Origin of the sequence: Massilia phyllostachyos (genome assembly GCF_021044825.1) — a bacterium.
Taxonomy (GTDB): domain Bacteria; phylum Pseudomonadota; class Gammaproteobacteria; order Burkholderiales; family Burkholderiaceae_D; genus Telluria; species Telluria phyllostachyos.
In genome coordinates this window covers 1-54,577 of record NZ_JAJNOC010000012.1, presented here as the reverse complement: position 1 = coordinate 54,577, position 54,577 = coordinate 1, and the positions used below count along the sequence as shown (strand labels likewise).

The following is a 54,577-nucleotide window of genomic DNA, read 5'->3' as shown; positions in this document are numbered from 1 at the left end:
ACCGCCGGCGATCTCGATGTTGGCGAAGGCGGCGGCGAAGCCCGCATTGCTGGTCACGCTGAACGGCGCCTGTACCCTGGCGAGGTCCGCGCCCCTGGCCTGGAAGCAGGACAGCGGAATCGACACGGTCTGCTTGCCCTTGCCGGCCAGGCGCTTGAACAAGGCCGTCGCATCGACCGTGCCGCTGCCCATCGCCATCGTGACCTTGCCGCTTGGCGCGCCGGAGACGATGGTGTCGAAGCGCAGCGCGGCATCCTTTCTGGCGCCGGCAGGCAGCACCATCGCGCGCGCGCCGCGCGCCTCGATGGTCGCGGGGCCGGTCCAGGTCACCAGCTTGGCGTCCTGCTGGGTGTTCACCTGCGAAGTCTGCACCGTGACGCCCGGCAGGGTGAAGGTCGAGTTCAGGTCGGCGCCCAGCACCAGCTGCTGCTGGCCGCTTCTCAAGGTCAGCGGGAAGCTGGCGCGGTCGGCCTGGCTGAACACCGGGAAGGTATTACTCACGCCGCAGCCGCCGGCCGGATAGGCGGCGTCCAGCTTGCCGACCTTCGAGGCGGTCGCACTCTTCAAGCCGTAGCCCCAGGCGAACAGCGGCGCATAGTTCTTGTCGCCGACATTCAGATCGGTCTGGCAGCTTGTTTTCGGCCACGAAAACGGCAGCTTGCCGGTGAACTCGTAACGCTTCGGACCCGCCACCAGCAAGTCCGACACGCCCTTGCCCTCGGTGCCCGGCAGCCAGGCCGCCACGAACACGTCCGACAGATTCAGCAGGTCGTTCACGTAGAGCGGACGGCCGGAGACGAACACGGTGACCACGGGCTTGCCCTTGCCGGCAACCGCCTGCAGCACCGCCAGGTCTTCCGGATAGCGGCCCGAGTGGCGCAGCGTGCCGTTCGGACCGATGTCGCCGTCGCCTTCCGCATACGGACGCTCGCCGATCACGGCCACCACCGCGTCGAACTTCGACACGTCCACGCCCTTGCCGTCGACGCTGAAGCTCACGTTGCCGCTACCCGCCGCTTCACGGATGCCGGCCAGGATGGTGTCGCCGTTCGGGAAGTCGCTGTTCACGTTGGCGGTGCCCTGCCAGGTGATCGACCAGCCGCCGGTCTGGTTCGACAGGTCGTCCGCGGTCTTGCCGACCACCAGGATCTTCTTGCCGCGCGCCAGCGGCAGCACCGGCTTGTCGTTCTTGATCAGGACCAGCGACTCGCGCACCGCGCGGCGCGCCAGCTCGCGCGGCACCATCGCCTCGTCGCTGCCCGCGTACTTGTTCTGGGCCGGGCTCTTCTCGAACAGGCCGGCGCGCAGCTTGACGCGGATGATGCGGCTCACCGCATCGTCCAGGCGCGCCATCGGGATCTCGCCGCTTTCCACCTGCCTGATGGTGTTGGCGATGAAGGCCTTCCAGTCGTCCGGCACCATGATCATGTCGTTGCCGGCATTGATGGCGGCGGCGCAGCTGTCGTTGCGGCAGCCCGGCACTTCGCCATGGCCGTTCCAGTCGGTCACGACGAAGCCGTCGAAGCCCATCTGCGTTTTCAGCACGTCGGTCAGCATGACGCGGCTGCCGTGCATCTTGCCGTAGTTGGTGCCGGTCGAGACGTCGTTCCACGAGTTAAACGAGGACATCACGGTCTGCACGCCGCCCGCCAGCGCCGGGTAGTAGCCGGCGCCGTGGATGTTGATCATCTGCGCCTTGGTCGACTTGTTGACGCCGCGGTCCTTGCCGTTCTCGGTGCCGCCGTCGCCGATGAAGTGCTTGGCGGTGGCGATGGTGTTGGCGTCGTCCTTCAGCATGCCCTGCATGCCGCGCACGTAGGCGGCGGCGTAGCTGCTGACGACTTCCGGGTTCTCCGAATAGCTTTCGTAGGTGCGGCCCCAGCGGTCGTCGCGCACCACGGCCAGGGTCGGGCCGAACACCCAGGCGATGCCGCTGGCGCGCGTGGCTTTCGCGGTGGCCGCGCCGATTTCCTCGAGCAGCTTCGGATTGCGCGCCGCGCCCAGGCCGATGTTATGCGGGAACAGCGTCGCGCCGAACACGTTGTTGTGGCCGTGGACGGCGTCGGTCCCCCACACCACCGGCACCTTGATCGCCATGTCGGTCGCCATCGAGGCCTCGTGGTAGCGCTGGGCCAGCGCCAGCCACTCGGCCGCCTTCGCGTGCTTGTTCCCGTTCGGCCAGCTGCCGCCGCCGTTGAGCACCGAGCCGAGGTAGTAGCGCTTCACGTCTTCCGGCGTGGCGGACTTGATCTCGGGCTGGGTGATCTGGCCGACCTTCTGGGCCACGGTCATCTTGCTCACGATCTCGCGCACGCGCTGCTCAAGCGCTTCGTCCTTCGCGATCGGGCTGGCGATGCGCGGCCAGTCGGCCAGCGGCGCCTTGGTTTGCGCGAGGGCGCCGGCGGCGGGGAAGGCGAGTGCGACGGCGAGCGCCAGCACGTGATTGCGAAGGGTTGGTGTCATCGGGTGTCTCGCTGTTCGTTTTATTGTGGGATAGCTTATTCGCCGCGCAGGAAGCCGCGGTACCACTTGCCGCTGCTCTTCAGGCGCCGTTCCTGGGTGGCATAGTCGATGTGGGTCAGGCCGAAGCGCTTCAGGTAGCCCTCCGCCCATTCGAAGTTGTCGAGCAGGCTCCAGGCGAAGTAGCCCTTCACCGGCACCCCGTCCCTGATGGCGGCGCGCAGCGCGGCCAGGTGGGTCTGCAGGTAGCGGCGGCGCTCGACGTCGTCGATCTCGCCGTCGGCGCTCACTTCGTCGGTGTAGCAGGAACCGTTCTCGGTGATGTACATCGGGCCCGGGTGGTAGTCGTTCTCGATCCGGTGCAGCAGTTCGGCCAGGCCCTGCGGCGCGACTTCCCAGCCCATGGCAGTGGTCTCGGCCTGCGGTGCGGGCGGCAGCACGCGCGCACCCAGCGGCGCGTGGCCGGGGTCGTTCTTGATGGTCTCGGGGAAGTAGTAGTTCACGCCCAGGAAATCGGTCGGCACGGCGATCGCTTCCAGGTCGCCCGGCTCCATGGTCGGTGCGGCGTCGCCGATGATGTCGAGGGTCGCCTGCGGGTAGCCGCGGCCGTACAGCGGGTCGAGGAACCAGCGGTAGCGCAGGCCGTCGTGGCGCGCCATCGCGGCCAGGTCTTCGGGCGAGTCGCTGGCCGGGCGCACCGGGTGCAGGCTCAGGGCGATGCCGGCCTTGGCGTTGCGGACGTTGGCGCGGATCAGCGGCACCGCCTTGCCGTGCGAGAGCAGAACGTGGTGGGCCACCTGCAGCGCGGTCTTGAAGTCGGTATTGCCCGGCGCATGCCAGCCTTCGAAGTTGCCGATGATCGAAGTGCACCAGGGTTCGTTGTGGGTGATCCAGTGCTGGACGCGGTCGCCCAGGCGGCGCGTCATCGCGTCGACAAAAGCGAGGTAGGCGTCGACGGTGGCGCGGTTGTTCCAGCCGCCGCGGTCTTCCAGGAATTGCGGCAGGTCCCAGTGGTACAGGGTGGCCCAGGGCTGCAGGCCGCGTTCCAGCATGCCGTCCACCAGGCGCGAGTAGAAATCCAGCCCCTTTTCGTTCGGCTTGCCGCCGACTTCGGCAAAGATGCGCGGCCAGGCGATCGAGAAGCGGTAGGCGTTCAGGCCCATGTCGCGGCCGATGTCGAAGTCTTCCGGCCAGCGGTGGTAATGGTCGCAGGCGACCAGGCCGCTCGAGCCGTCCTTGACCTTGCCCGGGGTGGCGGCGAAGCGGTCCCAGATCGACTCGACCCGGCCGTCCTCCTGGCCCGCGCCTTCGATCTGGTAAGAGGAGGTGGCGCAGCCCCACAAGAAGTCGGGGGCGAAATCGCCGCGCTGGGGGGCGGCCGGCTCGTGAGCGTTTGCTGTTGTCATGGTGTGTATGTGTGAAGACCTGATGCAAGAATATTTGGAAAGCTTTCCAACTGCAAGCTAAAAAAATAGGCCGGGCCTCCGGCCAAGGGCGCCGGAGGTGTCATTTTTTGCGGCTCCGGGTCGCTTTCGATGCCGGAGCATCCAGCTTGGCCAGCGAGGCGCGCAGCGTGACCGTCACCGGGAAGGTGCGCGACACCGGGCGCTGCAGGTCGTAGCAGCGGTTCAGCAGGGCGTTGATGCCGTTCAGCGTCATCTCGCGCCACGGCATGTGCACCGAGGTCAGGCGCGGGGCCGAGAACGCGGCGCTGGGCGTGTCGTCGTAGCCGATCACCGACAGGTCGCGCGGCACGCTGACGCCGGCCTCCTGGAAGTAGGACAGGGCGCCCACGGCCATCTCGTCGTTGGCGCAGAACAGGGCGCTGCAGGCGTGGCCGGATTCGATCAGCTCCTTGGCCGCGGCCCAGCCGCCGGCCGGCGAGAAGTCGCTTTCCGCCACCCACAGCTTGCTCGTGTCGATGCCGCCTTCTTCCAGTTCGCGCATGAAGCCGTCGACGCGCGCCACGTTGTCGGCCAGCGCCGCCGGTCCCGAAATGACGGCGATGTCGCGGTGCCGGTAGTCGAGCAGGGTGCGCGCGGCCAGGCGTCCGCCCAGCGCGTGGTCGACCGTGAAGCACTGTTCGGGGAGCGTGCTGAACTCGTGGTTCAGCGCCACGATCTGCTGGCGCTTGGCGCCGAGGCCGGCCAGGTCCTCGTCGGCGAGGGCGCTGGTCATCATGATGATGCCGTCGCAGCCACGCTCGATCAGGAACTCGATGCCCTCCACCGCCTGGCGGCGCGCATCGCCCAGGCCCACGCCGAAGGCCACCACCATGTGCAGGCCGGCGGCGCGCAGCTCGGTGTCGATGATCTGCAGGATCGGGGTGTAGAAGGTGCCGCTCAGGACCGGGATGTAGACGCCCACCATGCGGCTGGTGCCGGACAGCAGGGCGCGCGCCGCGTGCGAGGGGCGAAAGCCCAGCTCGTCGATCGCCTTGCGCACCTTTTCCAGCGTCGCCGGCGACACCGAGCCCTTGCCGCTGACCACCCGCGAGGCGGTGCCCAGGCCGACGCCGGCGAGACGCGCTACATCCTTGATGGTTGCCACTGACGATTCCTGATCAAATAAACGGTTTAGTCGAAAAACACTCAAGCATACTGCAATTGCCGGCCGCCGGCATGGTACTTACGGTTCTTTACAGGCGCCGCCCGTCCTGGCCGAACAGCGAAATCCGCGCCGCATCGATGGCGAAGCGCACCGCCTGGCCAGGGGCCAGGGCGCGCGCATCGTGCACGATCGCGGACAGGGTGTGGCCGCCGCAGTCCAGCCACACGACCTGGTGGTTCCCCATCGGCTCGACCAGGGTCACGCCCGCCTGCAGCGGACCGTCGTCGACCAGGTGGATGTCTTCCGGCCGCACCGCCAGGGTCACGGCGCCGGCGGGCGCGACGCAATCCGGCGCCAGGGTGATATTCAAGGCCCCCGCGCTGAAGCGGCGCTGCGCTTCCAGCGCGCCGTCCAGCTGGCCGTCGACGAAGTTCATCGAGGGCGAGCCCAGGAAGCCGGCGACGAAACGGTTGGCCGGACGCTCGTAGACCTCGGCCGGGGTGCCGATCTGCTGGATGCGTCCGCCCTGCATCACGACGATGCGGGTGGCCAGGGTCATGGCTTCGGCCTGGTCGTGGGTCACGTAGATCATGGTCGAGCCGAGCGCCGCGTGCAGGAGCTTGAGCTCGCGGCGCAGCTCGGCGCGCAGCTTGGCGTCCAGGTTCGAGAGCGGCTCGTCGAACAGGTAGACGCCGGCTTCGCGCACCAGGGCGCGGCCGATCGCCACGCGCTGGCGCTGGCCGCCGGAGAGCTGGGCGGGTTTGCGGCCCAGCAGCGATTCGAGCTGCAGCATCTCCGCCGCGCGCCGCACGCGGCGCTGGATTTCCGCTTTCGGCGCACCCGAGATGCGCAGGCCGAAGGACATGTTCTTCTCGACCGTCATGGTCGGGTACAGCGCATACGACTGGAACACCATGCCGATCCCGCGCTCGCTCGGGTCGGCATGACTCATGTCGCGGCCGCCGATCTCGATCGCGCCGTCGGCCAGGTCGATCAGGCCGGCGATGCTGTGCAGCAGGGTCGACTTGCCGCAGCCGGATGGCCCGAGCAGCACCAGGAATTCGCCCGGCGCGACCTGCAGGTCGAGGTCGCGGATGATCTGGTTGCTGCCGCGGGTGATGCACAGTTTGCGCAGGTGGACGTTCGACATGGGCTTACCCTTTGACTGCGCCGGCCGCGATGCCGCGCACGAACCAGCGGCCGGAAATGAAATAGATCGCCAGCGGCAGCGCGGCCGTCAGGATGGTCGCGGCCATGTTGACGTTGTACAGGCGGGTGCCGGTGGTGGTGTTGATCACGTTATTCAGCTGCACCGTCATCGGCGCATTGTCGCGGCCCGCGAACACCAGGCCGAGGATGTAGTCGTTCCATACGCCGGTGACCTGCATGATGGCGGCCACCACGATGATCGGCAGCGACATCGGCAGCATCACCTGCAGAAAGATGCGCCAGAAGCCGCCGCCGTCGATGCGAGCGGCCTGGAACAGCTCGTGCGGCACCGAGGCATAGTAGTTCCGGAACAGCAGGGTCATGATCGGCATGCCGAAGATGACGTGCACCAGCACGATCGCCGGCAGGGACCCGAACACGCCGGCGCGCGCCATCATCCACACCAGCGGATAGATCATCACCTGCACCGGAATGAAGGCGCCGGCCAGCAGCACGCCGAACAGCAGGTTCGCGCCGCGCGGCTTCCAGAACGACAGCGCATAGCCGTTGATCGCGCCCAGCAGGATCGGGATGATGGTGCTCGGCACCGTGATCGCCACCGAATTCCAGAAGCCGCCGCTCACCTTGTTCCAGGCGTCCTGCCACGGTGCGGTGGTGGCGAACACCGGCAGGGCGAACACATTGCCGTTCCTGATCTCGTCCATCGACTTGAACGAGGTGATGATCATGACGTACAGCGGCAGCAGGAAGTACAGGGCGGCGCTGAACAGGAAGGCGTAGACGCCGATGCGCGCGGGACTGAGGCGCTTTTTGCGGCGCGCGGCAGGCGCGGACTCGATGGGCATGGGAGCGGCCGGCAGGGTGATGTCGCTCATGCGCGTTTCCTCCGGCTGCGGGCGTAGGCGTAAGGTGCCAGCAGGGCCAGCACCGGGATCAAGAGGGTCACCGCGCCGGCCGAGGCCAGGCCGATGTTCGAGCGCAGGAACAGGTGATCCATGATGAACTTGGCCGGCACCTCGCTCGCCGTGCCCGGTCCGCCGCCGGTCATGGCGACCACCGCGTCGTAGAGTTTCACGACGGCGGTGCACAGCAGCAGGAACACGGTGGCGACGGTCGGCCCCAGCATCGGCAGCACAATTTGCAGGTAGACGCGCCAGGCCGGGATGCCGTCCAGGCGCGCGGCCTTGTAGATCTCCGGATCGACCCCGCGCAGGCCGGCCAGCATCATCGCCATCACCAGGCCGGAGGCCTGCCACACGGCGGCGATGACGATGGTGTAGATGACCAGCTCCTGGTCGATGATCCAGTCGAAGCGGAAGCCCTCGAAGCCGAGGGATTGCACGGCGCCCTCGATGCCCGCGCCCGGCGCCAGCATCCACTGCCATACCAGGCCGGTGGCGATGAAGGACATCGCATACGGGTAGAGGAAGACGGTGCGCAGAAAACCCTCGCCGCTGACGTTCTGGTCGATGAAGGCGGCCAGCAGGAAGCCCAGCACCATGCAGGCGACGATGAAGCAGACGCCGTAGACGGCCAGGTTGTGCAGCGAGAGCAGCCAGCGCTCGTTGTCGAACAGGCGCACGTACTGGGCGGCGCCGATGAAGTTGTCCGACGCGAAGGTGCGCGAGGCGGTGAACGAGGTCTTGAAGGTCCACAGCGCGGCGCCGATGTAGGCGACCAGCACGGTCAGCGCCATCGGCAGCAAGGCGATGTGCGGGGTCAGTTTGTTGGCGCGGAAGGCGAGCATGGCGGGTCAGTATTTGAGTGCGTTGGCGATGCTCTTCTGGGCCTTCTCGACCGGCATGTTGGTGTTCCAGTAGGCGGTCAGCACGTCCTGCATGGCGCCGTTCTGGTCCGGCGTCAGGTAGACCTCGGTGACGCCGGCCTGGCGGCCGCGGTCCTTCATGATCTCGATGCCCTTCCGGGCGCAGACGTCGAGTTCCGCGGCATTCACGTCGGTGCGCACGGGGATCGATCCCTTCAGCTTGCTGAAGGTCACCTGCAGGTCCGGCTGCGAGACCACTTTTGCCAGCAGCTGCTGCGCGCGCACGGCTTGTGCACTGTCGGTCTGCGGGAACACGAACACGTCACCCTGGATCAGGTAGGGCGTCGCCGCATTGAAGCCGGCCATGCAGCCGTAGTGCTGGCCCGCGATCTGGCGCGCGTTGGTGAATTCTCCCTTCGCCCAGTCGCCCATCACCTGGAAGCCGGCTTTCCCGCTGATGACGAGGGCGGTGGCATCGTTCCAGTTGCGGCCGGGCGAGCCGGCGTCGACGTACGATTTCAAGCGCTTGAAGGCCAGCATGACCTTGCGGAAGTCGGGCCCGAGCAGGGTCGCCTGGTCGCGGTCGCGCATCGCCTTCAGGTACAGCTCCTTGCCGCCCATATTGGCGAGGATGGCCGAGAACAGCACGGTCTCCTGCCACGACTGGCCGCCGTGGGCGAGCGGGATGATGCCGGCCGCCTTGAGTTTGTCGAGGGCGGCGAAGAATTCGGGCATGCTTTCCGGTTCCTTTTCGATGCCGGCCTTTTTGAAAGCGGCTTTCGAATACCAGAACCAGGTCTGCATGTGAATGTTCAGCGGCACGGCGTAGTAATGGCCATCCACCTTGATGACGTCGACGATCGGCTCCGGCAGCATCTGGTCCCAGTTCTGGGCGCGCGCAACCTTGTCGACGTTGTTGAGCATCCCCGCTTCGATCACGTCGAGGAACTGCTTGGAGGTGTTGAACTGGGCCGCGGTGGGGGGATTGCCGCCGACGATGCGGTTGATGGTGACGGCGCGCGACTGGTCGCCGCCGGCGATCGCGGTGTCGACCCAGACGCCGCCGGCGTCGCGGTAGGCCTGGGCCACCTGCTTGACGGCGGCCGATTCGCCGCCCGAGGTCCACCAGTGGATCACCTCGGCCCTGGGCGCTTGCGCGACGGCGGCCGCTGCGGCGAGCGCCGGCGCGCAGACGCACAGCCATGCGCAGGCTGCCGCCAGGGTGCGTACTGTGAACATCGTGTCTCCGTTATCCGCCATGTTTTTTGGTAAGTTGGAAACGTTACCATCGGCTTTGCCCGACTATAGCACCGGGTGAAATCTCGGTCAAACAAATATTGCAATCTGGATTCTTGCACAGTTTTGCTGTTGAGCCGACAAGTTTTATTCGGCGCTGGTCGCGGTAACAATTTATTTTTAACCAGCACTTGTCTTAAGAAAATGATGAGTGGTATCGTTTCCAATCATTGTTTTGTAGACCAATCTTACGTAGGCTTTCGGGCCTGCTGACGATGCATGAGATAAAAAGATCCTTGGAGACACCATGAACACCACAGAAATCTTCCTGCTCGCGATGCTGCTGATCTTCGTCGCGCCCTACCTGGTCTGGCGGCTCGGCAGGACCGACTATTTCGCCCCCCTGGTCGTGGTGCAGATCATCATGGGCATCGTGCTGGGACCGGGCGTACTGGGCGCGGTCTTCCCCGACTATCACACCTTCGTGTTCAACCCGGACGTGGTGAAAAGCCTGAACGGCATTGCGTGGTGGGGCGTCATGCTGTTCGTGATGCTGGCGGGAATGGAGCTCGACCTGAAGAAGGCCTGGCAGCACCGCCGCGAAAGCGTCACCACGGCCGGCCTGTCGCTCGGGATGCCGCTGCTGTTCGGCTGTGCGGCCGCCGCGCTCCTGTTGAACTACGAGGGCTGGATGGGCGTCAAGGCTGCCGACTGGCAATTCACGCTCGGCATTGGCATGGCCTGCGCCGTGACCGCGCTGCCGGTGCTGGTGCTGTTGATGGAGAAGCTGGCGATCCTGCGCCAGCCCATGGGCCAGCGTATCCTGCGCTACGCCAGCCTGGACGACGTCGCGATCTGGGGCGTGCTGGCCCTGATCCTGCTTGACTGGAACCGGGTCGGCCGCCAGCTCGGTTTCCTCGCCGCCTTCGTCGTGCTGACCTTCCTGTTCCGCCGCCTGATGGCGCGCATCCCGGGCGGCGACCGCTGGTACGTCGCCCTGTTCTGGCTGATCGTCTGCAGCTTCGGCGCCGACTGGGCCGGCCTGCACTTCATGGTCGGCGCCTTCCTGGCTGGCGTGGTGATGGATGCGGGCTGGTTCGAACAGGACAAGCTCGATTCGCTGTTCAAGACCGTGCTGCTGGTCCTGATGCCGGTATTCTTCCTCAGCACCGGCTTGCGCACGCAATGGAATATGGGAAGTTACTCGGTGTTCTTCGTGGCCGGCCTGCTGCTGGTCGCCTCGGTCGGCGGCAAGCTGCTCGGCGCGCGGATGGCCGGCAAGGTGTTGCGCTGGAAAGAGGGCGAAGCCTCGATCATCGGCTGGCTGCTGCAGACCAAGGGCCTGATCGAAATCATCTTCGCCAACATCCTGCTGGACAAGCAGATCATCACCAGCGAGACCTTCACCGCGCTGCTTCTGATGGCGGCGGCCAGCACCATGCTGACGATTCCGGTCGTGTATCCGAAGCTGAACAAGGTGCAGAACCGGAGGCTGGTCGAACAGGCGAGCTCCTGACGTCACGGACGCAGGAACCCGGGGCCGCGCCGGCGGGCGTCTATGTCATGGTCCGGAACGTCGCGCGCACATGCTCGACAAATGTTTCCGGGTTTTCCATTGCTGCGAAATGGCCACCGCGCGCGGCCTCGCCGAAAAAGCGCAGGTCGGCAAACCTCGATGCCGCCCACCGCCGCGATAGACGCATCTGCTCTCCTGGAAACATGCTCACGCCCGCGGGCAGGGGAACCGGGGCGGCGGGCATGCCATGCGCCATTTCGCGCGCGCCTTCCCAATAAAACCGCGCCGAGCTCGGTCCTGCGTTCGGCAGCCAGTACAGCATCACGTCATCGATCAGGTGGTCCAGCGCGATCACGCGCTCCGGTTCGCCACTGCTGTCCGTCACGTCCTGAAACAAGGCATACAGCCAGCTCGCCAGGCCCACCGGCGAGTCCGCGAGGGCGAACCCGACCGACTGCGGGCGGGTGCACTGCAGTGTCATGTAGCCGGAATATTCCTTCCTGTAGCGCGCGGCGTCTTGCAGCATGCGCTGCTCTTCGGGGGACGCTTGCGCGATTTCCTCTTCGGTCGGCTGGAACATCACCATGTTCAGGTGGATACCCGCCAACCCCGGCGCCCGCATGTGCGCAAGTGCGGTCGTCACGGCGGCTCCCCAATCGCCGCCCTGCGCTACCCAGCGGTCGGCATAACCCAGCCGCCGCATCAATTCCCCGAATGCGCGGGCGGTACGGCCGACACCCCAGCCCGGATCGGTCGGCTTGTCGGAAAAGCCAAAGCCCGGAAGCGCCGGAATCACCAGGTGAAAGGCATCGGCCGCCGCGCCACCATGCGCCTGCGGCTGCGTCAGGGGACCGATCACGTCGCGAAATTCCAGGATGGATCCTGGCCAGCCATGCGTCAACAGCAATGGCGTGGCGTGCGCGTGCGGCGAGCGTATATGCAGGAAGTGGAAGCCTAGCCCGTCGATGACGGTGCGGCTGCTCCCCCAACCGTTGAGCAGGGCTTCCGCCCTGCGCCAGTCGTAGCCGTGGCGCCAGCGTTTCACCAGGGCGCGGATGCGCTCGCGCTGCGGCCCTTGCGATCCATCTGCCACCGTCCCCGCATCCGGCCACCTGGTGCGCGCGAGCCGATGGGCGAGGTCGTCCAGATCGCCCTGGGGCACGTGGATGGGATACGCATCGATTTCATTTTTCATGGCAGGTCTTTCGAGAGGTGGTCATTGCGCGTGGATCAGGACCGAGTGTCCTGCAGGATTGGCGCGAACATGGGTTTCACAGGATGATCTCGCCCTGTTCTGCGCCGTTCCAGTAGTGGATGCGCTTGGCGTGAACACGTATCATGACGATGCCCGGCGTCTCGACGCCTTGCTCGAACCATCGGTCGAGGCCTGGTGTCCAGTGCGCTGCAAAACGGGCCTTGTCGCGAATCAGTTCGGCAATGGTTTCTACGGCAATGAACAGGGGCGGCTGTCCCTCGGAGCCCGCGGCGCCGGTAAAGGTGAGTCCCACCTGGGGGTCTCGTTCGATGTCGGCGACGGTACGTGCCTGCGCATAGGTGAAGAAATAGCTGTCGCCTTCATAGTCCACCTCGCCGTTATTGCTCATGGGGCGGCTCGCGAAGGCGCCTTCTTCCGTTCTGGTCGAGAGCATGCCAAAATCGATCCTTCGCATATTGTCAGATAGAAACTTCAACCGCATGTCCATGTTCGTTACCCGATGTGATGAAAGAAACTAAACTATACCATGCAGTTCAGTTTTTGAAGGATGTGACGACATGGTGTTGAATTCAAGAGACGTGCCGACCTCCCGCAAGCGCGGAGGGCGGCCTTCGGCCGAGCAGGCGGGGGAGGTGGACCGTCGCATTCTCGATGCGGCGACGACCCTGTTTCTGCGTGCAGGCTTCGACGGGACCAGCTGTGATCAGGTGCTGGCCCTGGCCGGCGCCGGCAAGGCGACGCTGTATGCGCGTTATGCCAACAAGGACGCCTTGTTCAGCGCAGTCGTGCATCGCATGGTCGAGCAGCAGAAGCTGCCGGTGGCAGATATACCCGCGGACATGCCGGTACGCGAGCGCCTGCGCCTGGTCGGCAGCAGCCTGCTACAGCATGCCCTCACGGGAGAATCGATCGGACTCATGCGCATCTGCATTGCGACTGCGCAGCGGCTACCCGAGCTTTCGCGCATGGTCGACCGTCAGGCACGCGGCGCCGCCGTGGCAAGCGTGGTAGTCACGCTTGCCGGTGAAACTCCGGCGCACGGCGAGGCGGAACTGGCGGCGGCCATTGCGGAACGCTTGATCGACATGGCCTTGGTGCCCCAGCAGATGCGCGCCCTCATCGGCGACGATCTGGCCCGGCTGGACGCGGCCGCGCCCGCCATAGTGGAGGATGCAATCGATCTTCTCGATCGCGCGGGGCTTCTGGACGCCTTCAAATAAGGCTGCTTGAGCAACATAAAAAAGGGCTTACATCGCTGTAAGCCCTTGCTTTATTCTGGTGCCGACTGCAGGACTCGAACCCGCCACCTGATGATTACAAATCAACTGCTCTACCTGATGAGCTAAGTCGGCTTAATCTTAGAACAACGATTATACGCTATTTGATGCGCGTCAAGGTTGGGCGTCCGCCCTTCTTCGGCGGCTCGTCGTCGCCGTTCGGGGTAGTGCCCTCGACGGACGTATCCGATTTGGCAGGCACTGCCGACAAAGCCGGTGCAGCCGCTTCTTCCGATACCAAAGCTGGACCCGACGACGAACCCGAGCCCGCAGCCGGCGCCGGCATCTCCGCCGCCGTCACGTTCACCTCGAAGGCCATCCCCTGCCCATTCTCGTTGGCATAAATCGCCAGCACGTTCTGCACCGGAATGTACAGCTCGCGCGAGACCCCATTGAAACGCGCCCGGAAGTGGATCGCGTCGTTGTCCATCTTGAGGCCCGAGGTGGCGCCGTAGCTGATGTTCAGGATGATCTCGCCCTTGCGGACGTATTCCATCGGCACCGTCGTGGCGGAGTCGACCTTGACCGCGAGGTAGGGCGTGTAGCCGCTGTCCGTGCACCATTCGTAGATGGCGCGCAGCAGGTAGGGCTTGGTGGAGATCTCTGACATTTGTTGGGGTCGATAAACAATACTTGTCGTCCGCGCCAGTCTACCGGAATCGCCATCAGGGCGTCCGAAACCCGGCGCGTACCGGATCGTGTTGCCGCTGGCGGACGAATCCGCCAGAACGGCATCAGCGGCGCATCACCTTTTCCGACGGGGTCAGCGCTTCGATGTAGGCGGGGCGCGAGAAGATGCGCTCGGCGTACTTCATCAGCGGGGCCGCGGTCTTCGACAGTTCGATGCCGTAGTGGTCCAGGCGCCACAGCAGCGGGGCGATCGCGACGTCCAGCATCGAGAACTCGTCGCCCAGCATGTACTTGTTCTTCAGGAACAGCGGCGCCAGGGTGGTCAGGCGGTCGCGGATTTCCGAGCGCGCCTTGTCGTGGCTCTTGTCGTTCGTCTTGTTGCGCTCGCTTTCCAGCGTGTGCACGTGGACGAACAGTTCCTTCTCGAAGTTGAACAGCATCAGGCGGGCACGGGCGCGCATCAGCGGGTCGGCCGGCATCAGCTGCGGGTGCGGGAAGCGCTCGTCGATGTACTCGTTGATGATGTTCGATTCGTACAGGATCAGTTCGCGCTCGACCAGGATCGGGACCTGGCCGTAGGGGTTCATGGTCGAAATGTCTTCCGGCTTGTTGAACAGGTCGACGTCGCGCACCTCGAAGTCCATGCCTTTTTCGAACAGGACGAGGCGGCAGCGTTGGGAGAACGGGCACGTGGTGCCGGAGTAGAGAACCATCATGGTTTGTAGTTCCTCAAGAAACAATGGGGTGAAGCGCTTATGAATTCTCAGCGATTCACCCCGAAAAATGATTGCCCGTATTATAGCCAACCGGGCAATGAAAGCGAATTTACTTCACTTCCTTCCAGTACGATTCGTTCAAACGCCAGGCCAGGAAGGCGAAAATCGACAGGAAGATCAACACAATTACGCCCAATTTCTTGCGTTGGCCTTGCGCCGGCTCAGCCATCCAGCTCAGGTAGGCAACCAGGTCGGCGGTGGCGGTGTCGAACTCCTGCGAGCTCATCGTGCCCGGGGCGACTTGCTCGAAGCCGGCGAACTTGTGGATCATCTTGCCGGCGTCGTGCGGGTCCTTCTCTTCAGTGAATTTCGCCTGGCGGATGCCCTGTTCATGCCACATCACGTGCGGCATGGCCACGTTCGGCACCACCATATTGTTCCAGCCGGTCGGGCGGGCGTCGTCCTTGTAGAAGGTGCGCAGGTAGGTGTACAGGTAGTCGGCGCCGGTGCCCGACGGCGACGATTTCGCACGGGCGATCACCGACAGGTCCGGCGGCACGGCGCCGAACCAGGTCTTGGCGTCGTCCGGGCGCATCGCCGTTGTCATCATGCCGCCGACTTTGTCTTGCGAAAACAACAGATTGTCCTGGATCTGCTTTTCGGTCAGGCCCAGGTCGCGCAGGCGGTTGTAGCGCATGGCGGATGCCGAGTGGCAGTTCAGGCAGTGGTTGATGAAGAGCTTGGCGCCGTTCTGCAGCGACGAGATGTCGTGGCGGTCCGGGGCGCGCTCGAGCGGGAAGCCGCCTTCCGCGGCGAATACCAGTCCCGGCACCAGGGCCAGGACTGCGATCATTTTCTTCGCAATATACATGTTCTTGTCCTCTGGCTCTCGATTAATGCGGGGTGAAGGTCAGGCGCGTCGGGACCGGCTTGAATTGGCCCATCGTGCTCCACCACGGCATCAGGAGGAAGAACGCAAAGTACAGCAGGGTCGCCACTTGCGAGAGGATCGTGTAGGCCGGCGTCGGCAGCTGGGTGCCCAGGTAGCCCAGGGTCACGAAGCACAGCGCGAACACGATGTACACATACTTGTGCCAGTCCGGGCGGTAGCGGATCGAGCGCGCCGGCGAGTGGTCCAGCCACGGTAGCAGGGCGATGATCACCACCGAGGAACCGAACAGCACCACGCCCCAGAACTTCGCATCCAGCACCTGCGGCAGCATGCCGACGATCAGGACCAGGCCGATCACGGCGACCGCGATCTTGGTCTTGTAGGCCAGGCGCGATTTCAGCCAGATGAACACGACATAGGCGGCGATCGCGGCCATCAGCACGTACATGAAGTCGGCCGTGGTCGCGCGCAGCACCGAGTAGAACGGCGTGAAGTACCAGGTCGGCGCGATGTGCGGCGGGGTCTTCATCGAGTCGGCCGGCAGGAAGTTGTTGTACTCCAGGAAGTAGCCGCCCATCTCGGGTGCGAAGAACACGATCGCCGAGAAGATCAGCAGGAACACCGACACGCCGAAGAAGTCCTTGGTCGAGTAGTAAGGATGCGACATGATGCCGTCGACCGGGTGGCCGTCGGCGTCCAGGTTGTCCTTGATCTCGATGCCGTCCGGGTTGTTCGAGCCGACTTCGTGCAGCGCGATCAGGTGGGCTGCCACCAGGCCGAGGATGACCAGCGGCAGGGCGATGACGTGGAAGGCGAAGAAGCGGTTCAGGGTCGCATCCGACACCACGTAGTCGCCGCGGATCCACAGCGACAGGTCCGGGCCGATCACCGGAATCGCGCCGAACAGGTTGACGATCACCTGGGCGCCCCAGTAGGACATCTGGCCCCACGGCAGCAGGTAGCCAAAGAAGGCCTCGGCCATCAGGCACAGGAAGATCGCGAAGCCGAACAGCCAGATCAGCTCGCGCGGCTTGCGGTAGGAGCCGTACATCAGGCCGCGCGCCATGTGCAGGTAGACCACGATGAAGAACATCGAGGCGCCGGTCGAGTGCATGTAGCGCACCAGCCAGCCCCAGGGCACTTCGCGCATGATGTACTCGACCGAGCCGAAGGCCAGGTTGGCGTCCGGCTTGTAGTGCATGGTCAGGAAGATGCCGGTGACGATCTGCAGCACCAGTACCAGCATGGCCAGCGAGCCGAACAGGTACCAGATGTTGAAGTTCTTGGGAGCGTAGTACTTGCCCCATTGATCGTTCCACAGCTTCGACAGCGGGAAGCGGTCGTCGACCCAGGCCAGCGCCTTGTGGCCGACCGGCGCATTGGCCGGCACTTGCGTTTCCTTGAACGGGCCGCCCATGTTATGCCTCCCCTTTTTCGTCTTTGCCGATCACCAGCTTGTTATCGGACAGGTACATGTACGGCGGGACATCCATATTCGTCGGCGCCGGCTTGTTCTGGAACACGCGCGCGGACAGGTCGAAGGTCGAGCCGTGGCAGGGGCAGAGGAAGCCGCCGTGCCAGTTGTCGGGGAGGTTGGGTTGCGGGCCGGAGGCCAGGCGCGAGGACGGCGAGCAGCCCAGGTGGGAGCAGATGCCGACGGTGACCAGCACTTCCTTGTGCTCGGCACGGGCGCGGTACGGATTCTTCGCGTACTCGGGCATCGGCAGTTGGTAGACTTTTTCGGAGTTCGGGTCGGCCAGTTCGGCCGTGTCCTTCTCGAGGGTGGCCAGCATCTCCGGAGTGCGGCGCAGGATCCAGACCGGCTTGCCGCGCCATTCGACGACTTTCATTTCGCCGGGCTTGACGTCGGAGATGTCGACTTCGACCGGGGCGCCGGCGGCTTTCGCTCGCTCGGACGGCTGGAAGGTGCTGACGAGAACGCCTGCTGTGGATACCCCGACGACGCCGCCTGCCGCCGCGGTCGCGACCAGCAGTCCGCGTCGACCTGAATCGACCTGCTTTTGATTACTCATACCAACCCCACTCCGTGAAAATACGAATCTTAAGAATTAATAAAGAGCTTCCAGCAACACAAAATTATATGTGAAGGGCAATACCGATTGGAAAAAAATTATCAAGCGGACACATCTATGCAGAAGGTTTGTGTGTGCATCCGCAGCATAAAAGCTTGCGGTATCATGAACCAGCTTGGTTCAATAACAACGAAAGGAATGCCATGTCCATGATGGGAGAGTTCAAAACGTTCGCAATGCGCGGCAACGTCGTCGATCTTGCGGTCGGCGTCATCATCGGCGGCGCCTTCGGGCGCATCGTCGATTCGCTGGTCAAGGATGTCATCATGCCGCCGATCGGGATGTTGTTCGGAGGCCTCGACTTCGCCAATTACTACCTGCCGCTGAATGGCCAGGGCACGAACCTGCCGCTGGCCGAGGCGCAGAAGGCCGGCGCCGTGCTCGCCTACGGGAATTTCCTGACGATTTTGTTGAACTTTATCCTGCTCGCATTTGTCATCTTCCAGATGGTGCGCATCGTGAACCGCTTGCGCGGCCCGGCGCCGGCGCCGGAGCCGGCCAAGCCGAGCACCCCCGAGGACATCGTGCTGCTGCGCGAAATCCGGGACTCCTTGAAAAAGTAATCCAGTGAACGACAGCGTCCACGAGCTCCGTCCGCAAGCCACCCGCCCCCGGCGCCAGCCCGGGGCGATGAGGCGCCTGTGGCTGCTGTTCACCCAGGTGGTGACGGTGGCGCTGGCGCTGTATTTCGTGGTGGCCAGCATGCGCCCCGACTGGCTCGAGCGCGCGCCGACCCAGGTGCGGATCGGCTCGGGCAATGCGGCCGTGCCGGTGCTGCAGGGCGCGGCGCTGCCGGCCAGCGGCAGCTACCGCGACGCGGCGGGACGCGCCATGCCGGCGGTGGTCAATATCCTCACCGCCAAGGCCTCGCGCGAAACCCATCCGCTGCTGAAGGACCCTTTCTTCCGCCGCTTCTTCGGCGACCGCGCGCCGCCCGACGAGCAGATGGCCAGCCTCGGTTCCGGCGTGATCGTCAGCGGCGACGGCTATATCCTGACCAACAACCACGTGGTCGAAGGCGCCGACGTGATCGAGGTCGGGCTGGCCGACGGCCGCAAGGCGGCGGCGCGCATCGTCGGCACCGACCCCGAGACCGATCTCGCCGTGATCCGCATCGCGGAACGCAAGCTGCCGGTGATGGTGCTGGGCGACCCGGAAGCCGCGCGCGTGGGCGACGTGGTGCTGGCGATCGGCAACCCCTTCGGCGTGGGCCAGACCGTCACCCTCGGCATCATCTCGGCGCTGGGGCGCAACAACCTGCACATCAATCATTTCGAGAACTTCATCCAGACCGACGCCGCGATCAACTTCGGCAACTCGGGCGGGGCGCTGGTCGATACCAATGGCCATCTGCTCGGGATCAACTCGGCGATCTATTCCCAGACCGGTGGCTCGGTCGGCATCGGCTTCGCCATCCCCGTCAGCACCGCCAAGAAGGTGTTGGATGCCATCGTGGAGCACGGCCAGGTGGTGCGCGGCTGGATCGGCATCGAATCCCAGGACATCACGCCGGAACTGGCGGAGAGTTTCGGCCTGGGCCGCAACAGCGGCGCCATCATCGCCGGCGTGGTGCGCGGCGGGCCGGCCGACCGCGCCGGCATGCGTCCGGGCGATATCCTCGTGGCCGTCGCCGGCAAGCAAGTCGCGAATACCAGCGAGATGCTGAACCTGATCGCCCAGCTCGAGCCGGGCGAAAAGGCGCCGCTGCGCATCGTGCGCAAGAACCGCGAGTCCACGCTCGACGTTACCGTCGGCAAGCGGCCGCGCCTCAAATAATCACTTTTCGGATATTGCATGCATCTGCGTGACCTGACGCAATTTTTAAGCGAGCTCAGCGAGAACAACAACCGTCCCTGGTTCATCATGAACAAGCCGCGCTACGACATCCTGCGCGCGGAATTCCTCGAGGTCGTCACCGAGCTGATCAAGGAGCTCGGGACCTTCGACAAGGGGGTGGCCGGCTGTGACCCCAAGAAGGCCATGTTCCGCATCCACCGCGACGTGCGCTTCGCCAAGGACAAGCGGCCCTACAAAACCCACTTCTCGGCCGGGATCGCGCCGCTGAACAAGCGCCGTCCCAGTGCCGCCGGCGGGCCGACCTACTACTTCCACATCGAGGCCGACGGCAAGCTGCTGTTCGGCGCCGGCGAGTACCTGCCGCCGTCGCACCGCCTGAAGGCGATCCGCGAGCACGTCGTCAACGATGCGACAGGCTTCCAGAAAATGTTGAAGAATAAGCATCTCCGCGCGACCTATGGCGACCTGCAATTCGAAGACACCCTGCAGCGCCCGCCGAAGGGCGTCGACCCGGATCATCCGCTGGTCGAGTACCTGAAGCTGAAGAGCTATTTCGTGTGGGTCGAGGTGCCGCTGCTGCTGAATAACCCGGAATTGCTGGTGCCGCAGCTGGCCAGCGGCATGAAGGACGCGTTCGCGCTGGTCACCTGGCTGCGCGGCGTGCCGGAGGTGGTCCAGGAAGAAGATTGAATAGAGGAGGCGACATGGCCTTGCAACACGCAGTATCGGGCGAACGGATCGCCTTGCAACGCGGCGACGACGACATCGCCCATTTCACCTCGATCGCGCTGGTGAAGACCGAGCACATGGAACTGATCCGGCTCGTGGTGCCCAAGGAAAAACCGATGCCCGAGCACCGGGTCGAGGGCGAGATGACGCTCGTCTGCCTGGAAGGGGAGATCGCCTTCGATGCGCATGGGCGCACCACGATCCTGCGGCCGAACGAGATGGTGTACCTGGCAGGCGGGGAGCCGCATGCGATCCGGGCCAACAAGGATGCGGTGGGGTTGATGACGATTCTGCTGGGGAAGAACAGGTCGGGTGGGCCGACCAATGATCCGCGGGGGGCGGGGAACTGAGCTAGCTTAACGCTACGAACTTGGGTTCCGGCCTTCGCCGGAACGACGTTGATGTATGTTGGCGGGACACCGGCTTCGTTAGGTCCACCGTCCTGGAAACCGTCATCCCGGCGAAGGCCGGGATCCAAGTTTGCATGCAAACCGCTAACGCAAAACCTTAAGCCAGCTCGTCGCGAGGATCCCGCGCCAACAACCTCTGCGCCATCTCCGTCGCCGGCACCCCATCGAACAGCACCGCCGCCACCGCCTCGGTGATCGGCATATCCACCCCCAGCCTGCGCGCCAGTTCGCGCACCGACTTGGCACACGGCACACCCTCCGCCACGTGCCCCAGTTCCGCCACGATGGTATCGAGCTGCTTGCCCTGCGCCAGCGCCAGCCCCACGCGCCGGTTGCGCGACAGGTCACCGGTGCAAGTCAGGATCAAATCCCCCATCCCGGTCAGCCCCATGAAGGTCGGCGCCGCCGCCCCCAGGTGCACGCCGAGCCGGGTGATCTCGGCCAGCCCGCGCGTAATCAAGGCCGCGCGCGCATTCAGGCCCAGCCCCAGGCCGTCGGAAGCGCCGGTGGCGATCGCCATCACGTTCTTCACCGCGCCGCCCACTTCCACGCCGACCATATCGTCGCAGGAATAGACGCGCATATTGTTGCCGTGCGCCGCCGCCACCACGCGTTCGCGCAGGGCGTCCGAGGCCGAGGCCACCGACAGGGCGCAGGGCAGGGCGCGCGCCACTTCCTGGGCGAAGGAGGGGCCGGACAGGGCGGCGACGGGGACGTCGTTGCCGAGCACCTCGGCCGCGACCTGGTGCGGCAGCAGGCCGGTGCCGGCTTCGAAGCCCTTGCACAGCCAGACGGCGTTCGGGATGTTGCGGCCCTTCAGTTGACCGAGCAGCGGGCGCAGGCCGGCCACCGGGCAGGCCAGGATCAGGAGCGGCGCGTCATGCGCATCGGCCTCGGTCACGTGGGCCAGGGCCGCCTCGAAATCGGCGCTCACGCGCAGGGAGGCGGGCAGCGGATGGCCCGGCAGGTAATGCACGTTCTCGCGCGCGGCCTCGGTCTCGGCCATCTGGGCCGCGTTACGGCCCCACAGCAGCACGTCGTGGCGGGCGGCGAGCGCGATCGCCACGGCGGTGCCCCAGGCGCCGGCGCCGAGGACGGTGATCTTGGTAGGGTTCTTTTGTTCTAGCATGTGTTTTCGCCTTTCGAATTCACAGGCCCCAGACGTCGTTCGACCTGACATAGCCGTCGATGCCGTCGCGGTGACGGACGCGGATCCAGGTGAGCGCGGTCGGGTCGACCAGTTCCAGCACGACACCCTTGTCGGCCGTCATCAGGACCTGGGCGCTTTCTTCCGGGCCGGCAAAGACCTTGGCGCCGGGCGTGCGCACGACGACGTTGCGGCGCACGCTCAAGCCCTTCGCTTCGGTCCAGGCCAGCTCGCCGTTGGCGTCGCGCACCTTGACCCAGTCGCCGTAGCGCGACACCACCTGCAGCGGCATGCCCTGCGGCGCGACGTACATCTTCGCGCCCTTGGGCGAGGGCGTGTCGTACAGGATCACCGGCGCGGCGCCGACGCTCTTGAAGTCGAAGGCGGACACGGCTGGCGCTGCCACGAGCAGCAGGCTTGCGAGGAGGCGGTGTGGAATCATGGCGGGTCCAGGAGGATCATGCCGCCGCGGGGAAGCGGGACGCCGGGGAGGCAGCGGACGCCGCGTAGCGGCATCCGCGAGGGACAACTTATTGTGACGCTTATTGTGCCGGCGTGGTGGCAGCTTGCGCCATGGCTTGCTGGCGCTGTGCGTAGAAGGCTTCGAAGTTGATCTCGGCCAGGTGCACCGGCGGGAAGCCGGCGCGGCTGATCACGTCGGCGATGTTGGCGCGCAGGTACGGGTACACGATGTTCGGGCAGCCGATGCCCAGCAGCGGATCCATCTGTTCGGCCGGGATGTTGCGGGCTTCGAAGATGCCTGCCTGCTTGCCTTCGACCAGGAAAGCGACCTTGTCCTTGACCTTGGCGGTGACGGTGATGGTCACGGTCGACTCGTAGATGCCTTCAGCGATGCCTTCGGCGCCGACGTCCAGCGAGACTTCGATGGTCGGGGCTTCCTGCTCGAGGAAGATGGCCGGGGAATTCGGTTGTTCCAGCGACATGTCTTTCAGGTAGACGCGTTGGATTTGGAATACTGGTTGCAGGTTTTCGTCGGACATGGAACGCTTTCGTTTTAATTGATGGTGGACGGACGCGCCGTCCCGGTGCTTTGGTCAAACGCGAGGGCAATTGTATCAAAATCAATTTGGATGCAATACCCCCGCCGACGCAGGCGCCGCAGCCCGTCAAGGCGGGCCGAAGTACGTACTTACTGGCCGGCCAGCAGCGGATCCAGGCGGCCCGCCTGGTCGAGCGCATACAGGTCGTCGAAGCCGCCCACGTGGGTGTCGCCCACGTAGATCTGCGGGACGGTGCGGCGGCCGGTGCGCTGCATCATGATCTGGCGTTGTTCCGGGTCCAGGTCGACGCGGATGCGTTCGATGTCGGTCACGCCCTTGGCTTCGAGCAGGCGCTCGGCGCGCACGCAATACGGGCAGCTGGCGGTGTGGTAGAGGACGACGTGTTGGCTCATGATGCTTCCTTCCAGAAAGTTATTTGGTTACCGGCAGGCCGGCCGCGACCCAGGCTGCCTGGCCGCCTTCGAGCGCGTGCGCGTCCTCGAAGCCGGCCGCTTGCAACTGGCGCACTGCCTTGTCGGCGCGGGCGCCGGTCTGGCACACCACGATCACGGTGCGGTTCTTCGACTTTTCCAGCTCGCCGATACGATTGCCCAAGTCTGCCAGCGGGATGTGTTTCGCGTCGCGCAGGTGGCCGGCCGCGAATTCCTCGCCCGTCCTGACGTCGAGCACGAGGCTCTTGCCGCGGTTGATCATCTGGGTCGCCTGCAGCGGGGTAGCGCGCTTGCCGCGGGGGGCGAAGGCGGGCCAGAGCAGGGCCAGACCGGAAATCACGGCAATTGCCACCACGAAGATATTATCGAGAATGAATTTCACAAGGCTTCCAATGGTTGAACTGAATCGGCGCATTATAAAATAGATGCCGGACCAGAAATCTATCGCACCTTTTTTTAAAGAAGAGCTTATGTACAAAATCGTATTCATGCGCCATGGCGAATCCACCTGGAACCTGGAAAACCGCTTCACCGGCTGGACCGACGTCGACCTGACCGAGAAGGGCATCAACGAGGCCAAGACGGCCGGCCGCGTGCTCAAGGAAGCCGGCTTCACCTTCGACGTGGCCTACACCTCGGTGCTCAAGCGCGCGATCCGCACCCTCTGGCTGGCGATGGACGAAATGGACATGATGTACCTGCCGGTGATCAACGACTGGCGCCTGAACGAGCGCCACTACGGCGCCCTGCAGGGCCTGGACAAGGGCGAGACCGCCGCCAAGTTCGGCGACGAGCAGGTGCTGGTCTGGCGCCGCAGCTACGATACCCCGCCGCCGGCGCTGGAAGAGGGTGACGAGCGCACCTCCTTCAACGATCCGCGCTACAAATCGCTGTCGAAGGAACAGATTCCGCTGACCGAATGCCTGAAGGACACCGTGGCGCGCGTGATGCCGGCCTGGGATGAGGAAATCGCCCCGGCCATCCGCGCCGGCAAGAACATCCTGATCTCGGCCCACGGCAATAGCCTGCGCGCCATCATCAAGATGCTCGACAACATCAGCGACAGCGACATCGTCGGCCTGAACATCCCGAACGGCCAGCCGCTGGTCTACGAACTGGATGCCGACCTGAAGCCGATCAAGCACTACTACCTGGGCGACCAGGACGCGATCGCCGCCGCCATGGCGGCCGTGGCCAACCAAGGGAAGGCGAAGTAAGCTTGCGTTTGCCATCCACGAAGTCCGCCGGCAGCGCACTGATGTGCGCGCTGCTGGCCCTCGCCCTGTCCAGCCCGTCCTACGCCCAGCGCCAGACCGAACGCAGCCGCCAGAAGGCGACCGCGGAAAAGCAGCGCGCCGGGGTCAAGCAGCGCCTGGAGGCGATCCGCAAGGACATCGCCCGCACCGAGGATGCGCGCGAGGACGCCGCCGACGAGCTGGCGGAGTCCGAGGCCGCCATTTCCGACGCCAACCGCGCCCTGCGCGAGCTGGCCGAGGAGCAGGATGCGACCAGCACCCGCCTGCACGACCTGTCGACGCAGGGCGTGCGGCTGCAGGAAACAATTGTTAATCAAAAGAAACAATTGTCCCAACTGCTGCGCGAGCACTACGTGGCCGGCAACGAAGACCGGATCAAGCTGCTGCTGTCTGGCGACAACCCGAACCGCATCAACCGCGACCTGCAGATGATGGCCTATGTCTCCCAGGCCCAGGCCAAGCTGCTGGGTTCGCTGCGCGCCAACCTGGCCGAGGTCGAGGCCAACCGCGACAAGGTCGAGAACGCCCAGCTCGAGTTGCAGGAAATCGCCCAGGAGCAGCAACAGCAGAAAACGAAGCTGGAACAGGAAAAGGGCAAGCGCGCCGCGCTGCTGCAGAACCTGTCGACCCGATTGTCCGACCAGCGCAAGCAGGCCGACCGCCTGCAGCGCGATGAAGAGCGCATGACCGCGCTGGTCGACCGCCTGACCATCCTGATCCGCGAGCAGGCCGAAGCCGAGCGCCGCCGCCAGGCCGCACTGGCCGCGGCCAAGGCCAAGGCCGCGGCGGAAGAAAAGGCGCGCGCCCTGGCCCGGGCCAAGGCCGCCGCCGAGAAGGCCGAGCGCGAGCGCATCGCGCGCCAGAACGCCAAGCCGGGAACGAAGCCGGTGCCGGAACCGGAGCCGCCGAAGGTGGCCGAGCAGCCCAAGCCCGAACCCAAACCGGCAGAGGCCCCGGCGCCCGAGGTCAGCCTGGCCCCCGCCGCGCCGTCCGGCGCCTTCGCCAGCCTGAAGGGACGCCTGGCGCCGCCGGTCAGCGGCGCCATCGTGGCGCGCTTCGGCGCCCGCCGCGGCGACGGGCCGGCCTGGAAGGGCATCTTCATCAAGGCGCCGGAAGGCAGCGAGGTGCGCGCCGTCGCGCCGGGCCGCGTCGTGCATGCCGACTGGATGCGGGGCTTCGGCAACCTGATCATCGTCGATCATGGAGGCACATATTGGTCGACCTACGGCAACAACTCGGCGCTCCTGAAACGCCCGGGCGACATGGTGCGGGCCGGCGAAGTGATCGCCAGCGCGGGCAATACCGGTGGCAACGAGCAATCGGGGCTATACTTTGAAATCAGATACCGCGGCCAGGCCATCGACCCCGCAAGCTGGGTCAAATTCTAAGGATGACATGAGCAAAAGCATGGGTAGCAAGGCAAAGAATCTCGGACTCATCGGACTCGGCATGGCGGCTGGCGTGGCCGCCACCTTCCAGCTTTCCGCTCATGCGCAGAAAGCGATCGAGTCGCCGCTGCCGCTCGACGAGCTGCGCCAGCTGGCCGACGTCTATGGCCTGATCAAGACCGACTACGTCGAACCGGTCGAAGACAAGAAGCTCTTGTCGGAAGCCATCAGCGGCATGGTCGCCTCGCTCGACCCGCACTCGACCTACCTCGACCAGAAAGCCTTCCGCGAGATGAAGGAAGCGGTCGCCGGCAAGTTCGTCGGCGTCGGCGTCGAAGTGGCCAGCGAAGACGGCTACGTCAAGATCGTCGCCCCGATCGAGGATACGCCCGCGCACAAGGCCGGCATCAAGGCGGGCGACCTGATCACCCGCATCGACAACGTCCCGGTCCGCAACATGTCGCTGGACGAAGCGATCAAGCGCATGCGCGGCAAGGCCGGCAGCAAGGTTACGCTGACCATCGCGCGCCGCGGCGAGGACCGCCCCTGGGTAGTGCCGGTGCAGCGCCAGGAAATCGTGGTGCAGAGCGTCAAGGCGAAGATGGTCGAGCCGGGCTACGCCTGGCTGCGCGTGAGCCAGTTCCAGGAAAACACCGTCGACGAACTGGCGAAAAAGGCCAAGGCCCTGTACGCCGAGAACCCCGAGATCAAGGGCCTGGTGCTCGACCTGCGCAACGACCCCGGCGGCCTGCTGCCCGGCGCGATCGGTGTCTCGGCCGCCTTCCTGCCGCAAGCCGACCAGCTGATCGTCTCGACCAAGGGCCAGCTGGCCGACTCGAACCAGCAGTTCTACGGCCGCCGCGAATACTATTCCCAGCGCGGCGCCGACCCGCTGGCCGGGCTGCCCGCAGGCCTGAAGACCGTGCCGATGGTGGTGCTGGTCAATGGCGGCTCGGCCTCGGCCTCCGAGATCGTGGCCGGCGCCCTGCAGGACTACAAGCGCGCCATCGTCATGGGCAGCCAGACGTTTGGAAAAGGGTCGGTCCAGACCCTGCGCCAGCTCTCGCCCGACACCGCCGTCAAGCTGACCACCGCGCGCTACTACACCCCGAAGGGCCGCCCGATCCAGGCGGTCGGCATCGTGCCCGACATGCGGGTCGACGAGACCGCGGAAGGCGACGCCCTGGCCGTGCTGCGCGTGCGCGAAGCCGACCTGCAGCGCCACCTGGCGGGCGAGGCCGAGAAGACGCCGGCCGCCAAGGACCAGAAGGAGGCGCTGGAAGCGCAGCAGCGCGCGGTCGCCCAGCTGAAGGACCGCAAGCCGCTGGATTACGGCAGCAAGGACGATTTCCAGCTGGCGCAGGCGATCAATCACTTCAAGGGGCAGCCTGTGATGCTGGCCAAGTCGGAGCCGGAGGACGAGAAGCCGGCGGCGCCGAAGGCGTTGCCGGGGGCGGAGACGAAGCCGCCGGAGATCAAAGTGCCGGCCAAAAAATAGTTCTCACTGTTCTGAGGAATTGGATCCAGGCCTTCGCCGGGATGACGTTGCTTTAGTTCGCTGGATGAACGGAACAGCGGCCCTTCAGCCACCAGCCCCAAGTCCGTCGTACGCGCCACTGGCGCCTACGACTTCCGGCGCAGGCCGGAACCCAATTTGACTTTCGTCGCATACCATCAGCGCATATGAACGACCACCAACTCCTGCGCTACTCCCGTCACATCCTCCTCGACGACATCAACATCGACGGCCAGCAACGCCTGCTCGGCGCCCACGCCCTCATCATCGGCGCCGGCGGCCTCGGTTCCCCCGCCGCGCTGTACCTGGCTTCCGGCGGCATCGGCCACATCACCCTGGTCGACGACGACGAGGTCGACCTCACCAACCTGCAGCGCCAGGTCATGCACACCACCGGGCGCATCGGCCAGCCGAAAGTCGACTCCGGCCGCGCCGCCCTGCTGGCCATCAACCCCGATATCGAGGTCAGCGCGATCCGCGAACGGGCCAGCGGCGCGCGCCTGCGGGAACTCGTCCGTGGCGCAACGGTCGTACTCGATTGCACCGACAACTTCGCCACCCGCCACGCCGTCAACCGCGCCTGCGTGGCGGAAGGCAAGCCACTGGTCTCCGGCGCCGCGATCCGCTTCGACGGCCAGCTCGCCGTGTTCGACACGCGCCAGGCGGACGCGCCGTGCTACGCCTGCCTGTTCCCCGAAGACAGCGGCTTCGAGGACGTGGCCTGCAGCACCATGGGCGTGTTCGCGCCGCTGGTCGGCGTGATCGGCGCCATGCAGGCGGCCGAGGCGATGAAGCTGGTGGCCGGCATCGGCGAGCCGCTGGCCGGGCGCCTGCTGTTGCTGGACGGACGCGCCATGGATTGGAGCACGGTGCGGGTGGCGCGCAATCCGTCCTGTCCCGTCTGTGCAAACCGTGCAATATCACACGAATAAGACCGGATTAAGACAGGATTAAACTAACTAAACTCATTACAATTTCCTACGTGCACACGGTAGCTCCTGCCCGCATGTGGCCTTATACTGTCAGCCTTCAACCGACCTCCTTGTAAAGACATTCCATGCACATCGATTCGCATCGCAGCACGCAGCGCGCACGTGGTTTCACCCTGGTCGAGATCATGGTCGTCGTGGTCATCATCGGCATCCTCGGCGCCCTGGTGGTGCCGAAGCTGCTGGGCCGTACCGGCGAGGCGCGCGTCACCGCCGCCCGCACCGACATCGCCACCATGATGCAGGCGCTCAAGCTCTACAAGCTCGACAACCAGCGCTATCCCAGCACCGAACAGGGCCTGCAGTCCCTGATCACCAAGCCGACCTCGGGCCCGGCCGCCAACGGCTGGAAGGCCGGCGGCTACATGGAAAAGCTGCCGAAGGACCCGTGGGGCAATCCTTACCAGTACCTGTCGCCGGGCATCCACGGCGAGGTGGACATCTTCTCGACCGGCGCTGACGGCCAGCCCGGCGGCACCGGCGAGGATGCCGACGTCGGTTCCTGGGAATAAGGTTTTTCTCCATGCGCGCCCAGCGCACTCCACGTGGTTTCACCCTGGTGGAACTGCTGGTCGTGATGGTCATCATTGGCATCACGCTGGGCCTCGCCTCGCTCAACGCGATTCCCTCGCCGCGCCAGAACCTGCAGGAAGAGGCCCAGCGCCTGGCCCTGCTGCTGCAGCTGGCGCGCGACGAAGCCATCGTGCGCAACCGCCTGGTGGCCTTCGAGGCCAATCCCGAGCGCTACCGCTTCATCGTGCGCGGCGACACCGGCTGGGCGCCGATCACGCGCGACGACCTCCTGCGCGAACGGCCCTTCAAGGGCGCGCCGCTGCGCCTGGTGCTCGAGCCGAATCCCGGCGTCGACCCGAACCAGCTGCGCATCACCTTCGGCCTCGAGCCGGTCGACAAGCCGTTTGTCCTGACCCTGGCCTCGGGCGAGAACGCGGTGGCGATCCGCGCCGACGGCGTCGGCCATTTCACCGTCGAATGAAGCGAATGAGCTGATCATGTCCAAGCGTGCACAAGGCGGTTTCACCCTGCTCGAAGTGCTGGTCGCCCTCGTCATCGTCGGCACCGCGCTCGGCGCCGGCCTGCGCGCCGTCGGCAGCCTGACCGCCAACAGCGCCGGCCTGCGCGCCTCCATGATGGCGACCTGGTCGGCCGAGAACCGGCTGGTGCAGATCCGCCTGGGCCGCGAATTCCCCGAAGTCGGCAAGCGCAGCTTCCCCTGCCCGCAAGGCGACCTCAACCTCATCTGCGAAGAGCAGGTGCTGACCAGCCCCAACCCTTTGTTGCGCCGGATCGAAGTCTCGGTGTTTGACGCCGAACGACCCGAGCGCCGCATCGTCAAACTGGTTCAGCTCGTGCTCAGGCCTTCCAGACTATGAAGCGCAACAACGGGTTCACCCTCGTCGAACTGCTGGTGGCGATCAGCATCCTCGCCATCCTGGCCGTGCTCGGCTGGCGCGGGCTGGATGGCATCGTGCGCGCCCGCATCGCCCTGACCGAGCAGATGGAAGTCACGCGCGGCATGCAGCTCGCCTTCGCCCAGATGCAGAGCGACTGCGAACACCTGGCGCCGCGCAGCCTGCTCGGCAACCGTACTAACTTGCTGTGGGAAGAAGACCGCCTCACCCTGGTGCGCAAGGTCTACAACGAAAACCAGCCGACGCAGCTGGTGGTGGTGTCCTACCGCGTGGCGAACGGCAACCTGGTGCGGCGCGAGTCGCGCGGCACCCGTGACCTGGCCCAGCTCGACGCCTTGTGGCAGGCGGTCGCCAGCGACGCGCCGTCCGAATCGGCCACCCCGGTGGTGCTGCAGGGCCGCGTGGCGGCGATGGGCATCCAGGTCTGGCAGGGCAATGCCTGGCGTACGGAAGCGATGCCGGCGACCGAAGGCGGCCAACCGGTCGAGCCCGACGGCATCCAGATCAGCCTGACCTCGACCGGCCTTGCGGCGCCGATGGTCAAGTCGCTGCTGCTGGGAGGAACCTGATGCGCGGCTTCATCCGTCGCCAACGGCAGCGCGGCGTCGCGGTGGTCACCGCGCTGCTGCTGACCACGCTCGCCATTTCCATCGTCGCCAGCCTGTTCTGGCAGCAGCAGGTGCAGGTGCGCACCCTGGAAAACCAGCGCCTGCAATTGCAGACCAAGTGGATCCTGCGCGGCGCCCTCGACTGGGCCAGCGTGGTGTTGCGCCAGGAGCTGCCCTACACCTCGCTCGACCAGGTCTGGGCCACCCCGCTGGCCGAGACCCGCCTCGACCAGTACATCGAGCGCGAACGCATCGAGGGCGAGGCCTTCGACGCCTCGCTGTCGGGTAACATCATCGACGCCACGTCGCGTTACAATCTCACCAACCTGTCCGATCAGGGACAGCCGGACCCGGCGCAGGCAGCGGTCTTCCTGCGCCTGCTGAACGTGCTGCGGCTCGACAACCGGCTGGCGCAGCGGGTGACCGTGTTCGTGGCGCAGGGACAGCGCTCGGCGCCGCAGGCGCCGCCGGGGCAAGGGACGCCGAGGGTGAACGAGGACGAGAATGGCCAGCAGGGCGGCGGTGGCGGCGGCGGTAATACGGTCCCCCCCGGCGGCATCGTGGTGCCGCCCGCCACCGGCCTGCCGGTCCCGCTGGTGCAGGTCGACGACCTGCTGGCGGTGCAGGGCATGACGCCGGCGATCCTGGCCCAGCTCAAGCCCTTCCTGATCGTGCTGCCGGAAAAGACCGCGCTGAACGTGAACACCGCGCCGCCCGAACTGCTGGCGGCGCTGATCCCGGGCATGTCGCTGTCCGAGGCCGGCAGCCTGGTGGCGCGGCGCAAGACCGCCGCCTGGCGCGACGAGGCTGCTTTCCTGAGCCAGGTGCGCGGCGCGGAAGGCTTGTCGTCGGACGTATTTGATGTGAAAAGCAGCTGGTTTTTGGTGCAGAGCCGGATCCGGCTCGACCGCGCCGCGCTGAATGCGGAATCGCTGATCCAGCGCAAGCCGTTTGTGAGCAGCGGTGGTGGCGGCACCACCGTAATCTGGACCCGCCAGAACTAGAAGAAAGCGAGACAGTTTGACTACACTTTATATCCGGCACCCGGCGCGGGCCGAAGGCGAGGGCGCGCTGTGCCGCTTCGCCCTGGTCGAGGATGGCGGCGCCATTGCGCAGCAGGGCGAAGGTTCCTTGCGCAACCTGGCCGACATGGTCGCCGCCAGCCGCCGCGTGGTGGTGCTGCTGGCCGGCGCCGACGTCACCCTGCTGAACGTCGCCGCACCGCCGCTGACCGGCGCGCGCCTGCGCGCGGCGCTGCCGGCCCTGGTCGAAGAACACATCCTGGGCGACCCGCTCGACTGCGTGCTGGTGGCCGGCCCCGGCCTGCCCGACGGCCGCCGTCCGGTCGCCGTGGTCCAGCGCGACTGGCTCGAACCGCTCGTGAAAGCCCTGCTCGGCATGGGCGCGCGCGCGGTCGCCGCCATGCCTTCGCAGCTGTGCCTGCCCCTGCAGCCGGGCAGCGCCAGCGCCGCCATCGGCGCCGGCGAACTGCTGCTGCGCCAGGGGCAATACGAAGGCCTTGGCCTGGCGCTCGACGGCAATCCCTCGGCCGTGCTGCAGACCGCACGCGCGCTGGCCGGCGAAGCGCCGCTGGTGCTGTACGTGCCGCACGAGCAGCTGGGCGAATACCAGGCGCTGCTGGCCGAAGCCGGCCCCGGCATCGCGCTGGAAAGCGATGCGTGGGCACACTGGATCGCAGGAAGCAAAAGCAGCACGCTGGACCTGGTGCCGGGCCTCGGCACGGCCGGCGTCGCCCAGCGCGACTGGAGCCGCTGGCGCTGGCCGATCCGTCTCGCCGTCGCCGCGATCGTGGTCAATATCATCGGCGTCAACATCGAATGGCTGCGTTTGAAGCGCGAGGCCGACAGCGTGCGCCAGGGCATGAGCCAGACCTTCCGCAACGCCTACCCGAACCAGCCCGTCATCGACCCGGTCGCGCAGATGCGCCAGAACATCGACCGCGCCAAGGCGGCCGGCGGCCAGGTCGCGGCCAGCGAGTTCGGCTGGATGGCCGGCGTGCTGGGCGAAGCTGCACGCATGCTGCCGCGTCCACCCGGAATTGCGTCAATGGAGTTCCGCGAACGCACGCTCACCGTGCGTGTCAAACCTGAAACCGTCGACCCCGCTTCCACCAGTCAGCTTCGCACGGCCCTCGTCGCGCGTAATCTGAGCCTGGAAGAAACCGCGCCCGCCACCTGGGCGATCCGCAGCACCGGAGCACCCTGATGAAACCAGCAGCAACCATCGTGGCCCTGCGCGAACGCGCACTCGCCTACTGGCTGGCGCGCACCGAACAGGAGCGCAAATTCCTCGCCTTCGGCGCGGCCGTCGTCCTCGTCGCCCTCGTGTACGCGCTGCTGCTGGCACCCGCGCTCGAGGGCCGCGCCACGCTGCAGCGTTCGCTGCCCGCCTTGCGCCAGCAGGCCGCCCAGCTGCAGTCCATGGCCGCCGAAGCCTCGACCCTGGCCGCCAACCCGGCGCCGCCGCCGGCGCCCATGACGCGCGAAGCCCTGAGCGCCAGCCTGGCCCAGCGCAGCCTGAACCCCGGCTCGCTCACCCTCACCGGCGAATACGCCAAGGCCCAGTTCAACAACGTCTCCTTCGCCAACCTGATGGCCTGGCTCGACGCCCAGCGCCGCCAGAACCGCATCCAGGTGCAGGACGCCGCCTTCACCGCGCTGGCCGCCGAAGGGCAGGTCGACGCCACCCTCACACTGCGCCAGAACCTGGGTGCGCCGCAATGAAGCGGCTGCTTGCCTGGTCGGCGCTGGTGCTGCTGGCGGTGCTGGTCACGGTCCTCGCCTTCCTGCCCGCTTCCTGGCTGGGGCCGATGGTCGAGCGCCAGACCGGCGGCCGTTTGACTCTGGGGGATGCGCAAGGTACGCTCTGGAACGGCTCAGCCTTTATCGGCGGGGCGCCCGGCGAGGGCGGCATGGTGACGCCGCTGCTGCCGGGACGTTTCGCCTGGCGCCTGTCGCCGCTGGTGCTGTTCGGCTCGGTGAGCATGACGGTCGAGAACCCGCAGGCGCTGGCCAATCCCGTGCGCATCGACGGCAGCTGGTCGCAGTGGCAGGTGAGCAGCGGCGAACTGCTGCTGCCGGCCGAGGGCCTGGCGGGCCTGGGCGCGCCGCTCAACACGCTGGCGCCTTCCGGCAGCATCCGCCTGGTGTGGAACACGCTCGACCTGCTGCGCCAGCCGAACAGCGTGACGGTGCAGGGCCGCACCGTGCTCACGCTCACCGACATGGGCTCGCGCATGGCGCCGATCCGGCCGCTCGGCAGCTACGAGATGGTGTTCGACTGGCGCGGTAGCCAGGCCGACCTGAACCTGCGCACGGTGCGCGGCGCCCTGGTGCTGACCGGCGCCGGCGCGCTGCAGAACGGCCGGCTGCGCTTTTCCGGCCAGGCCTCGGCCGCCGACGGATATGAAGAGACGCTGGGCAATATGCTCAACCTGCTGGGCCAGCGCCGCATGGTGAACGGCAAGAACATAATCGCACTCGAGTTCAGATAATGAAAAACATGACCCGTACCACCCCTTCGCTGCGCCGTATCGCAGCCGGCGCCATGCTGTGCTGCGCCGCGACCCTGGTGGTTCCCGCCGCGCCCGCCTGGGCCCAGGACAACCCCAACGCCGCCGCCCTGAGCTTCGTCAACGCCGACATCGAGTCCGTGATCAAGGCGATCGGCCACTACACCGGGATGACCTTCATCATCGATCCGCGGGTCAAGGGCACCATCACCCTGGTGTCCGAGAAATCGCTGACCAAGACCCAGGCCTTCGGCCTGCTCACATCGACCCTGCGCCTGCAGGGTTATGCCGTGGTCACCAGCGGCGACGGCTATGCCAAGGTGGTGCCGGAAGCGGAAGCCAAGGCGCAGTCCGCGCCGACCCAGGTCGGCGGCGTGCGCGCCAGCAAGGCCACCGGCGACCAGATCGCCACCCAGGTCTTCTATCTGGCCTACGAATCGGCGGCGAATCTCACCGCCGTGCTGCGGCCCCTGATTTCGCCGAACAATTCCATCATGGCGAACCCGGGCAACAACACCCTGGTCATCACCGACTACGCCGACAACCTGCGCCGCCTGGCCAAGATCATCGGCGCCCTCGACACCCCGGTGGCGGCCGACCTCGAAGTCATCCCGGTGCGCAACGCCATCGCCAGCGACATCGCCACCCTGGTCCAGCGCCTGATGGAACCGGCCGCCGGCGGCGACTCGGGCAGGGTCACGGTGCTGGCCGATCCGCGCACCAACTCGGTGGTGGTGCGCGCGCCGTCGCAGGCGCGCGCGAATCTCGCCAAGTCGCTGATCGCCCGCCTCGACCAGCAAACTTCTACCCAGGGCAATATCCACGTCGTCTACCTGAAGAACGCCGACGCCAGCCGCGTGGCCCAGACCCTGCGCGCCGTGGTATCCCAGGACGCCTCGGCGGTGCCGGTGCAGCAGCAGGGCACCTCGGGCGGCTCGATCCAGGCCGGCGCCAGCGGCGGGCTGGGCGGGCAGGGCGCCCTCGGCGGCCAGCAGGGCCAGCAGAGCAGCACCGGCATGGCCGGCACCGGCAACACCTACGGCCAGCAGAGCCAGCTCACGGCCAGCGGCGCCGGCGGCGGCCAGGGTTCCGGCTTCATCCAGGCCGACGCCTCGACCAACAGCCTGATCATCACCGCCCCGGACGCGGTCTACCGCAACCTGCGCTCGGTCATCGATCAGCTCGACGTGCGCCGCGCCCAGGTCTATATCGAGGCGCTGGTGGTCGAAGTGACTTCCAACAAGGCCTCCGAATTCGGCGTGCAATGGATCGGCGCCAGCGGCGACTCCGACAGCAAGTACCGCATCGGCGGCCTGCAATCCTTCGGCAGCGGCACCAACAGCAATATCGTCAACCTGGTCGCGGCCGCCCGCAACGGCCTCTCCGCCGACACCGGCATCCCCTCGGTGCCGGGCCTGACCATTGGCCTGTTCCGCCAGGTCGGCGGCGAGCTCGGCCTGGGTGCGGTGGCGCGCGCGCTGGAAAACGACGGCAACGGCAACATCTTGTCGACGCCGAACATGATCACGCTGGACAATGAACTCGCCACCATCAAGGTCGGCCAGAACGTCCCGATCATCACCGGCTCCTACACGACGAACTCGACCACCGGCGGCGGCAACCCCTTCACCACCGTCGACCGCCGCGACGTCGGCCTGCTCCTGAAAGTGCGCCCGCAGATCTCGGAAGGGGGTACGATCAAGATGGCGATCTACCACGAGAATTCGAGCGTCGACCAGTCCACCCGCAACGCCGCGTCCGGCCTGACCACCAACGTGCGTGCGATCGAGACCAATGTGCTGGCCGACGACGGCCAGATCATCGTGCTCGGCGGCCTCATCGAAGATACCGAGGGCGATGGCGAAGAGAAAGTACGCGGCCTGGGCGACATCCCGGTGCTGGGCAACCTGTTCAAGTACCGCAGCCGTACCCGGACCAAGACCAACCTGATGGTGTTCCTGCGCCCGGTGGTGGTGCGCAGCAAGGAAGCCTCGAATGCGATCGCGATGGACCGCTACGACTACATGCGGGCCGCCGGCGCCGCCGGCCAGTCCCAGGAAGAGCAGACCATCCTGATGCGCAGCCTCGGCGCGCCGCTGCTGCCGCCGCTAACCAATGGCCAGCCGCCGGTCGGCGGCACCATGGCGACCGCGCCGGCGCAGACCGCCCCGGCGGCGGGCGCCGCGCCGGGCGCGGCCAGCGGCCAGCCGGTGCAGCCCCAGCAGCAGGGTCAGCCGGCGTCCCAGTTCCGTCCGGTGACGCCATCGAACCAGAAGTAATGTGACCATGAACAATCTCTTGCCTTACGCCTTCGCCCGCGACCACGTCGTGCTGGCGCGCGGCGGTGACGAGACGGGGCAGCCGATCGAAGTGCTGGTCTCCAGCGCCACGGCGCCGGCCGCCATCGCGGAAGTGTCGCGCCGCTTCGGCCGCATCGTGCTGCGCCGCCTCGACCGCGGCGAGCTCGACGACGCGATCGCCAAGGCCTACGCCGGCGCCGGCGGCGACGCCTCGCAGGTGGTGGACGAGTTCGACGCCGACCTCGACCTCACCAAGCTGCTGCAGGACGTGCCGGCCATCGAAGACCTGCTGGAATCCTCGGACGATGCGCCGGTCATCCGCATGATCAATGCGCTGCTGACGCAATCGCTGCGCGAAGGCGCCTCCGACATCCACATCGAACCGTTCGAGCAGACGTCCGTGGTGCGCTTCCGCGTCGACGGCGCGCTGCGCGACATCGTGCGTCCAAAAAAGGCGATCCACGCCTCGCTGATCTCGCGTATCAAGATCATGTCGCAGCTCGACATCGCGGAAAAGCGCCTGCCGCAGGACGGCCGCATCACCCTGCGCGTGGGCGGCAAACCCGTCGACGTGCGCGTCTCCACTTTGCCCACCGGCCACGGCGAACGCGCCGTGCTGCGTCTGCTGGACAAGGAAGCGGGGCGCCTCGACCTGTCCCACCTGGGCATGGCGCCCGACATGCTGCCCCAGTTCGACCGCCTGATCAACCAGCCGCACGGCATCGTGCTGGTGACGGGCCCGACCGGTTCCGGCAAGACGACCACGCTATACGCGGCGCTGTCGCGCCTGAACGCCTCGACCACCAACATCATGACGGTGGAAGACCCGATCGAATACGACCTGAACGGCGTCGGCCAGACCCAGGTCAATGCCCGCATCGACATGACCTTCGCCAAGGCCCTGCGCGCAATCCTGCGGCAAGACCCGGACGTGATCATGATCGGCGAGATCCGCGACCTGGAAACGGCGCAGATCGCGGTCCAGGCCTCGCTCACCGGCCACCTGGTGCTGGCGACCCTGCACACGAATGATGCGGCCTCGGCCGTGACCCGCCTGCTCGACATGGGCATCGAACCCTTCCTGCTGTCGTCCTCGCTGCTGGGCGTGATGGCCCAGCGCCTGGTGCGCAAACTGTGCGTCTACTGCAAGGTCAGCGACGCCAGTGGCTGGCATGCGGTCGGCTGCGAACGCTGCGGCCACACCGGCTACCACGGCCGGGTCGGCGTCTACGAGTTGCTGGAGACCACCGAGGAAATCCGCGCCCAGATCCACAACCAGTCCTCCGAGGCGGAAATCCGCGAGACCGCGCAGAAGACCGGCATGAAGACCATGCGCGAGGATGGCGAGCGCTGGCTGCTTGATGGCACCACGACGCGCGCGGAACTCGTACGCGTCACCAAGGACTAAGGCAGGATAAGGACACAGGATGCCGGCATTTCGCTATGAAGCCGTCGACGCGGGCGGCGCCACCAAGAAGGGTGTGGTCAACGCCGACAGCCCGCGCTCGGCGCGCGCCGACCTGCGCACGCAGGGCCTGACGCCGCTGTCGGTCGAACAGATCGCGGCCCAGGTGGACGCGTCCGGCGCGACCCGTTCGCGCGGCCTGGGCGAGCGCCTGTCGCAGGTCGAACTGGCCCTGTTCACGCGCCAGCTGGCCAGCCTGCTGGAAGCGGGGCTGCCGCTGGAGCAAGCCTTCACCGCCCTGCTGGAGCAGGCCGAGCGCCCCTATGTGCGCGACCTGATCGCCTCGATCCGCTCGGAAGTGATGGGCGGCGTGTCGTTTTCCACCGCGCTGTCGCACCACCCGCGCGACTTCGCCGAGATCTACCGCGCACTCGTCTCCTCGGGCGAGCAGATCGGCCAGCTGTCGCGCGTGCTGTCGCGCCTGGCCGACTACATCGAACGCCGCAACGCCCTGGTGCAGAAGGTGCGCCTGGCCTTCACCTACCCGGCGATCGTCACCGTGGTGGCCTTCGCCATCGTGATTTTCCTGCTCACCTACGTGGTGCCGCAGATCGTCTCGGTGTTCGCCAACACCAAGCAGAAGCTGCCTTTCCTCACCGTCATGATGCTGGCGATCTCGGATTTCGTCCGCGCCTACGGCATCTACATGGCGATCCTGATCGTCGGCGCCTTCTGGCTGTGGCGGCGCGCGCTGCGCAACCCGGACCTCAAGCGCCGCTGGCACACCTGGCTGCTGAACGCCCCGGTGTACGGCAAGTTCGAGCGCAGCCTGAACACGGCGCGCTTCGCCAGCACCCTGGCCATCACCACCGGCTCCGGCGTGCCCATCCTGCGCGCGCTCGACACCAGCCGCGACACCCTGTCGAACGTCGCCATGCGCGAACTGGTCGAACAGGCCACCGCCAGCGTGCGCGAAGGCGTGAGCCTGGCGCGCGCCCTGTCGGCGCAAAAGCACTTCCCGCCGATGCTGGTGCACATGATCCGCGCCGGCGAAATCACCGGCGAGCTGCCCTCGATGCTCGAGCGCGCGGCCAGTTCCCAGCAGGCCGACCTCGAACGCCGCACCTTGACCATCGCCGGCCTGCTCGAGCCGGTGCTGATCCTGGCCATGGGCCTGGTGGTGCTCTTGATCGTGCTGGCGGTGCTGATGCCGATCATCGAGATCAACCAGCTGGTGCGCTAAGCGACAAGAAAACGGAAAACAATAAAACATGAACAAGCGCTTGCCCCTTCTCCTCACCGTGCTGGCCCTGGTCCTGCTGGCGGCCTCGATCGCCTACTGGTTCCTGCAGCTGTACCGGCCCGAGCAGCGCCCGCTGGCGCCGGCGCCCGTCGTGGTGCAGGCCGAGCCCAGCATGGACGCGGCCGCGACCCTGTTCGGCGGCCAGCCGGCGGCGGTGGCGATCTCGAACTACCAGCTGACCGGGGTGGTCGCGGCCGGCCCGAACAGCGCCGTGATCCTGGTGGCCGACGGTTCGCCGCCCAAGGCGGTGCGCATCGGCCGCGAGATCGTGCCGGGCGTGACCGTGGCCGAGGTGCATCCGCGCTATGTGATGCTGTCCGAGGGCGGCGTGATGAAGCGGGTCGACCTGGCGCCCGACACCGGCCCGTCGCAGAACGGCGGCGTGCCGCAGGCGCCGAACATCCCGCAGCCGGTGGCGGCCGAGCCGGCGCCCGGCGTGGAACCGCAGACGGCGCCGGGTGCGGTGGCCGCCCCGCCCGGCATGCAGCAGGCCGTGCCGGTCCAGGGAGTTCCATTGCAGGGCGTGCCGGGACAGGCGCAGACGGTGCCCGAGCCGCAGATGGATCCGGGCGCGCTTGACCAGTCCGGACCGCCGCCCGACCAGCCGGCGCCGCCGCCGAACCAGGTGCAGATGCCGCCGCCGACCCGCAACGTCAACACGGGCCAGCCGGCGCCGGTGCAGTAAGCTTGATCAGAAGGCCGCAGCGATGCGGCCTTCCGTCTTTCAGGACGCCCTCAGCCCTCGCGCTGTGCGCGCCGCGAACGCAGCGCAGGCGCGTGCTGCTCCGCCCACAGCCACAAGCTGCAGAACGCCGCGCACAGGCTGCTGCCCATCTCCGTCAATTGATATTCCACGCGCGGCGGCACTTCCGGATACACGGTGCGCAGCACCATGCCGTCCGCTTCCAGCTGGCGCAGCGTTTTCGTCAGCATCCTCTGGCTGATCGTGCCGACCAGTTCGCCGACCCGCGTAAAACGCAGCACGCCGTGCTGGTGCAGCACTTCCAGCACGCACATCGTCCACTTGTCCGCGACACGGTCGAGCATGTCCAGCACCAGGCCATCCAGTTCAGGATCGGGCTTCTTCACCGCGCCGCCTTCCTGAACCGGCTCGAATACCACGGTTCGTTTTCCCTCCTTGTTCGCCATTCCATCCATTCCTTACCGATTGGTGCGTACGGCACAAAAAAGTGCCTACTTCCCGTTTGAGAGTACTGACGCTAGGCTAGCACGGTTCCCAATCACTTCAGGAGAAAACATGCGCACCAGCGGACAGACCATGCTCATCACGGGCGGCGGTTCGGGCATCGGCCGCGCCCTGGCCGAGGCTTTCCAACGGCGCGGAAACCAGGTCATCGTCGCTGGCCGCCGCCAGGCCGCCCTCGACGAGGTCGCCAGGGCCAATCCGGGTATCGCCACGGCGGTGCTGGACGTCACGAGCGCCCAGGACATCGACCGCTTCACGCAACAGCTCGCCAATGATTTTCCGAAGCTCGATGTCCTGATCAACAATGCCGGCATCATGGGGGCGGAAGACTGGAGCGCGCAGGCACCCGACACCGCGGTCGCACAGGCGACCATCGCCACCAATCTGCTCGCCCCGATCTTGCTCACCGCCGGCCTGCTGCCCCTGCTGCGCCGCCAGGCCTGCTCGACCGTCGTCAACGTCTCGTCCGGCCTCGCCTTCCTGCCGCGGGCCGACACCCCGACCTACAGCGCCACCAAGGCCGCCATCCATTCGTTCAGCGAATCCCTGCGCCACCAGCTGCAGGGCACGGGTGTCGACGTCGTCGAAATCGCACCGCCCTATGTGCAGACGGAACTGATGAGCGCGCAGCAGGCGGTGGACCCGCGCGCCATGCCGCTGGCCGAGTTCATCGACGAGGTGATGCACATCCTGGAGGCGCAGCCGGATGCGAAGGAGGTGCTGGTGCAGCGCGTTCACCGCCAGCGCTTCATCGCAGAGGGCGGACAGGCCGCTTACCGCGAACTGTTCGAGCAGATCAACGGCTAGCCTCGCCGCAAGGCCGTGAAAGCCGAGAATTCCCAGGAGCGGAAACCCAGCAGCAAGGTATAGCCGTCACGTTCGTCGGGCGGCAGGCGGCGGTCGTTGCGGTGCAGGCGGGCCAGCTCGCCGGCCAGCTGCTCGATCTTCTGGCCCAGCTCCTGGGCGCTGGCGCCGGACAGGCGCGCGGGCAGGCACATCAGGGCGTCGCCGGGCCGGTTGAAGCCGCCCGCGAAATAATCGGCCACCACGTGCTCGCGGAAGAAACGCTGCACCGGCCCGTCCGGCAGCCAGCGGAAGGCGTTCGAGACGCGCAGGCTGTAGCGGTTCAGGGGTTTGAGTTCGATCAGGCCCAGGCGGTCGAGCTCGGCCAGCAGGGTGATGCATTCGGCTTCGGTCAGGCGATAGGTCTCGATCACCCCTTCCAGCGACCAGTGCCCGAGGCAGCAGATCGCCATCAGCAACAGGCGCGGATTGGCCACCAGCGAGGTTTCCTGCGGCAGGGTGAGGGCGTCGGCCTGGGGCCGCGCATCGGCGGCGCGGCGCAGCACGTCTTCCATCGCGATGCCGGTCGCCTGGCAGATCTGCGCCAGGCGCGACAGCGCCATGTCCTTCTGCCCGAACATGCGCTTGACGCTCGATTCGCTCACCCCGATGCGCTCGGCCAGGCCCTTGTAGGTGATGCCGGTGGCGCGCAATTCGGCGCGCAGGACGTCGAGGACCTGTTCGGGGGAGCTCATGGTTTTCCTGTGTTGGTAATCTCGACTGACTGTACCTGTGAACGGTGCGCTGAGCAATAAAAAAGGCGGACACGCTCACGCGGCCCGCCAAGGGGATCTTCAGGAAAAACGCCGGCTTACTCGTCGTCCGCGACCAGCTTCGCCTTCTTCAGCATGCGCTTGGCCTCCTGCCGCTCGCTCGAGAGCGGCTTGGCGTGGGGCCCGGCGGACCGGGCCTTGGCCAGCGCCGCGATCGGGTTGCGCGGCTTGCCGAATTGCTGGGACGGCTCCACGCGCAGCCGCATCTTCTGCCGCGTCGCCAGTGCCTTGTTCGCCATGCGCTTCTCCCTTTGAAAAATTACAGCACGTACCTGGACAAGTCCTCGTTGACCGACAGCGCATCCAGCCGCCCGTTGACGTAGGCCGCGTCGATGGTCACCACCTGCTCGCCCGCGGCGCCGGCCGTGAACGAGATTTCCTCGAGCAGCTTTTCCATCACCGTGTACAAGCGGCGCGCGCCGATATTCTCGGTGCGCTCGTTGACCGAGAAGGCGATCTCGGCCAGGCGATGGATGCCCTCATCCGTGAAGTCGACCTTCACGCCCTCGGTCGAGAGCAGGGCCTCGTACTGCTTGGTGAGGCTGGCGTCGGTCGAGGTCAGGATGCTCTTGAAGTCCTCGATCGACAGCGATTCGAGTTCGACGCGGATCGGGAAGCGGCCCTGCAGTTCCGGAATCAGGTCCGAAGGTTTGGATAAGTGGAACGCGCCCGAGGCGATGAACAGGATGTGGTCGGTCTTGATCATGCCGTACTTGGTGTTCACCGTGGTCCCCTCGACCAGCGGCAGCAGGTCGCGCTGCACGCCGGCGCGCGAGACGTCGGCGCCGCCGTGTTCGGAACGGGTGGCGATCTTGTCGATCTCGTCCAGGAACACGATGCCGTTCTGCTCGACGTTGGCGATCGCCTTCTGCTTCAGCTCATCCTCGTTGACGAGCTTGGCAGCCTCTTCGTCCACCAGCAGCTTCATCGCTTCCTTGATCTTCATCTTGCGCGGCTTCTTGCGCGCATTGCCGACGCCGGCGAACATCGACTTGATCTGCTCGGTCATTTCTTCCATGCCCGGCGGCGCCATGATTTCCATTTGCGGTGCCTGCTCGGCCACGTCGATCTCGATCTCGCGGTCGTCGAGCGAGCCTTCGCGCAGGCGCTTGCGGAAGGTCTGGCGGGTGGCGTCCCCGTCCTTGCTGTCGGCGCCGCTGGTGTTGAAGCCGAAGTCGCGCGCCGGCGGCACCAGGATGTCGATCACGCGGTCTTCGGCCGCATCCTCGGCGCGCTGGCGCACCTTCTTCTGCTCGCTCAGGCGGGTCTGCTTGACGCCGATGTCGATCAGGTCGCGGATGATGGTGTCGACGTCGCGGCCGACGTAGCCGACCTCGGTGAACTTGGTCGCTTCGATCTTGATGAAGGGCGCGTCGGCCAGCTTGGCCAGGCGGCGCGCGATCTCGGTCTTGCCGACGCCGGTCGGGCCGATCATGAGGATGTTCTTCGGGGTGATCTCGTGGCGCAGCGGTTCGGCGACCTGCTGGCGGCGCCAGCGGTTGCGCAGCGCGATCGCGACCGCGCGCTTGGCCTTGCCCTGGCCGACCACGTGCTTGTCCAGCTCCGAGACGATCTCGGGCGGGGTCATGTTCATGATGGGGGACGCGTTCATTCCAGGGTCTCGATGATGTGGTTCAGGTTGGTGTAGATGCACAGCTCACCCGCGATGGTCAGTGCCTTTTTCACGACCTCGGCGGGTGACATGTCGGTGTTCTCGTACAGCGCCTTGGCGGCTGACTGGGCGTACACGCCGCCCGAGCCGATGGCGCCGAGACCGTCGGTCGGCTCGAGCACGTCACCGTTACCGGTGATGATCAGGGTCGATTCGCGGTCCGCGACCAGCAGCATGGCTTCCAGCTTGCTCAGCATGCGGTCGGTGCGCCAGTCCTTGGCCAGTTCGACCGAGGCGCGCATCAGATTGCCCTGGTGTTTTTCCAGCTTGGCTTCGAAGCGGTCGAGCAGGGTGAAGGCGTCAGCGGTGGCGCCGGCGAATCCGCACAGGACCTTGCCCTGGTAGAGTTTACGCACCTTGCGCGCCGAGCCCTTCATGACGACGTTGCCCAGCGTGACCTGGCCATCGCCGCCCAGCGCGACTTGCGCGCCGCGTCTTACGCTGACGATGGTGGTGCCGTGAAATTGTTCCATATTAAGCCTCGTGGTTGTCTAGCCACCCGCAGATGGGGCGCGTGCTCGTAATTGCAAGATGAGCTGAAGCTTAATTGCCGTTTGCAAAAACGGCCGCGGCGATCGGTCAGTAACGGTGCGGATACAGCCGGATGCCGTCGCCGTAACCGAGCAGGCGCAGCAGCGCCGCGACCAGATGGTTCAGCTCGCGCAATTCGACCGCGCGGCCCGCCTCCACGTGGGCGCTCAGGCGCGACTGCAGGGCGGTGGCGCAGGCAAAGTCCATGCGCGCCAGGCGCGAACAATCGAGCACCAGCAGCTCGCGTCCCTCGGCATAGGCGTCGACCGCGTCCAGCAGCGGGTCGTTGGCCCCGCCCGCCACCGGCGGCAGCAGGAAGCGGTCGCCGCCGGCGCGCGATGCCGGGGCCGGCGCCGCGGTGCTGACCCTTTTTGGCGTCTCGAAAGAGGGCGGCGAGACTTCGAAGGTGACGCAGTAATCCATCGCCGACTCCTCGAAATCCTTTTCGCGGTTCGACAGCAGCAGCAGTTCGAGCAGCAGCAGCCAGGGCGCTTCGCCGGCGCCGCGGTCGCCCACCGCCAGCATGGGACGCAGCACGCCGAGCAGGGTGTCGGCGCCGGCCAGCACCAGCTCGCGCCCTTCCTTGCGCAAGGCCTGCAGGGCGGACAGCAGCGCCGCGCAGCCTTCCGGCGTGGCGCTGCGCAGCGCGCCGAGGTCGATGCGCACCAGCGGGGCCGGCGAGGCCAGCAGGCGCTGCAGGCGCGCCCCGGCTGCGCTGTCGAGCACGGCGCCGAAGGCTTCGCTGGCGGCGACGGCGGCGACCGGCGCCGGGGCCGCGGTCGGCATGAGCAGCGGCTGCCAGGCCGGCGGCGAGGTTTCGAAGTGGCTGGCGTAGTCGATCGCGAGGCTGTCGAAATCGGTTTCGCGGCCGGTGGCCTGGTAGAGGTCGAACAGCATCCACCAGGGCAGGCGCTCGGCGCGGCCGAAGTCCGCCAGGCTGTCGCGCAGCAGGCTTTCGGCGGCCGCCGCCTGGCCATTGGCGTAGAGGATGGCGCTTTCCTCGACCGCCGGTGCGCTGGCGGGTGGCACCGGCGCCTCGAGCGGCTCCTCGGCGTCGAGCGGGTTCATGACGGGGGCGTTGGCGGCGGCGGGTCGGCGCGCGCTGCCCCAGGCCGGTTCGTCGTCGAAGATGTCGGACGCCATGGCCAGTTCGATCTCGTCGATCTTGGCGGCGGTGGCGCGCGCGATCGCGCGCTGGCGTTCGCGCTCGGCCTCGCTGTCGAGGCGCGAGGGCTCGCCGGCGCGCAGGCGCGTGTCCGGCACGACGAGGACGTCGTCGGCCGGCGCATCGCTCTTTCTCTTCAAAAAGGAGAACAGCCCCATGGTCGGAAATAGTGGATGAAGGAGTCCGCAACGTGCAGAACGGTAGCATGGCTGCGCCGGACGCGTCCTGCGCGCACGCCTTGGCCGTGCGTAGGCATGCACCGCGCGCATGCCCTCCAGTGTATCCGATGGGAAACAAAAAGGCAGGCCCGTTCTTTATGTGGAAACACGTACTTTAAGAAAAAGCTAAGGGGAAACAAAAAAGGCATGCGTCTTGCGGCGCATGCCTTTCCTGCCGGGGCCGACTGACCCGATCAGTCGCCGTACAGCTTCTGCTTCAGTTCGCGGCGCTGCTGCGCTTCCAGCGACAGGGTCGCGGTCGGGCGCGCGATCAGGCGCGGCACGCCGATCGGCTCGCCGGTCTCGTCGCAGTAGCCGTATTCGTTGGCGTCGATGGCGGCGATCGACTGCTGGACTTTCTTGAGCAGCTTGCGCTCGCGGTCGCGGGTGCGCAGTTCCAGCGCGTGTTCTTCTTCGATGGTCGCACGGTCGGCCGGATCCGGCACCAGCACGGTTTCGCGCAAGTGCTCGGTGGTTTCACCGGCGTTCTTCAGCAGTTCCTTTTCCAGTTCCTGCAGGCGGTTGCGGAAGAATGCCAGCTGGGCCGGATTCATGTAGTCGTCGTCGCTCATCGCCCGAATTTCTTCTTCCGTCAGAAGGCGTTCTTCGAGCTGCGCGGCGGTATTCGGTTTCGTTGTTTTAGTCATGATGCCTTCGATACGACAGAGGTTTTTCATTTTAGCAGCTAACTCAGCAATAACACCTTTGCAACGAGTGCGAGAGCTGCTGCCCGGACGGCGACCGCCGTCCTTCACTGCCTTCCCCACGGGAGTGGGGTTGCCCGGATGCGGCCGCTGCCGCCTTCCCGCCAACACCGTGGCGGGTCGTCAGACAGGCCCGGGCCTGCCTGCAAAACTGATGTAGTTTATACCAAACACTGTTCGAGTCCGGCGATAAATACGTCTTTTGGTAAATTTTTACCAATAAATACCATTTTACTGCCGCGAACTTCGTTCTCGCCCCACTTTGCGCCCAGGTCGCTGCCCATGATTTGATGCACCCCCTGGAACACCACCTTGCGGTCGGCCCCGTCCATCGCCAGCACACCCTTGTAGCGCAGCATCTGCGGGCCGAAGACCTGCACCATGCTGCCCAGGAACTGGTCGAGGCGCGCCGGATCGAAGGCGCGCTCGCTCTTGAACACGAAGGCGGCGATGTCGTCGGTGTGGTGGCTGTGGTGGTGATCGTGATGCTTGCAGGCTTCGCCATGGGCATGGTCGTGGCCACAGTGTTCGCCGTGCTCATGAGCGTGACCGTGTTCATGGTCGTGATCGTGGTCGTGCTCCTCGGCGCGCAGGAAGTCCGGATCGATTTCCAGCTTGTCATTCAGGTTGAAGCCGCGCAGGTCGAGCACGTCGGAGATCGGCGCGCGGCCGAAGTCGCTCGTGGCGATCGGGGCGCGCGGGTTGATGCGGTGCAGGCGCGTCTTCAGGGCGTCGACCGCGGCGGCGTCGACCAGGTCGGTCTTCGAGAGCAGGATCTTGTCGGCGAAGCCCACCTGGCGCTGGGCTTCCTCGTGCGTGTCCAGCTGCATCATGGCGTGGCGCGCATCGACCACGGTCACCACCGCGTCGAGCATGTAGTTGGCGCCCACTTCCTCGTCCACGAAGAAGGTCTGGGCCACCGGGCCCGGGTTGGCCAGGCCCGTGGTTTCGATCACCACGCGGTCGAACGCGATCTCGCCGGCGGCGCGCTTCTGCGCCAGGTTGTTCAGCGCCACGATCAGGTCGCCGCGCACGGTGCAGCAGATGCAGCCGTTGTTCATCTCGACGATCTGCTCGCCGGTATCGCGCACCAGGATCTCGTTGTCGATGTTTTCCTGGCCGAATTCGTTCTCGATGACGGCGATGCGCAGGCCGTGCTCCTCGTGCAGGATGCGGTTGAGGAGGGTGGTCTTGCCTGCGCCGAGGAAGCCGGTCAGGATGGTGCTCGGGATGGGTTCCATATTCGCTGTGCGTCCGGTTGGGCCCGCGCCGGGGCCGAGAATCGGGGGATTATGCCGGAATTCTTGCAACACCACCATCAACCGTGCAGTGTCTTGACGCAGCTCACACCAGCGTCGCGGCTTTGTTCCACCAATTACTTGGATTTGGCGCGCGGATGGGCCTTGTCGTAGACCGCCGCCAGGTGCTGGAAGTCGAGCGCCGTATACACCTGGGTCGAGGTGATGCTGGCGTGGCCGAGCAGTTCCTGCACCGCGCGCAGGTCGCCCGAGGATTGCAGCACGTGCGAGGCGAAGGAGTGGCGCAGCACGTGCGGATGCACGTGCACCGGCGTGCCGGCGCGCAGGGCGTGGGCCTTCAGGCGCGTCTGCACCACGCGCGGCGTGACGCGCACGCCGCGCGCCGACAGGAACAGGGCAGGGCTGCCGTCGCGCGCGGCGGGGCGCACCGCCAGCCAGGCCGCCAGGGCCGCGCGCGCAGGGGCGCCGACGGGGACGCGGCGCATCTTGCCGCCCTTGCCGGTGACCACGACTTCGCCGGCCGGCGCGTCGTACCAGCCGAGCGAGGCGGACGCGCCTTGTCCGCCTTCGGTATAGACCATGTCCAGGCCGGTGAGTTCCGAGACCCGCAAGCCGCTCGAATACAGCAGCTCGAACATGGCGCGGTCGCACAGCTCGGCCGGTTCCGGATGGCCGTGACGGTTCGCTTCCATCAATTGCACCGCGTCGTCGACCGACAGGGCTTTGGGCAGCGTCTTGGGCCGGCGCGGGGCGCGCACGCCGTCGACCGGGTTCGCGGCCAGGTCTAGCCGGCGCGACAGCCATTCGTAGAAGCCGCGCCAGCCGGACAGCTTGCGCGCGATCGAACGCGGCGACTGGCCGCCGGCGTGCAGTTTGGCGGCGAAGCGGCGGATGTCGTGGTGGGAAATACGCGGCCAGTCGGCATGGCCGGCGAGCTGGGCCAGCTCCAGCAGGTCGCGGCGGTAGGCGGCGACCGTGTGCGGCGACAGCTGGCGCTGGGTGGCCAGCTCGCCCAGGTAGCGCGCCGGCAAGTCGTCCTCAGCCGCCGAGCCCGCCATCGTCAGGCGCGCAGCGGGGCCAGCGCGGTGCTGGCGGTGGCGGCGATGTGGACCAGGAAATCGGTCGCCATGGTCGCGGTGAAGCGGTCGTCGTTGGGCGCGCCCAGCACCAGCAGGCCGAAGGTCTTGCCCTCGCATACCAGCGGCATCAGGACGGTCGAGCGCACCGAGGCCGGATCGTCGAGCCAGCGCACCGCTTCGAAGTCGTTGTTCAGCCCGCAGTAAGGCGCGCGCAGGCTGGCGGCGAACAGGCGCGCATCGCTCGAGACGCCACCCGTGAACCAGGCGCCGTCGTGCTCCGGGGCCAGGTTCCACAGGCGCAGGGTGACTTGCGGGACCATGAATTCGGTGCGCAGCGCATCGGCCAGGTCGCGCGCCATCGCGGCGCCGCCTTTGGACGCCAGCAGCGCCTGGTTCCAGGCGTGGAAGCGGTTGGCGATCGCGTGGTTTTCCTCGGCGCGGCGGGTCAGGTCGGCCAGGCGCAGCTCGAGCACGCGGTACTTGTCGCGCATGACTTCCATCTGGCGCTCCTGCAGCGACACGGCGCGGCCGGTCAGCGGGCTCGACAGCCTGACTTCGCCCAGCAGGCCGGCGTGCTCTTCGAAGAACTGCGGGTGGTCGATCAGGTATTGGGCGACGGCGTTGGCGTCGAGTACGTCAGTGGTCATGAATGCTCGGAAGGGGATTGAAGGAACGACGAAGTCACATTTTAACCGACGGCAGGTTCGCTCTGGACATAAAAAAAGACGCCCCGCGGGGCGTCTCGTGAGGCAGGCGCTGCCTGAATCAGAAGCGGTGGCGGATGCCGATCTGCAGCGCGCGGCCGTCTTCGCCCGGCGCCTTGGTGAAGCCGCCCGGGTTGCCCGAGGTGCCCGGCGAGTACTGTGCCAGGCCATCGTTCTTGATGAAGGACACGACGGTGTACAGGTCGGTGCGCTTCGACAGGAAGTGGTCGTAACCCAGCGCGTACAGGTCGGCGTCGCTGTTGGTCTCGGTACGGTCGTTCTGGTGCGCGTACTGGGCCATGATGCGGCCGCTGCCCAGCTTGTAGTGGGCGCCGACCTGGTAGCTGTTGGCGTCCTGCTGGGTGTTGCGGCGGATCGCGGTCAGGAAGATGTTGCGCAGTGCGGCGCGGTTGGCCGCCGGCACGCCCTGGGCAGTCAGGGCCGGGACCACGCCGGCATCCCAGCCATTGGTGTAGTCGGCGATCAGCACCGAGTTCGAGTTACGCTGGCTGTGGAAGCCGGCGAACAATTTCCAGGTGTCGTTCAGGGTATAGGAGCCGCCCACGGTGGTGGTGCGCAGGCTCGGACGGTTCAGCTGGTCGTAGCCGTGGTTGTAGCCGATGCCGATGTCGAAGCCGTTCGCGGTGTAGGTGACGGCGCCGGCGCGGAACTTGTTGTAGCGGCCCAGGTAGCCCGAACCTTTCGGGCCGTACATGACCGACGCGCCAATGCCGCTCGGCAGGGCGATACGGTACTGGATCGCTTCCTGCGAGCGGATGTCGGCGCCCAGCGCGGTGAAGCCGGCGGTGCCGCCGGTCACGTGGCCCCAGGTGCCGCCGGTGCCCGACTCGAAGGTGTCGGCCTTGTTGAAGACTTCATAGCCCGGGGTGTACATGCGGCCCAGCAGCACGGCGCCGACCGGGGTGATCAGGCCGACCATCGCGGTGCGGTCGAACAGCGCGCGTTCCTGGTTGACGGCCGGGCCGCCCGGCGGCTGGATCAGGTTTTGCAGGCTCGACAGGATCGCCGGCGGGATGCCGTTCATGCCGCGCAGCAGGTAGGTGCCCGGATTGTCGTTCATCAGGGTCGGCTGCTGGGTGCCGGTGTCGAGTTCGACGCGGGCTTCCAGGTTGAAGATCGCCTTGTAGCCGTTGCCGAGGTCTTCGGTGCCCTTGAAACCGATACGCGAGCCGTCGGCGCCGCCGCTGTAGATCTTGGTCGGGCCGCCCTTCTGCCACATCACGCCGGCGTCGGCGATACCGTAGATCTGCACGCTGGTCTGCGCGAAGGCCGAGGTTGCGAAACAGGTGCCGAGCAGCGCGGCCAGGATACTCTTCTTCATTGCGTCTCCATGTTATTTTGCGAACGAGCGTTTTGTTACCCGTCTTGGCAATATGCCATTGCTACTGCGCACTGTACAGACCCTAAACAGGGGTGATGCGGTGCTCATGCTTGGCGTTGCTGAAATACTACACAACAGCAGCAAAAACGCTGTGAACGGCGCCCGAAACAAAGGGCGGACATGGTTTCCCATGTCCGCCCCATCTTGCTCGGTCCAACAGGCCGTGCGGCCCGTCTTCACCCCTTGTTCAGCTTAGAACGAGTGGTTCACGCCCACATCGTAGTGGTTGACGGTGGTCGGCTGGGTGGTCAGGCCCTTCTTGCGCGACGCGTCGACGTACAGGTAGGTGCGCTTCGACAGGCTGTACTCGTAGCCTAGCGACAGCTGCTTGACCTTCTCCAGGCCGTCCTGGTCCTTCTGGCCGTAACCGGCCAGGAACTTGCCCGGGCCCATGGTGTAGTTCGCGCCCAGCACCCATGCCTTGGTGTTCTGGTTGAACAGGCGGTTTTCTTCCTGGTCCTGCTTCGAGTACAGGGCCATCAGCTTCAGTTCCGGGGTGGCCGCGACCGATGCGCCGATCGACCAGACCTTCGATTCGATGGCGTTACGCTCGTAGGCGCCCATGACCGCCAGCGGACCGTTGTTGTAGGTGCCGGTGATCGAGAACGGGTTGGCCGACGCTTCGGCGCCCAGCGGGAACTGCGGGTTGGCCGCGGTGCCGCGGCCGATGACTGCCGGGCCGCCGCCGTTTTCCTTGGTGGCGATCGCCGCGTTCAGCTGGAAGCCGCTGGTGACCGGCGAGTTGTACCAGACCGCGTTCGAGAAGCGGTTGCTCGAGTAGCCGGCGGTGTCCAGCGGCTGCGAGTTGTAGCCTGCGACGGCGATGTCGGTCCAGAAGCCGGCCGGGCTCGGCGAAGCGTGGAACGGCTCGAAGGCGCCGACGGTTTCGTGGAACGGAGTCAGGCCGCGGCCGATGCGGACGATACCGAAGTCGCCCTGCAGGCCGACGCGGCTCTGGCCCTGGAACAGCGGACGCTGGGTGCCGTTGCCGCCGATTTCATTGGTGCCGGTGTCCGGCTCGTAACGCATTTCCAGCTGGAACAGCGCCTTGAGGCCGTTGCCCAGTTCTTCGGTGCCCTTGAAACCCAGGGTGTTCGAGGCGCGCTTGCCGATGTTCAGCGACTGGCCGCTGCGCTTGATCAGGCCGGCATCGATGGTGCCGTAGACTTGAACCGAGGTTTGTGCATGGGCCACGCCGGCGAATGCGCCCAGCAGTGCGACGGCCATGAGGGAGTGTTTCATTGTTCGTATTCCTTTTCTTAAATATATCGCGTCATCCTTGGCGTTGAGGCTCGTGTGCTGAACGCCCGGATAAGCTGCACCTTAAATGCTTGAGTCGTCAAGATTGTCGGTTTTGTCAATTATGAAGGGGTGAGTTGGTCAAAAGCCACATTATCCAATCGTGCTGTTGTATTTTTGAAACGCGTGTCAAAAACATGTAACAAATTGCTTCAGCGTTACAGCCGAGTTCGTCAACACAGCGGTTTGCGCCGCCTCAAGGAAGTCCGGGATAGCAAGAGAAGCGCGGGGAAGCGAGGCTTAGACTCAGCGTCACATTGCGAGCGTGTCGGCGGCCAATATTGATTTCTTGTATATTGGCAACTTTGGGCTTGGCTGTCCTGCACTGCCCGGTCGCCAGCAAGGCCCTTCGAACCGCCGCCGCGTACCGAACCCACACCATGACGAACGATGGCTAACCGCGAAGAACTGGCGATCATCCGCAACGCCCGCGCCGGACAGGCTGCGGCCCAGCTCGCGCTGGGCAAGCTCTACCTGTTCGGCAGCGCCGGCCTGCCGCAAAGCCTGCCCACCGCCCTGTACTGGCTGGAGAGGGCCGCGCGCCAGGAGTGCCAGCAAGCCTGGCAGCTCATCGGCGACCATATTCCTCTGGAACTGGCACAGGGCAGCGCCCCGGCGCTCGCCTCCTGGTACGAGCGCGCCTACGACGACGGCAGCGTGCACGCCGGCCTGGTCTATGCCCAGCTGGTGCTGGATCCCGCCGGCCCCGGGCCGGGAGCGCAGCACGCCAAGGCCCAGCGCGCCCTCGAAGACGCGGCGCGCGCCGGCTTTCCCGCCGCCCAATGGCTGCTGGCGCGCCGCCGCGAGCTGAGCGCAACGCCCGCGCCGGCGCGCGCAGCCCGCCCTGAATCCGCTGCGCCCGCCACTTCGTCCACCTTGTCCGCCTCGTCCACCGCCGGCGCGCCGGCCGCGAGCCAGGCCTGGCTGCGCCGCGCCGCCGACAACGGCGTTGCCGAAGCCCAGGCCGCCGTGCTCGAGCAGGCCTGGGAAACCGGCCACTGGGAAGACTACCTGGTGCGCGCCCTGCCGCTGGCGCGCGCGCTGGTGGCGGCCGCCTCCAGCCGCGGCCAGCTGCAGCGCCTGGCCCCCAGCGACATCACCCTGCTGTCGCGGGTCGCGCGCTTGCTCGACGCCCGTCATGGCCCGGCCCCGGCACCAGGCGAACCCCTATGCTTCTGGGAACTCGCCGCCGCCGAGCACGACCGCCACGCCCAGCTCGCCATGGGCCTGCGCTGCGCGCGCATGGGCATCGACGGCCGCCGCATTGCCGGCGGCGGTGGCGGGGCCGCCAATTTCAAGAAGGCGATCCGCTGGCTGACGCTGGCAGGCGAGCAAGGCTTGCCGGAAGCCTGGTACGCGCTGTCGCGCATCTATATCAAGCCGGAATTCTCCCAGCGCAACGTGGCCGACGCCCAGCGCTACCTGGAACGCGCCGCCGAGATGGGCTACGCCGACGCCCAGCTCGAATGCGGCAACAACGCCTGGCGCGCGCGCCGCGAAAACGAGAACAACGACGTGCGCGCGGCCTACTGGCTGCAAAAAGCGGCCGCCCAGGGTTCCGGCGCCGCCGCCGCGCTGCTGCGCAAGATCGCGCCGCGCCTGTCCACGCCGCCCTACCTGGAAACCGGCATCCTGTTCGCCAGCTACCAGGCCGTCCAGCGCAACCGCCCGCGCGACGCCGCTCCGGCCCACCCGCTGCTCGCGGCGCGCCTCGAACTGGCCGCTCTGTTCAACCTGTCGCGCGCCGAGGCGCTGCTGCTGGACGTGCCGGTCGCCGACCAGGGCCACTGCCTGGTGATCGACATCCGCGCCAGCTACGGGCGCAGCAAGCGGCGCCTGGTGCTGGTCGAAACGGCGCAGGAACGCATCGCGCTGGACCGCATCGGACGGCTGTTCGAGCAGATCGATTGCGGGCCGTCGGGGCCGGAAGGGAATTACCGGCAGCGACTCTACCGCTTGCGCACCTTGTTGGGCGCGTCGGTCAAGATTGATGAGGAGGGGGAGGCGGGAACCGAGATCGGCCTGGCGGCTTAGCGTCCGGTGCCGCGCTTATTCCGGCCGCCATGCTCCAGGGATCGGGGCCGAGCATCTTGCGCTCGAATCGATGCCTGTCTCGATGATCGTCAGGATGTTCTGGACAGTCATGTCGAGCTCATCCTGGTTGCAGAAGTATTCAGCGAGCTGGCCGGTGACCGTATATGAGGAACAGTTGAACCCGTCCTCGATATCGTTGAACCAGATCGCCCGGTTTCCGATGATGGCGACCACCCAGAAGCCGCCGCCGGTGCTGCCATAGGTCTTTTCTTCCCACTTCACCGGTGAAATCCTGATCGCTTCCCATAGGCGGAAGAGCTGAGGGCTCATCCGGCCTTCGGCGTGCAGGATCCTGTCCCATAGGGCAGCTTCGGTGATCGGCTGCCAGTCCAACGCATCGTCCATCTACGCCCCTCGTTCAGCCAGTCAATGCTGGTCTGGCGATGCCGGGTCGTCGATGCCGGCCCAGGCGAGGGCGTCGGCGCGTTCGCCGAACGAGCGGTACTCGATGATTTTCCCGTCACGGAACACGAAGCCATCGGCAAAGCGTCCCCCGGTCCATTCGGCCGCGTCGTGTAAGCGCACCCATGCGTAGAGGTAAACGACGGCTTTGTCGTCCTTGACGAAGATGCCCTCGGGATCGCAGCTGCCCTCGGCCCACGAGCCGCGTCCGACCCTGACGTGTTCGCATACTTCCGGGATGCCGCGGTAGGTGCCCGCGGTGGGAAAGCCGTTCTCTCAAACTTATGCAAAGCAGCTCGATACTACTTAAAGCTCGCCTTACCGTTGAGTTCCTGCTTCACAGGGGCCGGTTTCACCCTGCGCTCGCGCGCAAGGCCAGCGCCTTCCCCTCCACAGGCCGACACGGTGGAACTCACCGCCATGTTTCTCAAATTGATTGCT

The 54,577-nt window shown here is 66.2% G+C and carries 57 protein-coding genes and 1 tRNA gene (1 of these 58 cut by a window edge); 24 read left to right on the top strand and 34 right to left on the bottom strand.

Annotated features, from left to right (window positions below; all coding sequences use genetic code 11):
* The 7 genes from LQ564_RS23810 to LQ564_RS23780 all read right to left on the bottom strand — a co-directional run.
* Positions 1–2,463, bottom strand: partial view of a glycoside hydrolase family 3 protein gene (locus LQ564_RS23810; protein ID WP_231060603.1) — the 5' portion only. It extends 45 nt beyond the left edge of the window; the window shows 2,463 of its 2,508 coding nt (coding positions 1–2,463); the start codon lies at positions 2,461–2,463; the stop codon falls past the left edge of the window.
* A gap of 35 nt (positions 2,464–2,498) precedes the next feature.
* Entirely contained in the window at positions 2,499–3,866 is a 1,368-nt protein-coding gene (locus LQ564_RS23805; protein WP_231060602.1) for a GH1 family beta-glucosidase, read from the bottom strand.
* A 100-nt stretch (positions 3,867–3,966) separates the two neighbouring features.
* Positions 3,967–5,010 (bottom strand): LacI family DNA-binding transcriptional regulator, encoded by a 1,044-nt coding sequence (locus LQ564_RS23800; protein WP_231060601.1) that lies wholly within the window; start codon positions 5,008–5,010, stop codon positions 3,967–3,969.
* Positions 5,011–5,098: 88 nt separating this feature from the next.
* Complete coding sequence (locus LQ564_RS23795; protein WP_231060600.1) at positions 5,099–6,160, bottom strand: ABC transporter ATP-binding protein; 1,062 nt, start codon at positions 6,158–6,160, stop codon at positions 5,099–5,101.
* 4 nt (positions 6,161–6,164) lie between these two features.
* A complete protein-coding gene (locus tag LQ564_RS23790) occupies positions 6,165–7,055 on the bottom strand; it encodes a carbohydrate ABC transporter permease (RefSeq protein ID WP_231060599.1) in 891 nt (296 codons plus the stop codon).
* Entirely contained in the window at positions 7,052–7,927 is an 876-nt protein-coding gene (locus tag LQ564_RS23785; RefSeq protein ID WP_231060598.1) for a carbohydrate ABC transporter permease, read from the bottom strand. Before LQ564_RS23785 ends, LQ564_RS23790 begins: the two co-directional genes overlap by 4 nt.
* Before the next feature lie 6 nt (positions 7,928–7,933).
* Positions 7,934–9,184, bottom strand: a complete 1,251-nt coding sequence (locus tag LQ564_RS23780) for an ABC transporter substrate-binding protein (RefSeq protein ID WP_231060597.1) — start codon at positions 9,182–9,184, stop codon at positions 7,934–7,936.
* Between the two features lie 304 nt (positions 9,185–9,488).
* Here LQ564_RS23780 and LQ564_RS23775 point away from each other — a divergent pair, with 304 nt between their 5' ends.
* Complete coding sequence (locus LQ564_RS23775) at positions 9,489–10,697, top strand: cation:proton antiporter (RefSeq protein ID WP_231060596.1); 1,209 nt, start codon at positions 9,489–9,491, stop codon at positions 10,695–10,697.
* Positions 10,698–10,737: 40 nt separating this feature from the next.
* Here LQ564_RS23775 and LQ564_RS23770 read toward each other — a convergent pair whose 3' ends face one another.
* On the bottom strand, positions 10,738–11,892 hold the full coding sequence (locus LQ564_RS23770; protein ID WP_231060595.1) for an epoxide hydrolase family protein: 1,155 nt from the start codon (positions 11,890–11,892) through the stop codon (positions 10,738–10,740).
* A 76-nt stretch (positions 11,893–11,968) separates the two neighbouring features.
* Positions 11,969–12,400, bottom strand: a complete 432-nt coding sequence (locus LQ564_RS23765; RefSeq protein WP_231060594.1) for a pyridoxamine 5'-phosphate oxidase family protein — start codon at positions 12,398–12,400, stop codon at positions 11,969–11,971.
* A 70-nt stretch (positions 12,401–12,470) separates the two neighbouring features.
* Here LQ564_RS23765 and LQ564_RS23760 point away from each other — a divergent pair, with 70 nt between their 5' ends.
* The gene (locus LQ564_RS23760) at positions 12,471–13,133 is read left to right on the top strand and encodes a TetR/AcrR family transcriptional regulator (protein ID WP_231060593.1); all 663 of its coding nucleotides are present in this window, start codon (positions 12,471–12,473) and stop codon (positions 13,131–13,133) included.
* Positions 13,134–13,189: 56 nt separating this feature from the next.
* Here the strand turns inward: LQ564_RS23760 and LQ564_RS23755 are convergent.
* From LQ564_RS23755 to petA, 6 genes are all read right to left on the bottom strand, one after another.
* Positions 13,190–13,265, bottom strand: a tRNA-Thr gene (locus LQ564_RS23755).
* A gap of 25 nt (positions 13,266–13,290) precedes the next feature.
* Positions 13,291–13,800 carry a ClpXP protease specificity-enhancing factor gene (locus LQ564_RS23750; protein ID WP_231060592.1) on the bottom strand — a complete coding sequence of 170 codons (510 nt, stop codon included), beginning with the start codon at positions 13,798–13,800 and terminating at the stop codon, positions 13,291–13,293.
* Positions 13,801–13,924: 124 nt separating this feature from the next.
* Positions 13,925–14,536 (bottom strand): glutathione S-transferase N-terminal domain-containing protein, encoded by a 612-nt coding sequence (locus LQ564_RS23745; RefSeq protein ID WP_026354566.1) that lies wholly within the window; start codon positions 14,534–14,536, stop codon positions 13,925–13,927.
* Positions 14,537–14,645: 109 nt separating this feature from the next.
* Positions 14,646–15,407 carry a cytochrome c1 gene (locus LQ564_RS23740; protein ID WP_231060591.1) on the bottom strand — a complete coding sequence of 254 codons (762 nt, stop codon included), beginning with the start codon at positions 15,405–15,407 and terminating at the stop codon, positions 14,646–14,648.
* Between the two features lie 22 nt (positions 15,408–15,429).
* Entirely contained in the window at positions 15,430–16,845 is a 1,416-nt protein-coding gene (locus LQ564_RS23735; protein WP_231060590.1) for a cytochrome b, read from the bottom strand.
* A gap of 1 nt (position 16,846) precedes the next feature.
* Entirely contained in the window at positions 16,847–17,461 is a 615-nt protein-coding gene (petA, locus tag LQ564_RS23730) for a ubiquinol-cytochrome c reductase iron-sulfur subunit (protein WP_231060589.1), read from the bottom strand.
* 203 nt (positions 17,462–17,664) lie between these two features.
* On the opposite strand from petA, the gene mscL reads away from it, so the two are divergent.
* The 4 genes from mscL (at position 17,665) to LQ564_RS23710 (ending at position 20,397) form a co-directional block, all read left to right on the top strand.
* A complete protein-coding gene (mscL, locus tag LQ564_RS23725; RefSeq protein ID WP_231060686.1) occupies positions 17,665–18,084 on the top strand; it encodes a large conductance mechanosensitive channel protein MscL in 420 nt (139 codons plus the stop codon).
* A gap of 67 nt (positions 18,085–18,151) precedes the next feature.
* Positions 18,152–19,297: a Do family serine endopeptidase gene (locus LQ564_RS23720; protein ID WP_231060685.1), complete on the top strand. Its 1,146-nt coding sequence runs from the start codon at positions 18,152–18,154 to the stop codon at positions 19,295–19,297.
* An 18-nt stretch (positions 19,298–19,315) separates the two neighbouring features.
* Positions 19,316–20,008: a DUF2461 domain-containing protein gene (locus tag LQ564_RS23715; protein WP_231060588.1), complete on the top strand. Its 693-nt coding sequence runs from the start codon at positions 19,316–19,318 to the stop codon at positions 20,006–20,008.
* Positions 20,009–20,022: 14 nt separating this feature from the next.
* On the top strand, positions 20,023–20,397 hold the full coding sequence (locus tag LQ564_RS23710; protein WP_231060587.1) for a cupin domain-containing protein: 375 nt from the start codon (positions 20,023–20,025) through the stop codon (positions 20,395–20,397).
* Positions 20,398–20,554: 157 nt separating this feature from the next.
* Here LQ564_RS23710 and LQ564_RS23705 read toward each other — a convergent pair whose 3' ends face one another.
* From LQ564_RS23705 to LQ564_RS23685, 5 genes are all read right to left on the bottom strand, one after another.
* Positions 20,555–21,586 carry an NAD(P)H-dependent glycerol-3-phosphate dehydrogenase gene (locus LQ564_RS23705; protein ID WP_231060586.1) on the bottom strand — a complete coding sequence of 344 codons (1,032 nt, stop codon included), beginning with the start codon at positions 21,584–21,586 and terminating at the stop codon, positions 20,555–20,557.
* 19 nt (positions 21,587–21,605) lie between these two features.
* A complete protein-coding gene (locus LQ564_RS23700) occupies positions 21,606–22,046 on the bottom strand; it encodes an SH3 domain-containing protein (protein WP_231060585.1) in 441 nt (146 codons plus the stop codon).
* A gap of 100 nt (positions 22,047–22,146) precedes the next feature.
* Complete coding sequence (gene secB / locus LQ564_RS23695; RefSeq protein ID WP_231060584.1) at positions 22,147–22,605, bottom strand: protein-export chaperone SecB; 459 nt, start codon at positions 22,603–22,605, stop codon at positions 22,147–22,149.
* A 149-nt stretch (positions 22,606–22,754) separates the two neighbouring features.
* Entirely contained in the window at positions 22,755–23,018 is a 264-nt protein-coding gene (gene grxC, locus LQ564_RS23690; protein ID WP_231060583.1) for a glutaredoxin 3, read from the bottom strand.
* Between the two features lie 19 nt (positions 23,019–23,037).
* On the bottom strand, positions 23,038–23,439 hold the full coding sequence (locus tag LQ564_RS23685; protein WP_231060582.1) for a rhodanese-like domain-containing protein: 402 nt from the start codon (positions 23,437–23,439) through the stop codon (positions 23,038–23,040).
* Positions 23,440–23,527: 88 nt separating this feature from the next.
* Between LQ564_RS23685 and gpmA the strand changes: the two genes are divergently transcribed.
* The 16 genes from gpmA to LQ564_RS23605 all read left to right on the top strand — a co-directional run bounded on the left by gpmA (position 23,528) and on the right by LQ564_RS23605 (position 39,469).
* Positions 23,528–24,274 (top strand): 2,3-diphosphoglycerate-dependent phosphoglycerate mutase, encoded by a 747-nt coding sequence (gpmA, locus tag LQ564_RS23680; protein ID WP_231060581.1) that lies wholly within the window; start codon positions 23,528–23,530, stop codon positions 24,272–24,274.
* A 41-nt stretch (positions 24,275–24,315) separates the two neighbouring features.
* Entirely contained in the window at positions 24,316–25,701 is a 1,386-nt protein-coding gene (locus LQ564_RS23675) for a murein hydrolase activator EnvC family protein (protein ID WP_231060684.1), read from the top strand.
* Between the two features lie 19 nt (positions 25,702–25,720).
* Entirely contained in the window at positions 25,721–27,199 is a 1,479-nt protein-coding gene (locus LQ564_RS23670; protein ID WP_231060580.1) for a S41 family peptidase, read from the top strand.
* A 185-nt stretch (positions 27,200–27,384) separates the two neighbouring features.
* Complete coding sequence (locus LQ564_RS23665) at positions 27,385–28,149, top strand: HesA/MoeB/ThiF family protein (protein ID WP_231060579.1); 765 nt, start codon at positions 27,385–27,387, stop codon at positions 28,147–28,149.
* Positions 28,150–28,274: 125 nt separating this feature from the next.
* A complete protein-coding gene (gene gspG / locus LQ564_RS23660; RefSeq protein WP_231060578.1) occupies positions 28,275–28,718 on the top strand; it encodes a type II secretion system major pseudopilin GspG in 444 nt (147 codons plus the stop codon).
* Between the two features lie 11 nt (positions 28,719–28,729).
* Positions 28,730–29,200, top strand: coding sequence for a GspH/FimT family pseudopilin (locus tag LQ564_RS23655; protein ID WP_231060577.1), 471 nt, complete (start codon positions 28,730–28,732; stop codon positions 29,198–29,200).
* Positions 29,201–29,216: 16 nt separating this feature from the next.
* Positions 29,217–29,597, top strand: coding sequence for a type II secretion system minor pseudopilin GspI (gspI, locus tag LQ564_RS23650; RefSeq protein WP_231060576.1), 381 nt, complete (start codon positions 29,217–29,219; stop codon positions 29,595–29,597).
* Positions 29,594–30,205 (top strand): PulJ/GspJ family protein, encoded by a 612-nt coding sequence (locus LQ564_RS23645; RefSeq protein ID WP_231060575.1) that lies wholly within the window; start codon positions 29,594–29,596, stop codon positions 30,203–30,205. The genes gspI and LQ564_RS23645 overlap by 4 nt, the downstream gene beginning before the upstream one ends.
* Positions 30,205–31,248: a type II secretion system minor pseudopilin GspK gene (gspK, locus tag LQ564_RS23640; protein ID WP_231060574.1), complete on the top strand. Its 1,044-nt coding sequence runs from the start codon at positions 30,205–30,207 to the stop codon at positions 31,246–31,248. The genes LQ564_RS23645 and gspK overlap by 1 nt, the downstream gene beginning before the upstream one ends.
* A gap of 16 nt (positions 31,249–31,264) precedes the next feature.
* The gene (gspL, locus tag LQ564_RS23635; RefSeq protein WP_231060573.1) at positions 31,265–32,470 is read left to right on the top strand and encodes a type II secretion system protein GspL; all 1,206 of its coding nucleotides are present in this window, start codon (positions 31,265–31,267) and stop codon (positions 32,468–32,470) included.
* Entirely contained in the window at positions 32,470–32,988 is a 519-nt protein-coding gene (locus LQ564_RS23630; RefSeq protein ID WP_231060572.1) for a type II secretion system protein M, read from the top strand. The genes gspL and LQ564_RS23630 overlap by 1 nt, the downstream gene beginning before the upstream one ends.
* A complete protein-coding gene (gene gspN, locus LQ564_RS23625; RefSeq protein WP_231060571.1) occupies positions 32,985–33,758 on the top strand; it encodes a type II secretion system protein N in 774 nt (257 codons plus the stop codon). The genes LQ564_RS23630 and gspN overlap by 4 nt, the downstream gene beginning before the upstream one ends.
* On the top strand, positions 33,758–36,055 hold the full coding sequence (gspD, locus tag LQ564_RS23620; RefSeq protein WP_231060570.1) for a type II secretion system secretin GspD: 2,298 nt from the start codon (positions 33,758–33,760) through the stop codon (positions 36,053–36,055). Before gspN ends, gspD begins: the two co-directional genes overlap by 1 nt.
* Before the next feature lie 7 nt (positions 36,056–36,062).
* Positions 36,063–37,484 (top strand): type II secretion system ATPase GspE, encoded by a 1,422-nt coding sequence (gspE, locus tag LQ564_RS23615; RefSeq protein ID WP_231060569.1) that lies wholly within the window; start codon positions 36,063–36,065, stop codon positions 37,482–37,484.
* Positions 37,485–37,503: 19 nt separating this feature from the next.
* A complete protein-coding gene (gspF, locus tag LQ564_RS23610) occupies positions 37,504–38,724 on the top strand; it encodes a type II secretion system inner membrane protein GspF (RefSeq protein WP_231060568.1) in 1,221 nt (406 codons plus the stop codon).
* A gap of 28 nt (positions 38,725–38,752) precedes the next feature.
* A complete protein-coding gene (locus tag LQ564_RS23605; protein WP_231060567.1) occupies positions 38,753–39,469 on the top strand; it encodes a hypothetical protein in 717 nt (238 codons plus the stop codon).
* 50 nt (positions 39,470–39,519) lie between these two features.
* On the opposite strand, the gene LQ564_RS23600 is transcribed toward LQ564_RS23605, so the two are convergent.
* Positions 39,520–39,933, bottom strand: coding sequence for a winged helix-turn-helix transcriptional regulator (locus LQ564_RS23600; protein WP_231060566.1), 414 nt, complete (start codon positions 39,931–39,933; stop codon positions 39,520–39,522).
* A 109-nt stretch (positions 39,934–40,042) separates the two neighbouring features.
* On the opposite strand from LQ564_RS23600, the gene LQ564_RS23595 reads away from it, so the two are divergent.
* Positions 40,043–40,798: an SDR family oxidoreductase gene (locus LQ564_RS23595; RefSeq protein WP_231060565.1), complete on the top strand. Its 756-nt coding sequence runs from the start codon at positions 40,043–40,045 to the stop codon at positions 40,796–40,798.
* Here LQ564_RS23595 and LQ564_RS23590 read toward each other — a convergent pair.
* The 11 genes from LQ564_RS23590 to LQ564_RS23540 all read right to left on the bottom strand — a co-directional run bounded on the left by LQ564_RS23590 (position 40,795) and on the right by LQ564_RS23540 (position 51,583).
* Positions 40,795–41,529 carry a helix-turn-helix domain-containing protein gene (locus LQ564_RS23590; protein WP_231060564.1) on the bottom strand — a complete coding sequence of 245 codons (735 nt, stop codon included), beginning with the start codon at positions 41,527–41,529 and terminating at the stop codon, positions 40,795–40,797. The genes LQ564_RS23595 and LQ564_RS23590 overlap by 4 nt on opposite strands.
* 116 nt (positions 41,530–41,645) lie before the next feature.
* Complete coding sequence (locus tag LQ564_RS23585; RefSeq protein ID WP_231060563.1) at positions 41,646–41,846, bottom strand: hypothetical protein; 201 nt, start codon at positions 41,844–41,846, stop codon at positions 41,646–41,648.
* Positions 41,847–41,866: 20 nt separating this feature from the next.
* Positions 41,867–43,201 carry an ATP-dependent protease ATPase subunit HslU gene (hslU, locus tag LQ564_RS23580; RefSeq protein ID WP_231060683.1) on the bottom strand — a complete coding sequence of 445 codons (1,335 nt, stop codon included), beginning with the start codon at positions 43,199–43,201 and terminating at the stop codon, positions 41,867–41,869.
* 14 nt (positions 43,202–43,215) lie between these two features.
* The gene (gene hslV, locus LQ564_RS23575; RefSeq protein WP_231060562.1) at positions 43,216–43,752 is read right to left on the bottom strand and encodes an ATP-dependent protease subunit HslV; all 537 of its coding nucleotides are present in this window, start codon (positions 43,750–43,752) and stop codon (positions 43,216–43,218) included.
* Between the two features lie 106 nt (positions 43,753–43,858).
* Positions 43,859–45,115, bottom strand: coding sequence for an STAS domain-containing protein (locus LQ564_RS23570; RefSeq protein WP_231060561.1), 1,257 nt, complete (start codon positions 45,113–45,115; stop codon positions 43,859–43,861).
* A gap of 272 nt (positions 45,116–45,387) precedes the next feature.
* Positions 45,388–45,840, bottom strand: a complete 453-nt coding sequence (gene dksA / locus LQ564_RS23565) for an RNA polymerase-binding protein DksA (protein WP_231060560.1) — start codon at positions 45,838–45,840, stop codon at positions 45,388–45,390.
* Positions 45,841–46,058: 218 nt separating this feature from the next.
* On the bottom strand, positions 46,059–47,138 hold the full coding sequence (locus LQ564_RS23560; protein ID WP_231060559.1) for a CobW family GTP-binding protein: 1,080 nt from the start codon (positions 47,136–47,138) through the stop codon (positions 46,059–46,061).
* Positions 47,139–47,272: 134 nt separating this feature from the next.
* The gene (locus LQ564_RS23555; protein ID WP_231060558.1) at positions 47,273–48,214 is read right to left on the bottom strand and encodes a tyrosine recombinase XerC; all 942 of its coding nucleotides are present in this window, start codon (positions 48,212–48,214) and stop codon (positions 47,273–47,275) included.
* A gap of 2 nt (positions 48,215–48,216) precedes the next feature.
* Positions 48,217–48,882, bottom strand: coding sequence for a DUF484 family protein (locus LQ564_RS23550; protein ID WP_231060557.1), 666 nt, complete (start codon positions 48,880–48,882; stop codon positions 48,217–48,219).
* 118 nt (positions 48,883–49,000) lie between these two features.
* A complete protein-coding gene (locus LQ564_RS23545) occupies positions 49,001–50,281 on the bottom strand; it encodes a porin (protein ID WP_231060556.1) in 1,281 nt (426 codons plus the stop codon).
* 252 nt (positions 50,282–50,533) lie between these two features.
* Positions 50,534–51,583 carry a porin gene (locus LQ564_RS23540; protein WP_231060555.1) on the bottom strand — a complete coding sequence of 350 codons (1,050 nt, stop codon included), beginning with the start codon at positions 51,581–51,583 and terminating at the stop codon, positions 50,534–50,536.
* 447 nt (positions 51,584–52,030) lie between these two features.
* Here LQ564_RS23540 and LQ564_RS23535 point away from each other — a divergent pair, with 447 nt between their 5' ends.
* The gene (locus LQ564_RS23535) at positions 52,031–53,674 is read left to right on the top strand and encodes a tetratricopeptide repeat protein (protein WP_231060554.1); all 1,644 of its coding nucleotides are present in this window, start codon (positions 52,031–52,033) and stop codon (positions 53,672–53,674) included.
* A 15-nt stretch (positions 53,675–53,689) separates the two neighbouring features.
* On the opposite strand, the gene LQ564_RS23530 is transcribed toward LQ564_RS23535, so the two are convergent.
* Both LQ564_RS23530 and LQ564_RS23525 read right to left on the bottom strand, forming a co-directional pair.
* On the bottom strand, positions 53,690–54,079 hold the full coding sequence (locus LQ564_RS23530) for a hypothetical protein (RefSeq protein WP_231060553.1): 390 nt from the start codon (positions 54,077–54,079) through the stop codon (positions 53,690–53,692).
* Positions 54,080–54,100: 21 nt separating this feature from the next.
* Entirely contained in the window at positions 54,101–54,259 is a 159-nt protein-coding gene (locus tag LQ564_RS23525) for a hypothetical protein (RefSeq protein WP_231060552.1), read from the bottom strand.
* Positions 54,260–54,577: the final 318 nt, after the last annotated feature.

What these genes read in the sequence shown, in the direction of transcription:
- LQ564_RS23805 (WP_231060602.1), bottom strand. Translation starts at nt 3,866, where the DNA reads ATGACAACAGCAAACGCTCACGAGCCGGCCGCCCCCCAGCGCGGCGAT.
- LQ564_RS23795 (WP_231060600.1), bottom strand. Translation starts at nt 6,160, where the DNA reads ATGTCGAACGTCCACCTGCGCAAACTGTGCATCACCCGCGGCAGCAAC.
- LQ564_RS23790 (WP_231060599.1), bottom strand. Translation starts at nt 7,055, where the DNA reads ATGAGCGACATCACCCTGCCGGCCGCTCCCATGCCCATCGAGTCCGCG.
- LQ564_RS23785 (WP_231060598.1), bottom strand. Translation starts at nt 7,927, where the DNA reads ATGCTCGCCTTCCGCGCCAACAAACTGACCCCGCACATCGCCTTGCTG.
- LQ564_RS23780 (WP_231060597.1), bottom strand. Translation starts at nt 9,184, where the DNA reads ATGTTCACAGTACGCACCCTGGCGGCAGCCTGCGCATGGCTGTGCGTC.
- LQ564_RS23775 (WP_231060596.1), top strand. Translation starts at nt 9,489, where the DNA reads ATGAACACCACAGAAATCTTCCTGCTCGCGATGCTGCTGATCTTCGTC.
- LQ564_RS23770 (WP_231060595.1), bottom strand. Translation starts at nt 11,892, where the DNA reads ATGAAAAATGAAATCGATGCGTATCCCATCCACGTGCCCCAGGGCGAT.
- LQ564_RS23765 (WP_231060594.1), bottom strand. Translation starts at nt 12,400, where the DNA reads ATGGACATGCGGTTGAAGTTTCTATCTGACAATATGCGAAGGATCGAT.
- LQ564_RS23760 (WP_231060593.1), top strand. Translation starts at nt 12,471, where the DNA reads ATGGTGTTGAATTCAAGAGACGTGCCGACCTCCCGCAAGCGCGGAGGG.
- LQ564_RS23750 (WP_231060592.1), bottom strand. Translation starts at nt 13,800, where the DNA reads ATGTCAGAGATCTCCACCAAGCCCTACCTGCTGCGCGCCATCTACGAA.
- LQ564_RS23745 (WP_026354566.1), bottom strand. Translation starts at nt 14,536, where the DNA reads ATGATGGTTCTCTACTCCGGCACCACGTGCCCGTTCTCCCAACGCTGC.
- LQ564_RS23740 (WP_231060591.1), bottom strand. Translation starts at nt 15,407, where the DNA reads ATGTATATTGCGAAGAAAATGATCGCAGTCCTGGCCCTGGTGCCGGGA.
- LQ564_RS23735 (WP_231060590.1), bottom strand. Translation starts at nt 16,845, where the DNA reads ATGGGCGGCCCGTTCAAGGAAACGCAAGTGCCGGCCAATGCGCCGGTC.
- petA (WP_231060589.1), bottom strand. Translation starts at nt 17,461, where the DNA reads ATGAGTAATCAAAAGCAGGTCGATTCAGGTCGACGCGGACTGCTGGTC.
- mscL (WP_231060686.1), top strand. Translation starts at nt 17,665, where the DNA reads ATGTCCATGATGGGAGAGTTCAAAACGTTCGCAATGCGCGGCAACGTC.
- LQ564_RS23720 (WP_231060685.1), top strand. Translation starts at nt 18,152, where the DNA reads ATGAGGCGCCTGTGGCTGCTGTTCACCCAGGTGGTGACGGTGGCGCTG.
- LQ564_RS23715 (WP_231060588.1), top strand. Translation starts at nt 19,316, where the DNA reads ATGCATCTGCGTGACCTGACGCAATTTTTAAGCGAGCTCAGCGAGAAC.
- LQ564_RS23710 (WP_231060587.1), top strand. Translation starts at nt 20,023, where the DNA reads ATGGCCTTGCAACACGCAGTATCGGGCGAACGGATCGCCTTGCAACGC.
- LQ564_RS23705 (WP_231060586.1), bottom strand. Translation starts at nt 21,586, where the DNA reads ATGCTAGAACAAAAGAACCCTACCAAGATCACCGTCCTCGGCGCCGGC.
- LQ564_RS23700 (WP_231060585.1), bottom strand. Translation starts at nt 22,046, where the DNA reads ATGATTCCACACCGCCTCCTCGCAAGCCTGCTGCTCGTGGCAGCGCCA.
- secB (WP_231060584.1), bottom strand. Translation starts at nt 22,605, where the DNA reads ATGTCCGACGAAAACCTGCAACCAGTATTCCAAATCCAACGCGTCTAC.
- grxC (WP_231060583.1), bottom strand. Translation starts at nt 23,018, where the DNA reads ATGAGCCAACACGTCGTCCTCTACCACACCGCCAGCTGCCCGTATTGC.
- gpmA (WP_231060581.1), top strand. Translation starts at nt 23,528, where the DNA reads ATGTACAAAATCGTATTCATGCGCCATGGCGAATCCACCTGGAACCTG.
- LQ564_RS23675 (WP_231060684.1), top strand. Translation starts at nt 24,316, where the DNA reads ATGTGCGCGCTGCTGGCCCTCGCCCTGTCCAGCCCGTCCTACGCCCAG.
- LQ564_RS23670 (WP_231060580.1), top strand. Translation starts at nt 25,721, where the DNA reads ATGGGTAGCAAGGCAAAGAATCTCGGACTCATCGGACTCGGCATGGCG.
- LQ564_RS23665 (WP_231060579.1), top strand. Translation starts at nt 27,385, where the DNA reads ATGAACGACCACCAACTCCTGCGCTACTCCCGTCACATCCTCCTCGAC.
- gspG (WP_231060578.1), top strand. Translation starts at nt 28,275, where the DNA reads ATGCACATCGATTCGCATCGCAGCACGCAGCGCGCACGTGGTTTCACC.
- LQ564_RS23655 (WP_231060577.1), top strand. Translation starts at nt 28,730, where the DNA reads ATGCGCGCCCAGCGCACTCCACGTGGTTTCACCCTGGTGGAACTGCTG.
- gspI (WP_231060576.1), top strand. Translation starts at nt 29,217, where the DNA reads ATGTCCAAGCGTGCACAAGGCGGTTTCACCCTGCTCGAAGTGCTGGTC.
- LQ564_RS23645 (WP_231060575.1), top strand. Translation starts at nt 29,594, where the DNA reads ATGAAGCGCAACAACGGGTTCACCCTCGTCGAACTGCTGGTGGCGATC.
- gspK (WP_231060574.1), top strand. Translation starts at nt 30,205, where the DNA reads ATGCGCGGCTTCATCCGTCGCCAACGGCAGCGCGGCGTCGCGGTGGTC.
- LQ564_RS23630 (WP_231060572.1), top strand. Translation starts at nt 32,470, where the DNA reads ATGAAACCAGCAGCAACCATCGTGGCCCTGCGCGAACGCGCACTCGCC.
- gspN (WP_231060571.1), top strand. Translation starts at nt 32,985, where the DNA reads ATGAAGCGGCTGCTTGCCTGGTCGGCGCTGGTGCTGCTGGCGGTGCTG.
- gspD (WP_231060570.1), top strand. Translation starts at nt 33,758, where the DNA reads ATGAAAAACATGACCCGTACCACCCCTTCGCTGCGCCGTATCGCAGCC.
- gspE (WP_231060569.1), top strand. Translation starts at nt 36,063, where the DNA reads ATGAACAATCTCTTGCCTTACGCCTTCGCCCGCGACCACGTCGTGCTG.
- gspF (WP_231060568.1), top strand. Translation starts at nt 37,504, where the DNA reads ATGCCGGCATTTCGCTATGAAGCCGTCGACGCGGGCGGCGCCACCAAG.
- LQ564_RS23605 (WP_231060567.1), top strand. Translation starts at nt 38,753, where the DNA reads ATGAACAAGCGCTTGCCCCTTCTCCTCACCGTGCTGGCCCTGGTCCTG.
- LQ564_RS23600 (WP_231060566.1), bottom strand. Translation starts at nt 39,933, where the DNA reads ATGGCGAACAAGGAGGGAAAACGAACCGTGGTATTCGAGCCGGTTCAG.
- LQ564_RS23595 (WP_231060565.1), top strand. Translation starts at nt 40,043, where the DNA reads ATGCGCACCAGCGGACAGACCATGCTCATCACGGGCGGCGGTTCGGGC.
- LQ564_RS23590 (WP_231060564.1), bottom strand. Translation starts at nt 41,529, where the DNA reads ATGAGCTCCCCCGAACAGGTCCTCGACGTCCTGCGCGCCGAATTGCGC.
- LQ564_RS23585 (WP_231060563.1), bottom strand. Translation starts at nt 41,846, where the DNA reads ATGGCGAACAAGGCACTGGCGACGCGGCAGAAGATGCGGCTGCGCGTG.
- hslU (WP_231060683.1), bottom strand. Translation starts at nt 43,201, where the DNA reads ATGAACATGACCCCGCCCGAGATCGTCTCGGAGCTGGACAAGCACGTG.
- hslV (WP_231060562.1), bottom strand. Translation starts at nt 43,752, where the DNA reads ATGGAACAATTTCACGGCACCACCATCGTCAGCGTAAGACGCGGCGCG.
- dksA (WP_231060560.1), bottom strand. Translation starts at nt 45,840, where the DNA reads ATGACTAAAACAACGAAACCGAATACCGCCGCGCAGCTCGAAGAACGC.
- LQ564_RS23560 (WP_231060559.1), bottom strand. Translation starts at nt 47,138, where the DNA reads ATGGAACCCATCCCGAGCACCATCCTGACCGGCTTCCTCGGCGCAGGC.
- LQ564_RS23555 (WP_231060558.1), bottom strand. Translation starts at nt 48,214, where the DNA reads ATGGCGGGCTCGGCGGCTGAGGACGACTTGCCGGCGCGCTACCTGGGC.
- LQ564_RS23550 (WP_231060557.1), bottom strand. Translation starts at nt 48,882, where the DNA reads ATGACCACTGACGTACTCGACGCCAACGCCGTCGCCCAATACCTGATC.
- LQ564_RS23545 (WP_231060556.1), bottom strand. Translation starts at nt 50,281, where the DNA reads ATGAAGAAGAGTATCCTGGCCGCGCTGCTCGGCACCTGTTTCGCAACC.
- LQ564_RS23540 (WP_231060555.1), bottom strand. Translation starts at nt 51,583, where the DNA reads ATGAAACACTCCCTCATGGCCGTCGCACTGCTGGGCGCATTCGCCGGC.
- LQ564_RS23535 (WP_231060554.1), top strand. Translation starts at nt 52,031, where the DNA reads ATGGCTAACCGCGAAGAACTGGCGATCATCCGCAACGCCCGCGCCGGA.
- LQ564_RS23530 (WP_231060553.1), bottom strand. Translation starts at nt 54,079, where the DNA reads ATGGACGATGCGTTGGACTGGCAGCCGATCACCGAAGCTGCCCTATGG.